This window comes from Lichenihabitans psoromatis (assembly GCF_004323635.1).
Lineage (GTDB): Bacteria > Pseudomonadota > Alphaproteobacteria > Rhizobiales > Beijerinckiaceae > Lichenihabitans > Lichenihabitans psoromatis.
In genome coordinates, this window is sequence record NZ_CP036515.1 from 1,938,628 (window position 1) to 1,995,444 (window position 56,817).

The 56,817-nt window shown below is 64.1% G+C and carries 52 protein-coding genes and 1 pseudogene (2 of these 53 cut by a window edge); 24 read left to right on the plus strand and 29 right to left on the minus strand.

Annotation, left to right across the window (positions count from 1 at the left end; genetic code table 11):
- Both hutH and hutI read right to left on the minus strand, forming a co-directional pair.
- Positions 1 to 324, minus strand: partial view of a histidine ammonia-lyase gene (gene hutH / locus EY713_RS08980; protein ID WP_131114494.1) — the beginning only. 1,209 nt of this gene lie to the left of the window's left edge; 324 of the gene's 1,533 nt are visible here — the first part of the coding sequence; it begins with the start codon at positions 322 to 324; its stop codon lies beyond the left edge, outside the window.
- Positions 321 to 1,553 carry an imidazolonepropionase gene (gene hutI, locus EY713_RS08985; RefSeq protein WP_131114495.1) on the minus strand — a complete coding sequence of 411 codons (1,233 nt, stop codon included), beginning with the start codon at positions 1,551 to 1,553 and terminating at the stop codon, positions 321 to 323. Before hutI ends, hutH begins: the two co-directional genes overlap by 4 nt.
- Positions 1,554 to 1,655: 102 nt before the next feature.
- Here hutI and EY713_RS08990 point away from each other — a divergent pair, with 102 nt between their 5' ends.
- Complete coding sequence (locus EY713_RS08990) at positions 1,656 to 3,014, plus strand: formimidoylglutamate deiminase (protein WP_131114496.1); 1,359 nt, start codon at positions 1,656 to 1,658, stop codon at positions 3,012 to 3,014.
- 29 nt (positions 3,015 to 3,043) lie between these two features.
- Complete coding sequence (gene hutC, locus EY713_RS08995) at positions 3,044 to 3,757, plus strand: histidine utilization transcriptional repressor HutC (protein WP_131114497.1); 714 nt, start codon at positions 3,044 to 3,046, stop codon at positions 3,755 to 3,757.
- A 15-nt stretch (positions 3,758 to 3,772) separates the two neighbouring features.
- On the opposite strand, the gene EY713_RS09000 is transcribed toward hutC, so the two are convergent.
- From EY713_RS09000 to msrA, 3 genes are all read right to left on the minus strand, one after another.
- Complete coding sequence (locus tag EY713_RS09000; RefSeq protein ID WP_131114498.1) at positions 3,773 to 4,438, minus strand: NrsF family protein; 666 nt, start codon at positions 4,436 to 4,438, stop codon at positions 3,773 to 3,775.
- Positions 4,438 to 5,022, minus strand: coding sequence for a sigma-70 family RNA polymerase sigma factor (locus EY713_RS09005; protein ID WP_210215321.1), 585 nt, complete (start codon positions 5,020 to 5,022; stop codon positions 4,438 to 4,440). The genes EY713_RS09000 and EY713_RS09005 overlap by 1 nt, the downstream gene beginning before the upstream one ends.
- A 246-nt stretch (positions 5,023 to 5,268) precedes the next feature.
- Positions 5,269 to 5,994 (minus strand): peptide-methionine (S)-S-oxide reductase MsrA, encoded by a 726-nt coding sequence (gene msrA / locus EY713_RS09010; RefSeq protein WP_131114499.1) that lies wholly within the window; start codon positions 5,992 to 5,994, stop codon positions 5,269 to 5,271.
- A 294-nt stretch (positions 5,995 to 6,288) separates the two neighbouring features.
- Between msrA and EY713_RS09015 the strand changes: the two genes are divergently transcribed.
- Both EY713_RS09015 and EY713_RS09020 read left to right on the plus strand, forming a co-directional pair.
- Positions 6,289 to 8,325: an alkaline phosphatase family protein gene (locus EY713_RS09015; RefSeq protein WP_165491079.1), complete on the plus strand. Its 2,037-nt coding sequence runs from the start codon at positions 6,289 to 6,291 to the stop codon at positions 8,323 to 8,325.
- Positions 8,326 to 8,338: 13 nt separating this feature from the next.
- The gene (locus tag EY713_RS09020; RefSeq protein WP_131114501.1) at positions 8,339 to 9,148 is read left to right on the plus strand and encodes a type 2 periplasmic-binding domain-containing protein; all 810 of its coding nucleotides are present in this window, start codon (positions 8,339 to 8,341) and stop codon (positions 9,146 to 9,148) included.
- 27 nt (positions 9,149 to 9,175) lie between these two features.
- On the opposite strand, the gene EY713_RS09025 is transcribed toward EY713_RS09020, so the two are convergent.
- From EY713_RS09025 to EY713_RS22720, 4 genes and pseudogenes are all read right to left on the minus strand, one after another.
- Positions 9,176 to 9,688 (minus strand): DUF2147 domain-containing protein, encoded by a 513-nt coding sequence (locus tag EY713_RS09025; protein ID WP_131114502.1) that lies wholly within the window; start codon positions 9,686 to 9,688, stop codon positions 9,176 to 9,178.
- Entirely contained in the window at positions 9,685 to 11,010 is a 1,326-nt protein-coding gene (locus EY713_RS09030) for a cytochrome P450 family protein (RefSeq protein ID WP_131114503.1), read from the minus strand. The genes EY713_RS09025 and EY713_RS09030 overlap by 4 nt, the downstream gene beginning before the upstream one ends.
- 129 nt (positions 11,011 to 11,139) lie before the next feature.
- Positions 11,140 to 13,115, minus strand: a pseudogene (gene shc, locus EY713_RS09035) (squalene--hopene cyclase).
- Positions 13,116 to 13,373: 258 nt separating this feature from the next.
- Entirely contained in the window at positions 13,374 to 13,544 is a 171-nt protein-coding gene (locus tag EY713_RS22720; protein ID WP_165491080.1) for a hypothetical protein, read from the minus strand.
- 51 nt (positions 13,545 to 13,595) lie between these two features.
- On the opposite strand from EY713_RS22720, the gene EY713_RS09040 reads away from it, so the two are divergent.
- A complete protein-coding gene (locus EY713_RS09040; protein WP_165491081.1) occupies positions 13,596 to 13,841 on the plus strand; it encodes a hypothetical protein in 246 nt (81 codons plus the stop codon).
- A gap of 10 nt (positions 13,842 to 13,851) precedes the next feature.
- On the opposite strand, the gene scpA is transcribed toward EY713_RS09040, so the two are convergent.
- From scpA to EY713_RS09055, 3 genes are all read right to left on the minus strand, one after another.
- Positions 13,852 to 16,026 carry a methylmalonyl-CoA mutase gene (gene scpA, locus EY713_RS09045; RefSeq protein WP_131114504.1) on the minus strand — a complete coding sequence of 725 codons (2,175 nt, stop codon included), beginning with the start codon at positions 16,024 to 16,026 and terminating at the stop codon, positions 13,852 to 13,854.
- Positions 16,023 to 17,456, minus strand: coding sequence for a methylmalonyl-CoA mutase family protein (locus tag EY713_RS09050; RefSeq protein ID WP_131114505.1), 1,434 nt, complete (start codon positions 17,454 to 17,456; stop codon positions 16,023 to 16,025). Before EY713_RS09050 ends, scpA begins: the two co-directional genes overlap by 4 nt.
- A gap of 143 nt (positions 17,457 to 17,599) precedes the next feature.
- Positions 17,600 to 17,998, minus strand: a complete 399-nt coding sequence (locus EY713_RS09055) for a winged helix-turn-helix transcriptional regulator (protein WP_131114506.1) — start codon at positions 17,996 to 17,998, stop codon at positions 17,600 to 17,602.
- Between the two features lie 107 nt (positions 17,999 to 18,105).
- On the opposite strand from EY713_RS09055, the gene EY713_RS09060 reads away from it, so the two are divergent.
- From EY713_RS09060 to pbfA, 4 genes are all read left to right on the plus strand, one after another.
- On the plus strand, positions 18,106 to 18,981 hold the full coding sequence (locus tag EY713_RS09060; protein ID WP_131114507.1) for an NAD(P)H-binding protein: 876 nt from the start codon (positions 18,106 to 18,108) through the stop codon (positions 18,979 to 18,981).
- 72 nt (positions 18,982 to 19,053) lie between these two features.
- Positions 19,054 to 20,187 (plus strand): TIGR03364 family FAD-dependent oxidoreductase, encoded by a 1,134-nt coding sequence (locus EY713_RS09065; RefSeq protein WP_170314071.1) that lies wholly within the window; start codon positions 19,054 to 19,056, stop codon positions 20,185 to 20,187.
- Between the two features lie 19 nt (positions 20,188 to 20,206).
- Positions 20,207 to 21,010 carry a phosphonoacetaldehyde hydrolase gene (gene phnX, locus EY713_RS09070; RefSeq protein ID WP_131114508.1) on the plus strand — a complete coding sequence of 268 codons (804 nt, stop codon included), beginning with the start codon at positions 20,207 to 20,209 and terminating at the stop codon, positions 21,008 to 21,010.
- Entirely contained in the window at positions 21,010 to 22,356 is a 1,347-nt protein-coding gene (pbfA, locus tag EY713_RS09075; RefSeq protein WP_131114509.1) for a (R)-1-hydroxy-2-aminoethylphosphonate ammonia-lyase, read from the plus strand. Before phnX ends, pbfA begins: the two co-directional genes overlap by 1 nt.
- A 16-nt stretch (positions 22,357 to 22,372) precedes the next feature.
- Here pbfA and EY713_RS09080 read toward each other — a convergent pair whose 3' ends face one another.
- Genes EY713_RS09080 through EY713_RS09090 form a run of 3 tightly spaced genes read right to left on the minus strand, consistent with a single transcriptional unit; the run spans position 22,373 to position 25,863 of the window.
- Positions 22,373 to 23,110, minus strand: coding sequence for a gamma-glutamyl-gamma-aminobutyrate hydrolase family protein (locus EY713_RS09080; RefSeq protein ID WP_131114510.1), 738 nt, complete (start codon positions 23,108 to 23,110; stop codon positions 22,373 to 22,375).
- A 31-nt stretch (positions 23,111 to 23,141) separates the two neighbouring features.
- Complete coding sequence (locus tag EY713_RS09085) at positions 23,142 to 24,449, minus strand: NAD(P)/FAD-dependent oxidoreductase (RefSeq protein WP_131114511.1); 1,308 nt, start codon at positions 24,447 to 24,449, stop codon at positions 23,142 to 23,144.
- A gap of 46 nt (positions 24,450 to 24,495) precedes the next feature.
- Positions 24,496 to 25,863 (minus strand): glutamine synthetase family protein, encoded by a 1,368-nt coding sequence (locus EY713_RS09090; protein WP_131114512.1) that lies wholly within the window; start codon positions 25,861 to 25,863, stop codon positions 24,496 to 24,498.
- 127 nt (positions 25,864 to 25,990) lie between these two features.
- On the opposite strand from EY713_RS09090, the gene EY713_RS09095 reads away from it, so the two are divergent.
- The 5 genes from EY713_RS09095 (at position 25,991) to EY713_RS09115 (ending at position 30,602) form a co-directional block, all read left to right on the plus strand.
- Entirely contained in the window at positions 25,991 to 26,713 is a 723-nt protein-coding gene (locus tag EY713_RS09095) for a GntR family transcriptional regulator (RefSeq protein ID WP_131119484.1), read from the plus strand.
- Between the two features lie 86 nt (positions 26,714 to 26,799).
- The gene (locus EY713_RS09100; protein WP_131114513.1) at positions 26,800 to 27,813 is read left to right on the plus strand and encodes a 2-aminoethylphosphonate ABC transporter substrate-binding protein; all 1,014 of its coding nucleotides are present in this window, start codon (positions 26,800 to 26,802) and stop codon (positions 27,811 to 27,813) included.
- 2 nt (positions 27,814 to 27,815) lie between these two features.
- Positions 27,816 to 28,949, plus strand: coding sequence for an ABC transporter ATP-binding protein (locus EY713_RS09105; protein ID WP_131114514.1), 1,134 nt, complete (start codon positions 27,816 to 27,818; stop codon positions 28,947 to 28,949).
- A complete protein-coding gene (locus EY713_RS09110) occupies positions 28,942 to 29,799 on the plus strand; it encodes a 2-aminoethylphosphonate ABC transporter permease subunit (RefSeq protein ID WP_131114515.1) in 858 nt (285 codons plus the stop codon). The genes EY713_RS09105 and EY713_RS09110 overlap by 8 nt, the downstream gene beginning before the upstream one ends.
- Before the next feature lie 2 nt (positions 29,800 to 29,801).
- Entirely contained in the window at positions 29,802 to 30,602 is an 801-nt protein-coding gene (locus EY713_RS09115; protein WP_131114516.1) for an ABC transporter permease, read from the plus strand.
- Positions 30,603 to 30,646: 44 nt separating this feature from the next.
- Here the strand turns inward: EY713_RS09115 and EY713_RS09120 are convergent, their stop codons facing one another.
- Positions 30,647 to 32,842, minus strand: a complete 2,196-nt coding sequence (locus EY713_RS09120; RefSeq protein WP_245572951.1) for a putative bifunctional diguanylate cyclase/phosphodiesterase — start codon at positions 32,840 to 32,842, stop codon at positions 30,647 to 30,649.
- A gap of 507 nt (positions 32,843 to 33,349) precedes the next feature.
- On the opposite strand from EY713_RS09120, the gene EY713_RS09125 reads away from it, so the two are divergent.
- Entirely contained in the window at positions 33,350 to 34,078 is a 729-nt protein-coding gene (locus EY713_RS09125) for a phytochelatin synthase family protein (protein WP_131114517.1), read from the plus strand.
- Positions 34,079 to 34,105: 27 nt separating this feature from the next.
- On the opposite strand, the gene EY713_RS09130 is transcribed toward EY713_RS09125, so the two are convergent.
- On the minus strand, positions 34,106 to 34,873 hold the full coding sequence (locus tag EY713_RS09130) for an ABC transporter ATP-binding protein (protein WP_131114518.1): 768 nt from the start codon (positions 34,871 to 34,873) through the stop codon (positions 34,106 to 34,108).
- Positions 34,870 to 35,721: an ABC transporter permease subunit gene (locus tag EY713_RS09135; protein WP_131114519.1), complete on the minus strand. Its 852-nt coding sequence runs from the start codon at positions 35,719 to 35,721 to the stop codon at positions 34,870 to 34,872. Before EY713_RS09135 ends, EY713_RS09130 begins: the two co-directional genes overlap by 4 nt.
- Positions 35,722 to 35,830: 109 nt before the next feature.
- Between EY713_RS09135 and EY713_RS09140 the strand changes: the two genes are divergently transcribed.
- Positions 35,831 to 36,778 carry a sulfonate ABC transporter substrate-binding protein gene (locus EY713_RS09140; protein WP_131114520.1) on the plus strand — a complete coding sequence of 316 codons (948 nt, stop codon included), beginning with the start codon at positions 35,831 to 35,833 and terminating at the stop codon, positions 36,776 to 36,778.
- A gap of 22 nt (positions 36,779 to 36,800) precedes the next feature.
- On the opposite strand, the gene EY713_RS09145 is transcribed toward EY713_RS09140, so the two are convergent.
- Positions 36,801 to 38,042, minus strand: a complete 1,242-nt coding sequence (locus EY713_RS09145) for a lytic murein transglycosylase (RefSeq protein ID WP_131114521.1) — start codon at positions 38,040 to 38,042, stop codon at positions 36,801 to 36,803.
- 167 nt (positions 38,043 to 38,209) lie between these two features.
- Between EY713_RS09145 and EY713_RS09150 the strand changes: the two genes are divergently transcribed.
- The gene (locus EY713_RS09150; protein WP_131114522.1) at positions 38,210 to 39,295 is read left to right on the plus strand and encodes a lactonase family protein; all 1,086 of its coding nucleotides are present in this window, start codon (positions 38,210 to 38,212) and stop codon (positions 39,293 to 39,295) included.
- 44 nt (positions 39,296 to 39,339) lie between these two features.
- Positions 39,340 to 39,720 (plus strand): YidH family protein, encoded by a 381-nt coding sequence (locus tag EY713_RS09155; RefSeq protein ID WP_131114523.1) that lies wholly within the window; start codon positions 39,340 to 39,342, stop codon positions 39,718 to 39,720.
- Between the two features lie 10 nt (positions 39,721 to 39,730).
- On the opposite strand, the gene treZ is transcribed toward EY713_RS09155, so the two are convergent.
- The 8 genes from treZ to EY713_RS09195 all read right to left on the minus strand — a co-directional run bounded on the left by treZ (position 39,731) and on the right by EY713_RS09195 (position 48,810).
- Positions 39,731 to 41,668 (minus strand): malto-oligosyltrehalose trehalohydrolase, encoded by a 1,938-nt coding sequence (treZ, locus tag EY713_RS09160; protein WP_131114524.1) that lies wholly within the window; start codon positions 41,666 to 41,668, stop codon positions 39,731 to 39,733.
- A 128-nt stretch (positions 41,669 to 41,796) separates the two neighbouring features.
- On the minus strand, positions 41,797 to 42,438 hold the full coding sequence (dhaL, locus tag EY713_RS09165; RefSeq protein WP_131114525.1) for a dihydroxyacetone kinase subunit DhaL: 642 nt from the start codon (positions 42,436 to 42,438) through the stop codon (positions 41,797 to 41,799).
- Complete coding sequence (locus EY713_RS09170; protein ID WP_131114526.1) at positions 42,438 to 43,445, minus strand: dihydroxyacetone kinase subunit DhaK; 1,008 nt, start codon at positions 43,443 to 43,445, stop codon at positions 42,438 to 42,440. The genes dhaL and EY713_RS09170 overlap by 1 nt, the downstream gene beginning before the upstream one ends.
- 16 nt (positions 43,446 to 43,461) lie before the next feature.
- On the minus strand, positions 43,462 to 44,229 hold the full coding sequence (locus EY713_RS09175) for an SDR family oxidoreductase (RefSeq protein ID WP_131114527.1): 768 nt from the start codon (positions 44,227 to 44,229) through the stop codon (positions 43,462 to 43,464).
- Positions 44,230 to 44,280: 51 nt separating this feature from the next.
- Positions 44,281 to 45,096, minus strand: a complete 816-nt coding sequence (locus EY713_RS09180) for a DeoR/GlpR family DNA-binding transcription regulator (protein WP_131114528.1) — start codon at positions 45,094 to 45,096, stop codon at positions 44,281 to 44,283.
- 61 nt (positions 45,097 to 45,157) lie between these two features.
- Positions 45,158 to 46,186, minus strand: a complete 1,029-nt coding sequence (locus EY713_RS09185) for a substrate-binding domain-containing protein (RefSeq protein ID WP_131114529.1) — start codon at positions 46,184 to 46,186, stop codon at positions 45,158 to 45,160.
- Between the two features lie 46 nt (positions 46,187 to 46,232).
- Complete coding sequence (locus EY713_RS09190) at positions 46,233 to 47,237, minus strand: ABC transporter permease (protein WP_207388228.1); 1,005 nt, start codon at positions 47,235 to 47,237, stop codon at positions 46,233 to 46,235.
- Complete coding sequence (locus tag EY713_RS09195; protein ID WP_131114530.1) at positions 47,227 to 48,810, minus strand: sugar ABC transporter ATP-binding protein; 1,584 nt, start codon at positions 48,808 to 48,810, stop codon at positions 47,227 to 47,229. The genes EY713_RS09190 and EY713_RS09195 overlap by 11 nt, the downstream gene beginning before the upstream one ends.
- A gap of 171 nt (positions 48,811 to 48,981) precedes the next feature.
- Here EY713_RS09195 and EY713_RS09200 point away from each other — a divergent pair, with 171 nt between their 5' ends.
- Positions 48,982 to 50,514 (plus strand): FGGY-family carbohydrate kinase, encoded by a 1,533-nt coding sequence (locus EY713_RS09200; RefSeq protein WP_131114531.1) that lies wholly within the window; start codon positions 48,982 to 48,984, stop codon positions 50,512 to 50,514.
- A complete protein-coding gene (locus EY713_RS09205; RefSeq protein ID WP_210215322.1) occupies positions 50,511 to 52,217 on the plus strand; it encodes a glycerol-3-phosphate dehydrogenase/oxidase in 1,707 nt (568 codons plus the stop codon). The genes EY713_RS09200 and EY713_RS09205 overlap by 4 nt, the downstream gene beginning before the upstream one ends.
- Here the strand turns inward: EY713_RS09205 and EY713_RS09210 are convergent.
- A complete protein-coding gene (locus tag EY713_RS09210; RefSeq protein WP_425374351.1) occupies positions 52,214 to 53,221 on the minus strand; it encodes a diguanylate cyclase domain-containing protein in 1,008 nt (335 codons plus the stop codon). The two genes, EY713_RS09205 and EY713_RS09210, sit on opposite strands and share 4 nt — an antisense overlap.
- Between EY713_RS09210 and EY713_RS23555 the strand changes: the two genes are divergently transcribed.
- Together EY713_RS23555 and EY713_RS09215 are read left to right on the plus strand one after the other, a co-directional pair.
- Positions 53,192 to 53,695 carry a hypothetical protein gene (locus tag EY713_RS23555; protein WP_425374352.1) on the plus strand — a complete coding sequence of 168 codons (504 nt, stop codon included), beginning with the start codon at positions 53,192 to 53,194 and terminating at the stop codon, positions 53,693 to 53,695. The genes EY713_RS09210 and EY713_RS23555 overlap by 30 nt on opposite strands.
- 392 nt (positions 53,696 to 54,087) lie before the next feature.
- Entirely contained in the window at positions 54,088 to 54,612 is a 525-nt protein-coding gene (locus EY713_RS09215; RefSeq protein ID WP_131114533.1) for a Ros/MucR family transcriptional regulator, read from the plus strand.
- A 161-nt stretch (positions 54,613 to 54,773) separates the two neighbouring features.
- Here the strand turns inward: EY713_RS09215 and EY713_RS09220 are convergent, their stop codons facing one another.
- Positions 54,774 to 54,926, minus strand: coding sequence for a DUF1127 domain-containing protein (locus EY713_RS09220; RefSeq protein WP_131114534.1), 153 nt, complete (start codon positions 54,924 to 54,926; stop codon positions 54,774 to 54,776).
- Between the two features lie 404 nt (positions 54,927 to 55,330).
- Between EY713_RS09220 and EY713_RS09225 the strand changes: the two genes are divergently transcribed.
- Together EY713_RS09225 and EY713_RS09230 are read left to right on the plus strand one after the other, a co-directional pair.
- Positions 55,331 to 56,497, plus strand: a complete 1,167-nt coding sequence (locus tag EY713_RS09225; protein WP_210215324.1) for a winged helix-turn-helix domain-containing protein — start codon at positions 55,331 to 55,333, stop codon at positions 56,495 to 56,497.
- Between the two features lie 260 nt (positions 56,498 to 56,757).
- Positions 56,758 to 56,817, plus strand: the 5' portion of a protein-coding gene (locus tag EY713_RS09230; RefSeq protein ID WP_131114535.1) for a TerB family tellurite resistance protein. It continues 426 nt past the right edge of the window; 60 of the gene's 486 nt are visible here — the first part of the coding sequence; the start codon lies at positions 56,758 to 56,760; its stop codon lies off the right edge, out of view.

The window sequence follows — 56,817 nt, forward strand, 5'->3', positions numbered from 1 at the left end:
CGCCAAGCTCGCGAGCTTAAGGGCCATCATCAAACGCGCGATCAACACCGGCATGGGCTCGCCGACGCCCGCCGCATGCGACAGCACGATGTTGCGCTGGAGCGTCGCGAGATCGGCCGCGTCGATGCGGACGCTGGCGAGCTTTCCAAAACCCGTGTTGATGCCATAGACCGGCTCGCCCTTGGCGACGATCCGAGCCACCGATGCGGCGCTGGCCTCGACGGCGGCCCGGCAAGCCGGATCGAGCGTCGGCACCGCGCCCCGATAGATGGCGCGCCAATCCGCAAGGCTCGCGGCGCCGGGTTTGAAAGTGATGCTGGTCATTGGCCACTCCGGATGCGGGCGTGTAGCGGGTTGAAACCCATCCGGTAGACGAGCTCGGCCGGGCGCTCGATGTTCCAGATCGCGAGATCGGCCCATCGGTCCACCTCGAGTGTCCCCGTCTCACCAAGCAGGCCGAGGGCGCGAGCCGCCTCGCGCGTGACGCCGGCGATACATTCGTCCACGGTCATGCGGAACAGCGTCGCGCCCATGTTCATGGTCAGCAGCAAGGACGTGAGCGGCGATGTGCCGGGGTTGTTGTCGGTCGCGAGCGCCATGGGCACCCCGTGACGACGAAAGAGGTCAATCGGCGGCCGTTGGGTTTCGCGGATGAAGTAGAAAGCCCCCGGCAGGATGACCGCGACCGTGCCGGCTTTCGCCATCGCCATGGCTCCGGCCTCGTCGGTATGTTCGAGGTGGTCGGCCGATAAGGCGCCGAACCGCGCCGCCAGAGCCGCGCCGCCGAGGTTGGACAACTGATCGGCATGCAGCTTGACCGGAAGCCCGAGGGCTTTTGCCGCTTTGAACACGCGGGCGATCTCGTCGGGCGAGAAGGCGATGCCCTCGCAAAATCCATCGACCGCGTCGATCAGCCCCTCGGCCGCGAGAGCCGGAAGCATCTCGCCGATCAGCGTGTCGAGATACCGGGTCTTGTCGCCCTCGGCCTCGGGCGGCAGCGCGTGGGCGCCCAGGAATGTCGCGCGGACCGCGACATCGCGCTCGTCGGCGAGGCGGCGCGCCGCCAGCAGCGATTTGCGTTCGTTGGCGAGGTCGAGCCCGTAGCCGGATTTGATCTCGATCGTGGTGACACCTTCGGCCATCAGGGCGTCGAGCCGGGGCAGGGCCTCGCGGACGAGATCGTCCTCGCTGGCGGCCCGCAAGCCTCTCACCGATGAGACGATGCCGCCACCCGCGCGGGCCACGTCTTCGTATGTGGCGCCATTGAGCCGCAACTCGAACTCATGCGCCCGATTGCCGGCGTGGATGAGATGCGTGTGGCAATCGATGAGGCCGGGCGTGATCCAGCGACCGTCGCAATCGATGACATCGGGCGCCTGTCGCAAGGCTGCGGGCAGATCGGATTCGGGGCCGGCATAAGCGATGCGCCCATCCTTGACCGCGATGGCTCCGGCCTCGACGATGCCCAGACCGGGCAGGCCGGGTGCCATCGTGGCTAGCCGGGCGTTGCGCCAGAGCCGGTCATATCGTGTCTCGGTGTCGCTGTCCGGCATCGTCTCGTCGTCCTTCGGTGCTTTTCGGCTAGCGTCAAATGTATAGACATAATAAAAGCGATGCAAGCCGCGTGGCCGGAGCCGTCAGGGTAGGGGATCGACATGGGTGTCTTCTTTGCGGCGCAAGCTCTCCTGGCCGACGGCTGGCGCAACGACGTCCGCGTCACGATCGAGGCGGGTGTCATCGAAGCGATCGAGCCAGATGCTACCCCGCAGCCGGGTGATGAACGTCACGCCATCCTGCTGTCGGGCATGCCCAACCTTCACAGCCACGCGTTTCAACGCGGCATGGCGGGACTCGCCGAAACGCGCGGACCCGCCGCTGACAGCTTTTGGAGCTGGCGGGAGACAATGTATCGCTTTGCCCTGACGATGACGCCCGAGGAGGTCGAGGCCGTCGCGGCGCAGCTGTATGTCGAGATGCTGGAAGCCGGCTTCACCCGGGTCGGCGAGTTTCATTACCTTCACCACGATCGCGACGGGACGCCTTATGCCGACATCGCCGAGATGGCGGGCCGCATCGCGGCGGCCTGCGCCACGACCGGCATCGGTCTGACGCTCCTGCCGGTCTTCTATGCCCGTTCGGGCTTTGGCGGCGGCGCGCCCGGCGATGGCCAGCGTCGCTTCACCAACGGCCTCGATGGATATGCGTGGCTGCTGGACCGGTGCCGCGTCTCGGTTGCCGGCCTGGATGGCGCCATCGTGGGTCTTGCGCCGCATAGCCTCCGGGCCGCGACGCCGGAGGATCTCGCCGCCATTCTGCCGCTCGCCGAGGGCGGCCCCGTTCACATCCATATCGCCGAACAGATGAAGGAGGTCGAGGATTGCCTCGCCTGGTCCGGGCAGCGCCCCGTCGAGTGGTTGCTTGATCACGCGCCGGTCGACGATCGCTGGTGCCTCATCCACGCGACCCACATGACCGAGGCCGAGACGCTTCGCATGGCGGCGACCCGCGCCGTCGCTGGCCTCTGCCCCATCACCGAGGCCAATCTCGGCGACGGCACCTTCGAGGCCCCGACCTTCACGGAAGCCGGCGGCCGCTTCGGCATCGGATCGGATTCAAACGTTTTGATCGGCCTCTCCGACGAATTGCGTCAGCTCGAATATTCCCAACGGCTCGCGCATCGCGCCCGCAACGTCATGGCGGTCGCGGGCGGCTCCACCGGGCGGGCGCTGTTTGAGGGCGCCTTGCGCGGCGGAAGCGCAGCGCTCGGTGTTGCGGGCGGGGGGCTGGTGGTGGGGGCGCGGGCCGATCTGGTCTCGCTCGACGCCGCGCATGTCACGCTGGCAGGGTGCACCGGCGACGCGATCCTCGATGCCTGGGTCTTCGCCGGACGCGACACCCTGGTTGATTGCGTCTGGGTCGCCGGCCGTAAGCTGGTCGAGGCCGGCCGCCATCATGGCCGCGACGCCATCGCACGCGACTTCCGCGCCGTCGTGGCCGGCTTGCGGGCGGCGTGACCGGGACCGGGCCAACCAGGCACGAGGCCATGCCGCCGATGTCGTTGCATGCGCGGATCCTGACCGAGATCGAGGAGCGCATTCTTTCGGGGGAATGGCCGCCGGGGACCCGGATCCCGTTCGAGCACGAGCTCACGGCGCAGTATCAGTGTTCGCGCATGACGGTCAGCAAGGTGCTGACGCAGCTTGCCAATGCCGGGTTGATCGAGCGTCGGCGCAAAGCCGGCAGCTTCGTCAAGCGCCCCCATTCGCAATCGGCCGTGCTGGATATTCACGATCTCGAAGCGGAGGTCTTGGCGCTCGGCCTGCCGTATCGCCACGAGATCACGCTCTGCCGCAAGCGGCGGAGCATGCGCGCCGAACAGGAGCGTCTCGGGCTCGCATCGCCCGGCGAGGTGCTGCATATCGTCTGTCGCCACTTTGCCGGACCGCGACCGTTCTGCCTGGAACGGCGGCTCATCAATCTCGCGGCCGTGCCCGAGGCGGCCGAGGAGAGTTTCACGATTGTGCCGCCGGGCGCGTGGCTGATCGAGCGCGTGCCATGGTCTGCCGCCGAGCATAAGATCCGGGCAACCGCCGCGGACGACGACGTGGCGGCAGCGCTCTCGATCGCGGACGGATCGGCGTGCCTGACGATCGAGCGGCGAACCTGGAACGCCGACAACCCGATCACGATCGTGACCCTGACCTACCCGGGCAACGAGCATGAACTCGTGGCGCGATTCACGCCCTCGCAGGGTTGATCGCCAGGAGCCGTGTCACGCCCGGGGCGCAAGCCCTCGTCCGGCGAACAGCCGGCCTCCGAGCAGGCGATTGAGCCCGATCACGAGCGCGATCGCGACCACATGCACCGCGATATCGGTCGCACCCGCATCGAAATCATGGAAAAAATTGAGCAGGGTGGCGGCACCGGCCGCAACCGCGAGGCCGCCAATGGCCGCCGTCAAGTTCGGCCGCAACGGGCAGGCGCGCCGCACCATCACGATCATGACGATCGAGAGCGGGATCGACAGGCCGACGATGAAGGCGAAGCAATGCGGTGCCTCCGCCATCGGGGCCGCCGGCACATCGGGGATGATCCAAGACCGGAGGCAACCCATGCCGGTGGCCGCGACCCAGAGCACGACGCCCGGGAGAGGCAGCAAAGCCCAGGTCGCCTTTCGATCGGGCATGCTCATTTCAAAAGCCGCGACGGCGGCCAGCACCATCGTCATGGTGGAGCCGAGAACCGCGAGCCACATGTCCGGCACCATTCGCAGCCGGTGCAGGACGGCGGGCAGATCGGCGACACTTGCGAACGCGACACCGATCGCGGCCACCACCGCGACCCATCCGGCGGCGCGGATCAGCGGCGAAGCCAAGCGATGGACTGGCGTGAGATCGGCACCGAGATCGTCGATGAGGGTCTCGAGATGGGCCGCCATCACTCCTCCCCGCCGAAACGCGCCCGCAGGCTCTTCAAGGCGCGATGCATGTTGACCTTGAGGGCGCCCTTGGTTTTGCCCGTAAAATCTGCGGCTTCGTCGAGCGACAGCTGGCGCAGTGCCAGCACCTCGATCGCTTCGCGTTGCCCGGTTGGCAGTCGATCCAATGCCGCCATCATGGCATCGTCGGGCGCTTCGCCGCCGCGGGTCTGGCGCGCGTCGGCAGCCGGGTCGGCATGGTTCTCGTAATCGATCGGAGCGAAGACCTCCCGCCGATCCTGTCGCCCATTGCGCCGCAGCGAGTCGATCGCCCGACGCCGCGCGATGACGCCGAGCCAGGCCGAGAAGCTTCGGGTTGGATCATAGGTCTGCCGGGCGCGATGCACCGTGATGAGCACGTCCTGGATGACGTCATCGAGCCGATCCACTTGAACGCCTTGATGCCGCGCCACCCGCCGGATCAACGGCATGGAGCTCCGCAACAGACGCTCGTAGGCGGCTCTGTCGCCGGCTTGGGCCGCCACCATCATGGCCGACCATTCCGCGTCGAGGCGTGCCGCATTGTCATTGGATCCGCCAGTCATGGAGCGCGCGCCTGATCCCTTCCGGCTTACCGGAGGGTTCTAGCGCATGGCCAGGCAAGCTCCAAACGGCGCGGGGCGGCATCGACAAAACTCCAGGGAAAGATCGGCACATCAGGTGTTCGTCGGTGCCCCGCCCAGCGTTACAGGTCGCCACGTATCCCGGGCCTGCGATCGGGCGCGATGCTCGACCAAAAGCATAAGGGCGCGGCGGTCTCCCGCCGCGCCCTTATCAGACGGCCAGTTCGATCAGTTGGTGGACGGGGCCGAGGCGACCAGAACCGGCTCAGGCCGATACAGGGCGGGGTACATGCGCTTCAACGCTTCCACCTTCGGCATGTCGTTGATCGCGATATAGGGATAGCGCGGGTTCCGGGCCAGGAAGTCCTGATGGTGCTGCTCGGCCGGATAAAAGGCGCGATCCGGCTCGATCGTGGTGACGACCGCCGCGTCATAGACATGCGCTGAATCGAGCTGCGCCGTATAGGCTTTGGCGACACGCGCCTGCTCGGCGCTCGTCGGGAAGATGGCCGAACGATATTGCGTGCCCGAATCGGGACCCTGGCGGTTCAGTTCCGTCGGATCGTGAATGGCCGAAAAGTAGATCTGCAGGATCTTGCCGTAGCTGATCTTATGCGGGTCGAACGTCACCTTGACGGATTCGGCGTGGCCCGTCGTTCCCGTGCTCACCTCATCGTAAGTGGCGGTTCCGGCGGCTCCGCCAGCATAGCCCGAGACGGCGTTGCTGACGCCGCGCACATGCTGGAAGACGCCTTGCACGCCCCAAAAGCAGCCGCCGGCCAGCACGGCCGTTTCGCTTGATCCTGTAGCCGGCTCGTCCATCACCGGTGCCGGCACGGCTCGCGCATCTTCGGCAAAGGAATGCGGCGCGAGTGCGATCACGCCGCCGGCCGCCAACAACCCGACAGCCAGGAAAACCGGGCGGGTGCCCCGAAGCATCGTCGATTTCAACATAGGAACTCCTTGTCGAGCCGAGCCCGCAGCGAAGGGCTGCGGCCGGGTCCATGAGGATCGTTTCGTTCGTCGGACCGCAAAAGTTACCGTCTCGGCTGCGTGGCCGATAGGGGCGCCTCCCCGACACGATGACGCGTTCTCTGGCGGGTGTGGGTGTCGCGTGACGGCGGCGAATGTCTCCTATCATGAGGCCGTCATGCGACACGGCTAGGCAAGAACCATCCGATCGGTTCATCATGGCCCGTAGCCATGTCCAGCCTGGACACCACGTCCGCGCCACCAAAGGATCTTGCGATGAAGCGTTCGATCACCGCCGCGTCGGTTGTGCTCATGGCCTGGGTCACCGCCGCGCTGGCGCAGGACGCGCCTTCAGGTCTCGTCCACCTCCAGCCGGAACCGAGCGCCGCTATCGCGCCCTACATGGTGGATCCGGCGCAGGAGCCGACGCCGTCGCGCGATGCCCTGATCGCGGCGCTTCGGAAGAAGATCAAATATGTTTTCGTGATCTTCAACGAAAATCACTCGTTCGATAATGAATTCGGGACGTTTCCAGGGGCTAACGGCTTGTTTTCGGACGGAGTAAAGCCGCGTGACGCCGCCCATACGGCCGGCTTTGTCCAGCATTACACGGACCAGACGGGCGCAGCTCAGACCCTGCAGCCGTTTCGCATCGGTCCCGAGCAGAATGCGACCTTCGTCGATAGCGTCGACCACAGCCACAAGGGCCTCGCCAAGAAACTGGCCTTGAAAGACGGGCTGCCGACGATGACGGGTTTTGCCCAGACCGAATTTGGCCGTTTCGTCGCGAGCGGCGGCGCGTCGAGCGCATCGCTGGCGACGCAATATGCCCGGCTCGTGATGAGCTACATCGATTGCGACACGATCCCGTTCCTCTGGAGCTACGCGAGTCGCTTCACCTTATTCGACAACATCTTCGCAACGGAGGATACGCCCTCGACCCCGAACGCGATCGCTATGATCGCGGGGCAGGCAGGCGAAACCCAATGGGTGAAGCATGGCGCCGAAGGCAAGAGCTATGCGGCCGGCGAGAACCACGGCACGACCCAAGGACCCCCGCTCGTGAACGATCCGCAGCCCTTTTACGGGTCGCAATTCGACACGACTGCGTCCGGACGTCAGCCCGCCGGCGGCGGCGGTGAAAATTATAAAAACAGCAACATCGCCTCGAACCTGACCTTCGCGACCGTGCCGCTCACCCTTGCGGGTCGCGATGCCTCGACAATCGCCAAGGAGGATTTCAACCCGGATTTCGATCTGCCGGACATCAAGCAGGACATTCCCTTCATCACCTCGCGTGGCGGCAAACCGGTGGCGTGGCGCTGGTACGAGGAAGGCTACGACCATGAGCCGACCGATCACGAGGGCGAGGCCTCGCATGCGAGCTACGTGAGCCACCATTCGGCGCCGCAATATTTTGGCTATCTCGTCAATAATCCGACCTACCACAGCAATATGCGCGGCCTTGGCGACTTCTTCAGCGACATGAAAGCGGGCGATCTCCCGCTCGATGGTGGCGTGATCTACGTCCGAGGCGGTTTCGCGGCCGTCAGCGGGCAGCATCCGCCGATCCAGAACAAGGCCTATCCCAATCCGGCCGGGCTGACGCCGAGCGAAATCGCGACGATCGACAGCAACAAGGGGGGCGACGACGACCATCCCGGCTACAGCGATCGACAGCTCAGCGAAGCTATGGCGGCTCGGGTCGTCAATGCGGTCGCGAGCCGTCCTGAGATCTGGAGCGAGAGCTTGATCGTCCTCACTTACGACGAGTCCGACGGTTTCTACGATCACGTGCCGCCGCGGATCCTCTCATATGGGCCGGATCAGTTGCCGCTGGCGCGCGGGATCCGCGTCCCGATGATCGTCATGTCGCCCTATGGGCGCGCCCATGCGGTCTCGCGCGCGGAGGGTGACCACAATGCCGTGATCGAGACCATCAGCGCGATCTTCGATCTTCCGCCGCTCGCCTCGTTGCCCGACGAAGTTCAGGCGCTTTACGCCGGGGAGGACGCGACGTTCAACGGGCCGAACGGCTTCGTGCAGCATCACCTCGGGCCGCGCGACCTCAATACGCCCGAAACCGACGATCTCTTGTCGGCGTTCGAGCCGAAACGCCTGACCGGCGAGATGCCGCCCTTGCCGGCCTCTTATGCGATGATCCCGGAGAAGGATGTCGAGACGCTGCCGCATTTTGGCGGCCAAGGCTGCTCCGCGATCGGCATCACGCCCGAGGACAAGCGGCAAGGTCTCTCGACCGCGATCCCGCCGGGGTTCAACAGCCTGCCGATCACCTTCCCGGCCTATAATTGAGAGAGGTCGCGTGATGAGGCTTCCTGGGGTCGCGATCGTTGCGGCAGCCGTTGCCATCCTGGCCGTGGCATCGCCCGCGCGCGCCGGCGCCGTGCTCGATCGTGTGAAACAGCAAGGCATCCTGCATTGCGCCGCGACCGAGCGCCCAGGTTATGCGGCGATCGAGGGCGATGCGCCTACAGGCCGCGCCGCCGACCTCTGCCGTGCCGTCGCCGAGGCCGTATTGGGCCATGACGGCCGCTTCGCCCTCCGGTTGCTCGACCTCGACGATGATTTCGATCGCGTGCGGCGGGGCGATCTCGATGTCGTGTTTCTCGAGCCGCGTCTCGTGACGGAGCATGGCCTTGCGGCCGCTTTGACGCCCGTGGCCGAGGCTTACCGCGATAGTTTCGCCGTCATGGTTCCGCAAGCCATCGCGCCACAGAAGACCGCGCCACAGACCACCGCGGCGCAAGCACCACACCCGCTCGATCTCGCGAGCCTTGCGGGTCACACCATCTGTTTCATGATCGGCGATCCGGTCTGGCCGCTGCTCGAGACGGGGCTCAAGAGCCGCGGCATCGCCTTCCGCCCCTTCGGCTTCAGCGAAGAGGTCGAGATGAAAGATGCGTATAATGTCGGGCGCTGCTCCGCCATGGCGGGGGTTGCCTCGACGCTCGACGAGCTCAAGGCCGATGGCGGCGTCAACCACCTGCAGAGCCGGTTGATCGATGACCGACTCGGCGCAGACCCGGTTGTCGCGATGACGCCGACGAACGACGCCGCTTGGGCTTCGTTCGTTCGGCCGATCATCGCGGCGGCGGGACCGTCACGAGGACCCTGACGCGTTCAGGTAGCGGAGCGGCGGCTGCTATTCCGTGTCGCGTCGCGGCCCATTCGGCTGGCCGGTGGCCCCGATCAACTGACCCGGTGCAATATCGGTGACGCGCTTCCAGGTCTGCGAGCCGCAGAGATAATGCAGGAAGCAGCCTTTGACGCGGACTTCGTTCGGCTCCTCAGCCCAAAGGGTCACGTCGTAGCTCTTACCATTATCCGCGTCGTAGATCTTGCCGGCATAGCGGTCGTCTTCGTTCGGCTTGAGGCTCAAGATCAACTCGTGACCGAGCAATTGGCGAGTCCGTTTCTTGGTGTCCGGATTTTTCTCATCCAGCCTGATCTTACCGTCGTCGTCTTTAATCGACTTCATCCAGACCACGAACCCACAGATCGTGTCGCTGCCCGGCTTGCACAGTTCGATCCGGATCCGGCCTGCATCGTCTTCAGTCAGCCATGTCCCAATCACGCTTTTGGGTGCCGCATAGGCGGGCGCCAAAGCCATCAGGTATCCGGCCGCGAGGGCCACCAGGCACTTTCGGATGTTCATACGTGACCTCTCTCGGATGCGAGAACATGCTCATCGCCGATGTGGGTCGGCTTATCCATCGGACAAGTCGCGCCTGCGACAGCGATCGTGTGTTTTAAGGGCTGGACGGCCCGACCGAGCGTGACCGGCAAGGAGACGACGCCGCGAAGGCCGCTCGATTGGCGCCAGCGGAGCGTCTCGATCGGAGCAGCGAGGCTCACATCGGGAAAGCGTTGGAGCAGAGCGTTCAAAGCGATCCTCGTCTCGAGCCGAGCCAGCGAAGCGCCGAGGCAATAATGCAAGCCGAAGCCGAGCGCCAGATGCCGCTTATCGTTTCGCGTCACGTCGAGCTTGTCGGCATTCACGAAAGCCGTTTCGTCGCGGTTGGCTGAGGCCTGCAGCGCCATGACCATATCGCCTTTGGCGATCGTCACGCCGGCGATCGTCACCTCCTCGAGGGCGAACCGCATTGTGCCATATTCGACCGGGTTGGTGTAGCGCAGCAGCTCTTCGACGGCATTGTCCATCAGGTCGGGCTTTGCTTTGAGGAGCGCGAGCTGGTCGGGATGTTCGAGCAGGGCCAAGAGGCCATTGCCGATCAGATTGACCGACGTCTCATGCCCGGCGAACAGCAGCAGGAAGATCATGCCGATGAGTTCGTCGCGGCTGAGGTGATCGCCTTCTTCTTCGACCGCGATCAATCGCGTGATCAGCTTATCGTCGGGCTCCCGCCGCCGAAGTTCGATCAGATCCTCGAAGAATTTGAGAAGCTTCGGCATCGCCGGAAGCCAGCGAATGGCGCGGCGGATGGGCTGATCGTTGACCTCGATCAGCCGCACGACCTGATGGTGGAAGGCGAGCCGCTGAGCTTCCGGAATGCCGAGCATTTCCGAAATCACCTGCAAGGGCAGCGGCAGCGCATAGACATCCATCAGGTCGACGGTGCCCTGCCGCCCGGCCGCATCCAGCATGGGCCCGACGATGCCGTTGATCCAGGGCTCCATATCGGCGACGGAACGCGGGGTAAAAACTTTGGAGACCAGCCGCCGCAACCGCGCATGGGCGGGGTCGTCGACCGAAATCATCGCATTGCCGACGAGCTTGATCAGCCGCGGAGCGTAACGGCCGCCGAACCCGAACAGCGGCGGGTTGGACGAGTTTCGCGCATCGTTGGAGAAGCGCGCATCCTTAAGCACCTGCAACACGTCGTCGTAGCGGGTCACGACCCAGCCGGTTCCCCGCGTCGGGATCTTGGCCCTGATCACAGGTGAGTTGCGTCGCAGATCCGCATAATAGGCGTAAGTGTCCCCATGGCTGGAGGGGTCCCAGCGGACAGCTTTCAAGTCATCGTCCTTTTTGGAGGGCCGCTACTCGTGATGCGGGCTAGCGGCGTTCGCGCAAGGACGTCGCGGTTTATTACGGCCGAAGCAAGACCGCCGTCGCTGCCAAACGAGAGCGGGACGATGCGTGCGTTACATGCCATGCAGCACGTGGGACGTGTTGCCAACCTTCATATTGCGATAGCGAGCCATGGCCCAAAGCGGGAAAAATTTGGCGTAGCCCATGTAGCGGAGGTAGAAAACACGGGGAAACCCCGTCGCCGTGTAGCGTTCCTCGTCCCACAAACCATCGGCGCTTTGATTGGCGGCCAAATAGGCGATGCCGCGGCGCACGGCCGGGCTGTCGATCTCGCCCGCCGCCATCAGGCCCATGACGGCCCAGGAGGTTTGCGATGCGGTGCTGGGGGCGGGGCTGAAACCCTTGTAGTCGAGCGCGTAGCTGCGGTCGTCCTCGCCCCATCCGCCATCCTGGTTCTGGATGGTTTCGAGCCAGGCGACCGCGCGACGGATCGCCGGGTGATCCGGCGAGAGATCGACGGCGTTGAAGCAGCAGAGCACCGACCACGTCCCATAGACGTAGTTGAGCCCCCACCGTCCAAACCAACTGCCCTCGGGATGTTGCTCATCGAGAAGATAAGCGATCGCGCGGTGCAGGGGGGCGCTGGTGGCCGGACGCTCGCCGAGTTGCGCCAACATCGACACGCAGCGAGCCGTCACGTCGGCGGTCGGCGGATCGAGCAGAGCGCCGTGATCCGCAAAGGGGATGTGATTGAGATAGTAGGAGGTGTTGTCGACGTCGAAGGCCGCCCACCCCCATTGGCGCTCTGCATTCCGAGCACCCATTCGCGCGCCCGCGCAATCGACTCGTCGAAGCGGCGGGTGCCGGTCTTGCTGCGAACCCGATCCATCGCCAACACGACGACCGCCGTATCGTCGAGGTCGACATAGTGAGGGTTGCGATATTGAAAGGCCCAGCCGCCCGGGCGCAGATCGGGCCGCTGATAGGCCCAGTCGCCCTTGACGTCGAGCACCTGCAGAGGCTTGAGCCAATCCAGTGCGCGCTCCACCTCCCGCATTGTCTCGGGCTCGGCTTCCATCATGGCATGGGCGGACAGCACCGTATCCCAGACGGGCGAGAGGCACGGCTGGCAAAATGCCTCGTCGCCATTATGCGCCACGAGCTTTTCGAGGGCGGAGCGGGCCGTGATCACGTCCGGATGGCTATCGGGCATGCCCAACACCTTGAACATCATCAGCGTGTTGGCGATCGACGGATAGATGGCGCCCAGGCCGTCCTCGCCATTCAGCCGTTCCGTGACGAAGGCCACCGCCTTCTCGATGGCGGTCGCCCGGGTCTTCTTGGGAAAAAGGGGCTCGACCCAATGCAGAACCTTGTCGAGAGCCGCGAAAGCCGCGCCCCATACCCCAACCTGATTGACGGTCTTGGGCCAGCGGCGCACTTCATGCGGCGGTACGATGAAGAGTTCGTCGATCGATAGATTGCGCGGGTTCTTTGCGCGTGGCTTCAAGGCCATCAGAACCAGCAGCGGCACCAGCGTGTCACGCGCCCAATAGGACAGCCGGTAGATGTGGAACGGGAACCAGCCCGGCGCATGCATGATCTCGACCGGCATGACCGGGACGGCTCGCCAGGGCACGATGCCGAACAAAGCGAGCGTCGTCTTCGTAAACACATTGACGTTCACGGCGCCGCCGGCCTTCAGGATCGCCTCCCTGGCCCGGACCATATGGGGCGCATCCACGGCGTCACCGGCCGCCTTGAGCGCGAGATAAGCCTTCACGCTGGCCGAAATGTTCATCTCGCCCGCAGCCAGCATCGGCCAGCCGCCATGCTGCTCCTGTCGGCGGCGCAAATAATTGCCGGTCTTCCGCTCCATCTCGGGGTCGAGTTCACCGAGAAAATGCTTGACCAGAATATATTCCGACGGGATCGCGGCGTCGGCTTCGAGGTCGAAAGCAAAATGACCATCGTGGCGTTGTTCGCTCACCAGCGCGTCATTGGCCCGCGATACGGCGGCATCGAGGGCCGCAAGGTCAGTCTGTGAGTGGTGAACGGCGGGATCGACTTTTTCGGCAGCGAACGACATCAAACGATTTATCTCGGCTCTGACAGGGGCACGACGACCAAAGGCGATCGACATACGACAGCAATGCAATGATCGAGGCCGGGTGCTTGTTTCAGCCAAAGGCTTCGTCGGCGCTACTCATAGGCCGGATGAGCCCGCCGGGCCAAGCCTTGACATGGTCGAACGGTTTGGTCCGTGCCGAGCCTCAATCGACGTGCGGCCTTCAACGCGACGCGCGATCACGCTCAGTGATGGCGCGGCTTGCGGGTCGAGATCGGCCTACCGGCGCCCTTTTTTCTTGTCTGGCCTGACGACCTTTCCGAATGGGAGTTGCGTCACGGCGTCGGCGCCCTGGTCGGGTTGCTCGGCCGCGCGCGCGGCCGGAACGGGCTTTGCGGCCTTGCTGGTCTTGCGGCCTTCGCCAGGGTCATCCTCGAACTTGATCGCCATCGTGTCTCCGGTCGGTTAGAGCTTCGTGAGCCGATTGAACGAAAGCACGAAATGCCCCCGATCACCTACCATGTCGTCGTGCCTTTCGATCGAAGTCCCGAAGGCGACCTCGTTCCGGGCGAGGCCAAGGAAGCGCCGAACGGCGATCGCGCCAAGCGAATGGCGCAGGCGCTTGCGGCGACGCATGCCGGCGCTCTCGCGTTCAGCCGCAACGGTGATCCCGATAGCGGCGTGTTCGACGATGCCGTAGTGACGGCTATCTTCGGCGCGGTCGATACGAGTGCTCTGCAGGGTTGAGACCTCCTCCTCAAGAGCGCCGATAGGCTGACCCGTCCTTCTGGGTGAAGCCTGCGCGCTCGTTTAAGCGCTCCATCAGGTCGATGGCGGCCTCGGCAATGACTGTGCCGGGCGGAAAGATCGCGGCGACGCCGGCGGCCCTCACGGCGGCGAAATCCTGCTGTGGCAAGACGCCTCCGACCACCAGCAGGATATCGGACCGTCCGAGCGCATCGAGAGCGGCGCGGATGTCGGGCACGAGCGTCAGATGGCCCGCCGCGAGCGAGGAAATGCCGAGAATGTCGACATTCTCATCCGCCGCCTGACGCGCCGCTTCCTCGGGCGTCGCGAACAGGGCGCCGACGCTGACCGCAAAGCCGAGATCCGCAAAAGCCGAGGCAATGACTTTCTGGCCTCTGTCATGGCCGTCCTGGCCGACCTTCGCGACGAGAATGCGGGGTTTGGAGCCCTTATCCTGGGTGAAGGCCCGCGTCATCTCAGCGGCGCGCCGTATGGCGTCATTGTCTTTGCCGGACGCCTTCAAATAGACGCCAGACACGACATCCGTTACGGCCGCATGGCGGCTCCAAGCGCGTTCCAGCGCAGTCGACATCTCGCCCACCGTTGCCTTGGCGCGCGCGGCCGCGATGGCGCGGTCGAGCAGATTTCCGATGCCGGTCCGAGCCGTTGCCTCGAGCGCGTCGAGTGCCGCCAAGACCGGCCCGTCATCACGCTCGGCCCGGAGCCGCGCGAGCTTGGCGATCTGAGCCGCGCGGACTTCGGCATTGTCGACCTTGCGAACCGCGAGCGGTGGCTCGTCGCGCGGGGCGAAGCGATTGACACCCACAATCACTTGCTGGCCCGTGTCGATGCGGGCCTGGGTGCGTGCGGCAGCTTCTTCGATCCGGCGCTTCGGCAGGCCCGCCTCGATCGCCTTGGCCATGCCGCCCAACGCTTCGATTTCTTCGATATGGCTCCAGGCGCGGCTCGCGAGATCGGCCGTCAACCGCTCGACGTAGTAGGACCCGCCCCAGGGATCGATGATGCGGGTGGTTCCGCTCTCCTTTTGCAGCACGAGTTGCGTGTTGCGCGCGATGCGGGCCGAAAAGTCGGTCGGAAGCGCCAGGGCCTCGTCGAGCGAATTGGTGTGCAGCGATTGCGTGCCGCCCTGGGTCGCCGCCATGGCCTCGATGGTGGTTCGCGTGACGTTGTTGAAAACGTCCTGCGCGGTCAGCGACCAGCCGGAGGTCTGGCAATGCGTCCGCAGCGCCAGCGATTTTTCGCTCGTCGGCTCGAAGCGGGCGACCAGACGCGTCCAGAGCAGGCGCGCGGCGCGCAGTTTCGCCACCTCCATGAAGAAGTTCATGCCGATCGCGAAGAAGAAACTGAGGCGCGGCGCGAAGGCATCGATCGCGAGACCGGCCGCGAGGCCGGCGCGGATATAGTCGACCCCGTCGGCGAGCGTATAGGCGAGTTCGAGATCCGCCGTCGCGCCAGCTTCCTGCATATGATAGCCAGAAATCGAAATTGAGTTGAACTTCGGCATGCGGCTCGACGTATAGGCGAAGATGTCGGACACGATCCGCATCGAGGGCTCGGGCGGATAGATGTAGGTGTTCCGCACCATGAACTCTTTGAGAATGTCGTTTTGGATCGTGCCCGAGAGTTTCTCGGGCGGCACGCCCTGCTCCTCGGCCGCCACGATATAGAGCGCCAAGATGGGAAGCACGGCCCCATTCATGGTCATCGACACCGACATCGTGTCGAGCGGAATGCCGTCGAACAATTCGCGCATGTCGAGAATGCTGTCGATCGCGACCCCGGCCATGCCGACATCGCCAGCGACGCGGGGATGGTCGCTGTCATAGCCGCGGTGCGTCGCAAGATCGAACGCCACAGACAGCCCCTTCTGACCGGCTGCGAGGTTGCGGCGATAGAAGGCGTTCGAGGCTCCCGCCGTGGAGAAGCCGGCATATTGCCGGATCGTCCAAGGCTGGGTGACGTACATGGTGGGATAGGGACCACGCAAAAACGGGGGCTGTCCCGGGACGCTGTCGACCGCCGCAATGCCCTCGCGATCACCCGAGCCGTAGACGGGTTGGATCGAGAGGCCCTCTGGCGTGGTCCAACTCTCGCGGTCGTCGGCGACAGGCGTCCCGGCGGCGGGCGCAAAGGCGATAGCACGAAAGTCAGGGATGCGGCTCATCGGGCGCTTCCCTGTTGGTCGAAGAAGGCCGTCTCGCGCCGTGCCGTCAGCGGAACGAAGCGCGTGGCGTCTATCGTCAGCGGATCGATCCGGTCGCGCCTCGAGACCGGCAGGACCGCAACCGAGGTCTCGTCCGCGGCCGTGAACGCCGTCGTGCCGACCACGCATCGGGTCCCGGCCGTGAGATCCGATTGCCGCCGCTGTCTGGCCGTCTCGATCCGCTCCTGCCACGCGCCCGACGCGAGTGCGGCGACCATGCCGCCTTCCTGTTCGATTGTCTGAAACAGGCGCCAAGCGTCACGACTGAGCTGATCGGTCAGCGCCTCGAAAGCGCCGGATCCCGCTGCCGGATCGTCGACCCGTCCAAGATCCGCTTCCTGCATCAGCACGAGCGGCATGGTGCGGGCCAGCCGGCGCGCAAAGCCATCCGGCAGGCCGAGCGCACTTGTGTGGGGCAAGACCGACACGCTATCGGCGCCGCCGAGCAGCGCCGCCGAGCAGGCCAAGCCATTCCGCAGCAGGTTGGTCCAGGGATCGCGACGCGTCAGCATGCGGGTCGCCGTTTCGGCATGCAGGGCGATCGGGCGAGGGGTTAGGCCGCAGGCGGTCTCTAGACTGGCCCAGAGCCGCCGCATCGCGCGGAGCTTCGTCAAGGACAGGAATTCGTCGGCATCGACCGAGAGCGTGAAACTCAGCGTCATGTGGGCGTCTTCAAGCGATGGGCCGTCGTTTTCGATCGCCCGGAGATAGGCGACGCCGGTCGCCAGCACGGCGGCGAGCTCCTGCGCGTCGGTCGCGCCCGCGGCATGGTGAGGACGCCCGTCGGCCCGGAGCACCGGCGAGACAAACCCCTTCTGCCTGATGGTCGCTACGGCTTGTGCGGTCGAGCGGGCCAGCGATCCCCACGCTTGCGGCATGCCGCCCGCATGGGCCATGACGCCGATCGGATCGAGGCCGAAATCGATGCTCGATGCACACGATCCTGGGTCGATCAGGCCCGTCACAGCGTCCCAGGCCAGCGGTGGGGTGACGGTCGCGACCTCGAAGCGCACCGCGATCGCGTCGAGGCGAATGCCGGCCAGCAAGGATGTGGCATCGGTCGCGTCCGCGATCTCGAAACCGAATCCTTGCGCGGCCGGCGCCCCGGCCAGCACCAGAGCGAGCCCGCTCGCGCCGCCGTCAAGATCGTCGAGCGCAAGTCCGTTGGCGATCGTGAGATCGGGATGATCGACACGCTGAACGACGTGGCACGGCTGCCGTGTGTCGCGCCAAACAGGCATGCCGCGTCCGGCCCGATATAGCGGACCGATCGGCAGGTCGTCGTCGCTGCGGGACACGAGAGTATCGAAGCCCGCGCCGTTCAGGGTTCGATCGACCGCCGCCCGCCATTCAGTGTAGGCGCCCGAGAGCGGAATATCCGGATCGGTCATCGTTTTTTGCGCCTTTCAACTGTGATCGCGGGGCCAGCGGCACATTCTTGTCTCAGGCGGTGCGTCGAACATCGGCCAAGTCTCCAAGAACGGGCCGGCACATTAGCAGTGCCGCGGCACGCGGCGCCAGCAAGTGCCTTCGATCAGGCGGCGGCATCGAACTGGGCGCGCGCCAGCCGGATATCGCCGTGATTGCGCTCCGCCCAATCGATCAGGCTCGCCACGGGTCCCAAGATCGAGAGGCCCAGCGGCGACAAGCGATATTCGACGCTTGGCGGTTTGGTCGGGAAGACGTGGCGGGTCACCATGCCGTCCCGCTCGAGCGCCCGGAGCGTCTGGGTCAGCATGCGTTTCGAGATGTCCGGGACGGCGCGGCGCACGGCGCTGAAACGCAAGGGTTCCGCCGCGAGCGACATGAGGATCAGGGTCGTCCATTTGCCGCCCATATGATCGAGGACATCGCGCACCGGGCAGCACCCAGAGTCAAAGCTGGCGGTCCGCCATACATCTAAATAGGCCGCTATATCTGTGCGCTCGATCATGGGCGGTTCCCTTGAGGTCACCAGGGGTTGGAAAGCTGCCTCCTTTCTTACCAACGACTCGGTCTCTATTCTAGACATGGATCCACAATCGCCATTAGGAGCCCTTCATGTCCAACGCATCTCTTCGTCTTCTCGTGACCGGAGCGAGCGGCCAGCTCGGTCGCCTCGTCATCGACGATCTTCTCGCCACGGGGCCATCGATCAACGTCGAGGCCATCGTGCGCGATGCCGGGGCGGTCGCGGCTTTGACGGCGCGTGGCGTCGCGGCCAAGATCGCCGATTACAGCAAGCCCGAGACGCTCGACGCTGCTTTTGCGGGGGTCGATCGTCTCCTGCTGATCTCGTCGAATGCGCTCGGCGAGCGGGTCGAACAGCACCGCAACGTGATTGCGGCGGCCAAACGGGCCGGCGTCACCTTGCTGGCCTATACGAGCGTGCTTCATGCCGACACGTCCGCCTTGGCGCTCGCCGAGGAGCATCGCCAGACCGAGGCCCTGCTACGCCAATCCGGCGTTCCCTTCGTCATTCTGCGGAACGGCTGGTACACGGAAAACTACACCGCCTCGATCCCGGCGGCTCTGGCGCATGGCGTGATGCTCGGCAGTGCCGGACATGGCCGGATCGCCTCGGCGTCGCGCGCCGATTATGCCGCTGCGGCGGCCGCCGTTCTCACCGCGACTGTGCCGCAAGACGGGCGCATCTACGAACTCGCTGGCGACGACGCCTATACGCTCGCCCAATTTGCGGAGGAGGTCGCCCACGTCTCGGGGCAAGCGGTCGTTTACCGCGATGTTCCCGAGGCCGAATATAAAGGCATTCTCGTCGGAGCCGGTCTGCCGGACCCCATCGCAAGCCTGCTATCCGACTCGGATGCCGCCGCCGCAAACGATGCCTTGTTCGATGATGGGCGCCAACTCAGCGCCTTGATCGGGCGGCCGACAACGCCATGGTCCGAAACCATCGCGGCCGCCCTGAAAGCCTGAACACGGCACCGACGTCATGGAGCGGTCACGGGTCGAGGCTAGAGCAAGCTTTTCGATGTGAGGCTTTGACCCATGGTGCCGCTGCCGGGCAGGTTCGATGTCGCCGTGGTCGGTGCGGGCATTTGTGGCTTGGCCCATGCGCTCGCGGCGGCCCGGCTCGGCAAGCGCGTCGTCGTGATCGACCGCGATACGCAGGCCAACGGCGCCTCGATCCGCAATTTCGGCTTCATCACGGTGACGGGTCAGCAGCAGGGCGCGTGCTGGCAGCGGGCGATGCGGTCGCGCGACGTGTGGGTCGAGATGGCCGAGGCGGCGCAGATCCCGATCCTGCAGCGCGGCTTGCTGACGGTCGCGCGCCGCCCGGAGGCCCGGACGGTCATCGAACAATTTCTCGAGACCGACATGGGCGCGGATTGTAGCCTCGTCGAGCCCGCCGACCTTGCGGATCATGGCGCCGGTCTGCGCGAGGCCGGTATCGCCGGCGCGCTTCACAGCCCACACGAGGTCCGGGTCGAGTCGCGCGAGGCCATCCCGCGCCTTGCTGCTTATCTCGGCGAACGCCATGGCGTCGTTTTTCTGCGCGAGACCGTCGTGCATAGCGCCGCCCCACCGCGGCTCGAGACCAGCCGAGGGTTGATCGAAGCCGAGACCGTGGTGGTCTGCCCCGGCGACGATTTCCGCACGCTGATGTCGGACCGGATCGCGGCTTATGGCTTGACGCGGTGCAAGCTGCACATGATGCGGTTGATGCCAGAAAAGTTCGACCCTTCGCTGCCCGCCGTCATGTCCGACCTCGGTCTGATCCGCTATCTCGGTTATGCCGAGCAGCCGGGAGCGGCTGCGCTGCGTAAACGGCTCGATGTGGAGCAACGCGAGCATGTCCGGCATGGCGTGCATCTGATCGTGGTTCGCAGCGAGGATGGCTCGGTGGTGGTCGGCGATTCGCATCATTACGCTGCGACGCCCGACCCGTTCGCGCCCACCGGGATCGACGATCTCATCCTCGACGAATACGCGCAGGTTTTCGCCGGCGCGATCCCGCCCGTGGTCGAACGCTGGACCGGTACCTATGCGTCGGCGCCGGACCGCCTGATGCTGGTCGATCGGCCATCCGACGCGTTGCGGATCGTGCTGATCACCAGCGGCACGGGCGCCAGCACGTCTTTTGCCATCGCCGAAGAGGTCATGGCCGAGCTCTACGGATGATCGATCGGAAGCCCCCGCCATGAACCATGTCAAAGCCATCGTATTCGATTGGGCCGGTACCGTCGTGGACCATGGCTCGCTTGCCCCCATGGGGGCCTTTGTCGAAACGTTCGGCGAGTTCGGCGTCACGATTTCGATCGACGAGGCTCGCGGGCCGATGGGCATGGCCAAGCGGCCCCATATTGCGGCCCTGATGGCGCTGCCGCGCGTCGCCGAGGCTTGGGCCGCAGCGCATGGCCACGCACCCGCCGACCCGGATATCGATGCCGTCTATGCCGTCTTCGTACCGAAGAACAAGGCGGTGGCGGCGCGGTTCTCGGCGGTTATCCCGGGTGTCGCCGATGTGACGCGCAAGCTGCGGCAAGCCGGGCTCAAGATCGGCTCGACCACCGGCTACACGCGGGACATCATGGCCGAGATCCTGCCGGTCGCGGCCGAAGGCGGTTTCGTGCCCGACAGTCTCGTCTGCACCGGCGACACGCCGGACGGTCGCCCGACGCCGTTCATGCTCTACAAGAGCTTGCTCGACCTCGGTGTCTGGCCAGCCTGGAGCGCCATCAAGGTGGATGATACCGAGGTCGGCATCGCCGAGGGCCTGAATGGCGGCACATGGACGGTCGGCGTCTCGGTCAGCGGCAACGTGTTCGGCCTGTCGCAGGCCGACACTGCGGCGCTCAAGCCTGCGGATTTCGCGCGCATGCGGGCCTCCGCCATGGATCGTCTGACGGCGGCCGGCGCGCATTACGTGATCGACAGCGTCGCCGACCTGATGCCGGTCGTTGCCGCCATCGAGGGGCGGCTCGCGCGCGGCGAACGGCCCTGATGGTTGCGGCAAACGCGAACGAGCCCGCGCCGAGCGAGGGCGATGTCAACCGCTCGCCGCTGAGGGCGGCCTGGCGTGCGGGGCTCAACTCGGAAACCCGACAGCTTCTCGACGACGACGAGCGCGTCTTTCTACATCAGTCGCTGTCGACCCCCTGCCTCGATGTGATCGAACGGGCCGAAGGCGCAACGCTGATCGATGTCGAAGGACGCCGCATTCTCGATTTTCACGGCAATAGCGTGCACCAACTCGGCCATGGCCACCCGCGCGTCGTGGCGGCCATCAAGGCCGAACTCGATACGCTGCCATTCTGCCCGCGCCGCTACACCAACCGCTCCGCCATCGCATTGGCCGATCGGCTCGGACGCTTGGCACCCGATCCGCTCGCCAAGGTCCTGCTGGCGCCCAGCGGCGCCGCCGCTGTCGGCATGGCGTTGAAACTCGCGCGTTACGCCACCGGGCGGCACAAAACGCTGTCGTTCTGGGATGCGTTCCACGGTGCCAATCTCGACACGATCGGGGTCGGGGGCGAAGCGCTATTCCGCCAGAATCTCGGCCCGATGATGCCGGGCGGCGAACATCTGCCGCCGCTGCATCTCGCATCGCGGTTCTTCGGCGACGACCGGCCCTTCGAGCGCTTCGCCGACTATATCGATTATGTGCTTGAGCTTCAGGGAGACGTCGCGGCCGTGCTGGCTGAGCCGATGCGATGGACCACCGTCGAGCCGCCCCCGCCGGGATTTTGGGCGCGCGTGCGCGACAGCTGCTCGCGCCATGGGGCGTTGCTGATCTTCGACGAGATCCCGAGTTGTCTTGCCCGAACCGGCACCATGTTCGTCTGCGAGCAGGCCGGCGCCACGCCCGATATTCTCGTGATCGGCAAGGGGCTGGGTGGGGGCATCATGCCCATGGCGGCCATCATCGCCGATGCGACGCTGGATTGCGCCCCACAGGCGGCTCTCGGTCATTATACGCATGAAAAGAGCCCCGTCGGATGCGCCGCCGCGCTGGCGACGCTCGACGTCATCGCCGATGAGGGGTTGGTGGCCCGCGCCAATGAACTCGGGCGCATCGGCCTCGATCGGCTCAAGGGCTTGATGAGCCGCCACCCGATGGTCCGCGACGTGCGGGGGCTCGGCTGTTATTTCGGCCTGGAGATCGGCGGCCCCGATGCGGCTGCGACCGCCGATCGCCTGCTTTATGCGTGCCTGCGGCGTGGACTAAGCTTCAAGCTCGGCGGCGGAACGGTCGTGACGCTCTGTCCGCCCCTGACCATCACCGAGGCCGAGTTCGAGCAGGCTTTCGCGATCCTGGATGATGGGCTCGCCGAGAGCGCGACCGCGTGATCGCGGGCCGCAGGTGTTAGCGGCGCATCATTTTGGCAAAGACCGAGAATACCGCCTGCGAGACCTCGTCCTGCACGGCATATTCGGGATGCCATTGCACCGCGAAAATTGGGGCATCGCGGGCCGATACCGCCTCGATCGTCCCGTCCGGCGCTTGCGCCTCGATCTGTAAAACATCGGCAAGCCGTTCGATACCTTGATAGTGGACGGAATTCACCTCTGCGGTCGAGCGATGTAGCGTCTCCTGCAACACGCCGCCTTGTCGGAGGGCGACGGAGTGCATCCACTCGAACATCGCATCCCCCTCGATCTGGTCGGGTGCGTGGTGAGCGACCGATCCGGCCGCGTCGCCGATGCCATGCCGCAAGCTTCCGCCAAGAGCGACATTCACCTCCTGCAAGCCGCGGCAGATGCCCAGCACCGGCGTCTTGAGCGCGGCGGCGGTGCGGACGAGCGCGAGAGCGGCGTCGTCGCGGGCCGGATCGAACGGCCCGGTCGCGACATCCGAGCCATAATGCCGTGCCTCGACATTGCTGGGGCTGCCGGTCAGCACCACACCATCGAGGCGGCCGAGCAGAGAGGCGAGATCGCCGTGCCGGCAATTGGTCGGGAGCAGCACAATGTCGCCCTCGAGAGCGCGATCGACCGCGTCGATGTAGCGGTTGATGACCGTCTGCGCATTCTGGTTCGACACCGTATTGGTGCAGCAGAGAATGCCGATCAAGGGCCGGGACGGGACGGGGCGGGGCGACATGGCGAACCTCGATCTTTTCCGAATGCGGGCGTTAAACGCCTAGCCGATCCCGCAGGCCGTACCACCAGGCACCCAGGGCGGTGAGGGGCACCCGAAAGGTCGATCCGCCCGGAAATGGGTAATAGGGCAGGCTGCTCCACACATCCAACCGTTCGGCCTGGCCCGCGACCGCCTCGCCCAGGATCTTGCCGAGCAGGTGGGTCGTGGTGACGCCGTGACCGCTGTCGCCGTGCGAAAAATAAACCGTCGGCGTGAGCTGTCCCACATGCGGCACACGCGTCAGCGTGAGGGCGAAATTCCCGCTCCAGGCATAGTCGAAGCGAACGCTTGCGAGACGCGGAAACGTCTTGGCGAGTTGCGGCCGCAGCCGCGCTTCGACGCTGGCGGGGTCGCGGCCGCCATAAACGACGCCACCGCCGTAGAGGATCCGATTGTCGGCCGTCCGGCGATAGTAATCGAGGATGTAATTCATATCCTCGACGCAGTAATTCGCCGGCAGAAGCTCATCGGCCAAAGCTGCGTCCAGCGGCTCGGTCGCGATGATTTGGCTCGAGACCGGCATCATTTTGTCGCCGATCTCAGGCAGCAGCTTGCCGAGATAGGCATTGCCGCAGACCAGCAGCACCTTGCAGGCGACCGATCCTTCGGCCGTGCGGGCCAGAGGGGCGGCGCCGGTCTCGACCGTGACGACGCTGGAGTGTTCGAAAATGCGTCCGCCCAGGCTCTCGAAAGCCGCCGCTTCGCCGAGCACGAGATTGAGCGGGTGGATGTGACCGCCATGCCGGTCGACCATGCCGCCGACATAGCGGTCGCAGGCCACGATGGCCGGAACGTCGGAGCGGTCCACCATCTCGAGGCCGTCATGCCCATGCGGCTCCCACACCCGCTTCTGATGTTCGAGCTCCTTCATCTGCTTATCCGTAAAGGCGGCGAAAAACGCGCCGTCCACGAGGTCGCAGGCGATGTCATATTTGGCGATGCGGCTGCGGATAATGCTGGCGCCTTCGAGCGACATCGCGCCGAGCGCCGTTGCGGCGGGTTCGCCGTAGCGTTTCTCGATCACGTCGAGATCACGGCTATAGCCGTTGACGATCTGGCCGCCGTTGCGTCCCGACGCGCCGAAGCCGATCTGCACGGCTTCGAGCACTACGACCGAAAAGCCCCGCTCGGCGAGTTCTAGCGCGGCCGAAAGCCCCGTGAAACCGGCCCCGATCACGCAGACATCGGCGCGAATGTCGTCCGTCAGGCGAGGCCGAACCGTCTTGTCGTTGGCGGTGGCGGCATAATAGGACGGCGCGTGGGTTTGACGCGCTGCGGTCGACGGGCTCCGCGACGCCATGACAGTATGCTCCGATGCGTGAGAGGCGGTTAAGCCGGCCTGCGGGTCAGACGATCTCGAGATAGGCGCTGAATTCGTAATCCGTCACCTGCTCGGCGAAGCCTGCGATCTCCTGACGCTTGCAGGCCACCAGCATGTCGCGCAGAATCGGATCGAAGATTTGGGCCGCGATGTCGCCGCTTTCGAACGCGTCCACCGCCTGGCCCCAATCGGATGGGATTTTCGGTAGGCTATCGGTCCCGTAGGTGCGGCCGGGGATATCCGGTGTCGGCTCCCATTCGTTGCGAATGCCGACCAGCGCCGCCCCGAGGATCGCCGCGATCGACAGATAGGGGTTAGAATCGGCGCCGGCGACGCGGTGCTCGATGCGCCGGGCCACGGGATTGCCACCGGGAATGCGGATCGCCGCCGTGCGGTTCTCATAGCCCCAGGCGATCGTGGTCGGCGCATGCGTGTCGGGCCGGAGGCGGCGGTAGGAATTGAAATGCGGTGCGAACAGCAGGGTCGTCTCGGCCATGCCGCGCAACATCCCCGCAACCGCATGTCGCAGGATCGGCGAGCCTTCCGCCGTTCCATTGTCGAAGATATTCTTGCCGTCGCTGTCGATGACGCTGCAGTGGCAATGCATGCCATTGCCCGAACGGGTGCCGTAAGGCTTGGCCATGAAGGTCGCGGCTAAGCCGTGGCGGCGCGCGACACCCTTCACGATGCGCTTGAAGAAGATGGCGTCGTCGGCGGCCTTCAAGGGATCGTCGCTATGCAGCAGGTTGATCTCGAATTGACCGATACCGTTCTCGGCGATGGCCGCATCGGCCGGCACATTCTGGCGGGCGCATTCCTTGTAGACGTCGGACAGGAACTCGCCGAAATCGTCGAGCTCGTCGATCGAGAGGATCGCGTCGGAATCGAGGCGCTTGCCCGTGTAAGGCGAGATCGGCGGAACCGCGCTGTCAGGCTCGGGGTCGATCAGATAAAATTCCATCTCGGTCGCGACGACCGGGCGGAGGCCGAGGGCGCTATATTGGCGCACGATGGATGCCAGCGCTTGACGCGGGTCGGCGAGGAATGGCGTTCCGTCTTCGAGGAACATCCAGAGCGGCACCAGCGCGCTCGGCCGTGACGTCCAATTGACCGGAAGCGCGCCGCGCCCCGTCACGCCGCAGATCCCGTCCATGTCGCCGCTGGCAAACACCTGCTCGTTGCCGACGATATCCTCACCCCAGACGTCGACGCCGACGATCGACAGCGGCATGCGGATGCCGCCACCCAGAACCTTGGCGGCCTGCCCAACGGGAACGCGCTTGCCGCGCATGATGCCGTTGAGGTCGCAGACCACGGCTTGGATGCTCTCGATCTGCCCGTTCTCTTCAAGCCAAAGCTTGAACGCATCAGGATCGTGGGTCTGGACAGACATGTCGGAAAACTTCATTTGTGATCACAATCCCGAGGCTGTGCCACTTTTTACGGTCACGATCAAGGTTGCGGGCGTGGTCGCGACCGCTTGGTCACCAGGGAAGGCGCGGGGTTTGGAGCGCAAGCGATTGAACGAGCTCGTACTTCCCGCACTGGCAAAGCCGGACGGGATGACAACCCACGATCATGTCCACGCTCGCCTGCGGCAGGCCATCATGGTCGGCGCGGTGCGCCCTGGCGCGGCTCTCACGATCCGCGGTCTCGCCGCTGCGCTCGACAGCAGCCCGACGCCGGTTCGCGAGGCGCTGCGTCGGTTAACCTCCATCGGAGCGCTGAATTTTCTCGAAAACCGCCGCATCGTCGTGCCGCTCGTCACGCCAGAACGGTTCGAAGCGTTGATCTCTCTCCGTATCGCGCTCGAACAGCATGCCGCGCAACGGGCGATCGTTTCGATGACGGACCAGCAGATCGACCATCTCCTCGTCATGGATCATGATATCGACGATGCGATAGCGCGTGCCGATCAATCGGCGGCCTTGCTGGCCAATCAGCAGTTCCATCGCGCGATCTACCGGGCCAATCCGGATCAGATCGCGATGCCGATGATCGAGAGCGTCTGGCTGCAACTCGGTCCGGTGCTCGGGATCGCGATGGAGCATGTGGCCGAGCTCTATGTGGTCGATCGGCATCAGGAGATTATCGGGGCGCTTCGGTGGCGCGACCCCGATGCGCTCGCGGCCGCCATCAGCGCCGACGTTCGGGAGGGAATCGGGGGCTTCGATCATCATGCCATCGCCCGATTGTTGACCCTGGCAAAAACCGAGACGCGACCACACCAGCACCTGCCGTAGCGGCGTCACGACAGCTTCATCCGAAAGTCACATCGCTTTCATAGGCGGCGCCTACCGGTTCTTCATTCTGACCGGGGATCCATTCCATGAAGGCCATTCTTTCGGCAATTCTGCTTGCCGCGACCGCACTCGCCACGCCGGCTTGGGCGGCATCCGACGTCGTCACGATCTACGCGGCCGACGGCCTTCATGATGGCAAGGGGAGCTGGTTCGAGACGCAATTCGACGCCTTCACCAAGGCGACGGGCGTCAAGGTGCAATATATCGAGGCAGGGTCCGGCGGTGTCGTCGAGCGTGTCGCCAAGGAGAAGTCGAACCCGCAGGCGGATGTGCTCGTCACCCTGCCGCCCTTCATCCAGCGTGCCGAGGCCGAGGGTCTGCTGCAGACCTTCAAGCCGGATGCCGCCTCCGAGATCGACGGCGGTAGCGCCACCTATCAGCCGCTCGTCAACAACTACATGAACTTCATCTACAACGCCGCCGTGCTGAAGCAGGCGCCCAAGACCTATGCCGATCTGCTCGAGCCGTCGTTCAAGGGCAAGATTCAATATTCGACGCCAGGTCAAGCCGGTGACGGCACCGCCGTGATGCTGCAGGTGATCCATGCCTTCGGCAGCAAGGATGCGGGCTTCGAATTTCTCAAGAAGCTGCAGGACAATAACGTCGGCCCCTCGGCCTCGACCGGCAAGTTGACGGCTCTCGTCAACAAGGGCGAGCTGCATGTCGCCAACGGCGATCTGCAGATGAACATGTCGCAGATGGCGCAGAACCCCAACATCCGCGTGTTCTGGCCCGCCGGACCGAACGGCGAGCGCTCGACGTTGGCGCTTCCTTACTATGTGGGCCTCGTGACGGGCGCGCCCGATGCCGAGAACGGGAAGAAACTGATCGACTTCCTGCTCAGCAAAGAGGCCCAATCGACCGTGTCGTCCATCGCGATCGGCGTTCCGGTCCGCAAGGACGTGACCCCGACGGACGCCAACTTCGCCAAGCTGCACGAGGCCATGCAGGGCGTGACGGTGTGGACGCCCGATTGGGCGGCGGTGCTCAAGGATCTGCCGGGTGACGTGGCTCGCTGGCGCCAAGCGACCGGCAGCTGAGCATGTCGGTTTCGGCTCTGGCCGCGTCTGATGCGCCAGCCGCAGCTGTCGCCGTCCGGGGATCGAGCGTTTCCTTCGACAAGGTGACGGTCGCCTATCGCGGCGCGGTGGTGCTGAAGCCGATGACGCTGGACATTGCGGCCGGCGAGATCCTGGCGCTGATCGGCCCGTCCGGTTCCGGCAAGACGACCGCGCTCCGTGCGGTTGCGGGCTTCGTGCGGCCGGTCAGCGGCCGCATTCGCATTGGCACGACGGACGTCACCGACCTGCCTCCCTACGAGCGTGGGCTCGGCATGGTGGTGCAGAATTACGCGCTGTTTCCGCATATGCGGGTCGAGGGGAATGTCGCGTTCGGGCTTCATGCTCAAGCCGCACCGAAGGCGCTGGTGGCCGAGCGGGTCGCCGATGCGCTGCGGATCGTCGGCATGGCCCCCTATGCCAAGCGCTATCCGCGTGAACTCTCGGGTGGCCAGCAGCAGCGCGTCGCAATCGCGCGCGCTCTCGCGGTCCGCCCCCGTGTTCTGCTGCTCGATGAGCCGCTCTCGGCCCTCGACGCGCAGATCCGTCGCTCGATGGTGGAGGAGATCGCGCGCCTGCACCGTGATCTTCCCGATCTGACGATCCTCTATGTGACCCACGACCAGAGCGAAGCGCTGACGCTCGCCGATAAGATCGCGATCATGAAGGACGGCGCGATTTCGGCCCATGGAGCGACCGCCGATCTCTATCGCCGCCCGCCCAACCGCTTCGCAGCGGAGTTTCTCGGTCGCGCGAACCTGCTCCCCGTGACGGTGCTCCACCCCGGCACGTCGAATGGCTTTGCGACCGTCCGGTCCGGAGCGGTGTCGTTGGTGGCTGCCGGACAGGGCGAAACCGCCGGGACCGAGCGCCTGCTTTGCGTTCGACCGCAACATGTCACGCTGACGCGCGAAGACGCTCAATCCAACTGTATCCAGGGGGTGCTGCGCGAGGTCCATTGGCAGGGCGAACTCACCCATCTCGTGCTCGAGATCGACGGAACTCCAATCCGCGTCGTCGCGACTCGGCTGCCGGCGCTGCCGCGTCCGGGGACCGCAATAGACCTCTTCTTCGCGCCGAGCGACGCGACCCTCATCGCCGACAATCTCAATGGCTGACGCGGTTGTCTCGACGCCGCGATCGAAACCGCTGACATTCGGGGGCGCCTGGATCGTCCCCCCGGCGCTGCTGCTCGCGGTCTTGTTCTTCTATCCGCTCGCCTTGATCGTCCGAACGGCGTTTCTCGACGAGAGCGGGGCTTTCACGGCACAAGCGGCGCTGCAGGTCGTCACCTCTCGCTCGTTCGTCGGCGCTCTGCTCAACACCATGACGATCGCGGTCGCCTCCACGGTCGGCTGCGTCGTGCTTGGCCTCGTGCTGGCGCTGATGCTCGCTTTCGTGCCGTTTCCGGGAAGTCGCTTCATCGCCCGGTTGATCGACACGTTCATCGCGCTGCCGACCTTTCTGATCACGCTGGCGTTCACGTTCATCTATGGCTCGGCCGGCATTCTGAACGAAGCGCTGGTGCAGGGCTTTCACCTGACGGCGCCCCCCGTCGATTTTCTCTATTCGGCATGGGGGGTCGTGCTGGCCGAGGTGACGGTTTACACGCCCTTCGTGTTGCGTCCGCTGCTCGCCTCGTTCTCGCTGCTCGACCGCAGTCAGATCGAGGCCGCGAGCATTCTCGGCGCACGCCCATGGCGGATCGTTACGCAAGTGATCCTCCCGGCCGCGGTCCCGGCGTTGATCGCCGGCGGCAGCCTCTGCTTGCTGCTGACCGTCAACGAGTTCGGCATCGTGCTCTTCATCGGCGCCAAGGGCGTCATCACCCTGCCGTTGTTGATCTACGACAAGGCCATCCAAGAATCGGATTATCAGACCGCCTGCATCATCGCGGTCGTCAACGTGGCCTTGTCGCTCGGCTTATTTGGGCTTTACCGTACGGCCGCGCGCCGGTTTGGGGCCTGACCATGCTGGTCTGGTCGCGCTCGGGCCGCATCGTCATCTGGATCCTGGCCGCGTTGCTGCTCGGCGTGCTGTTTCTGGCACCGCTCGCCGTCATCGTAGTGGCGAGCTTTTCGCAGCAATGGAGCGGCGTGCTGCCGACCGGGTTCACGGTCGAGCATTATAGCGATGTGGTGTCCGGCGCCTCGCGCGATGCCATCTGGGCGAGCCTCGCGACCGGGCTCGTGGCGAGCCTCGTGGCGCTGGTGGCTGGGACATGGGCGGCTTTGGCCTTGCGACTGCAGGGAGAACGCTGGGGCCGACTGCTGGGTCTGCTGTTCTTCGTTCCGAGCGCGGTGCCGTCGGTCTCGGTCGGCCTTGGCTTGTTGGTCGGATTCAGCCAAAAGCCGTTCCTGCTCAACGGCACAGTCGCGATCGTGCTGATCGCTCACTTCGTGCTGGTGTCGGCCTTTACGTTCGGCACCGTCTCGGCTGGCCTGATGCGGCTCGCTCCGGATTATGAACAGGTCGCCTCGAGCCTCGGCGCGCGACCGTTCTACCAACTGGTCCACGTGACGCTTCCGCTGATCGCACCCTATCTCGTGGCCGCTTTCGGGCTCAGCTTTGCCCTCTCGATGGGCGAACTCGGCGCCACCGTCATGCTGTATCCGCCGGGATGGGTGACGCTGCCGGTCGCGATCTTTGGTCAGACGGACCGCGGCGATATCTTCTCGGGTGCCGCGCTGACGATGGTTCTGGTCGTCACCACGCTGGCGTTATTGCTTGGCCTGGAGCGACTTCCGCTCAAGGCCGCCGCGAGCCGATAGCAAACTCGCCAAGCCGCAAGGGCGCGGTGTCGGCCGCCACGGCCTTAGCCACGTCCGTTGCGTTGGGCGCCCCCCGCGCGCGACAGACGCTTTGCCAAAACATCCGGATCGACCGCTTTGCCGAACCAGTGGCCCTGGCCCACCTGGCACCCCATCGCTCGAAGCATATCGGCTTGCCGTTTTGTCTCGAGGCCTTCGGCGATGACCGTGACGTCGAAGTCCAACCCCATCGAAACGATCGCCCGGACGATCGCGGCATCGTGCTTATCGGTCAACATGTTGCGGACGAAGCTTTGGTCCACCTTGAGAGAGGTCAGGGGAACGCGCCGCAGCGAACTCAGCGACGCGAAGCCGGTCCCGAAATCGTCGAACGCGATCCCGATTCCAATGTTCCGAAGCTCTCGAAGCGGTTCGAGCATAGCATCGTCGTTTTGCAACGCGATCGTTTCCGTCACTTCGAGTTCGAGATAATCCGGCGTCAGGTCATGACGGGCGAGAGCCTCCGTCACGACCTTCGCGAGATTGCCTGACCGGATCTGCGCTCCGAACAGATTGACGCTCATCTTCATCGGAGGAATTCCGTCCTGTCGCCAAGCGGCCGCTTGACGACACGTCTCCTCGAGCGTCCACCAACCCGCATGCAGAGCCAGCGAACCCTCCTCGAGCCCATGCATGAACGCTTTGGGCAGGAGAAGGCCGCGCTCCGGATGTTGCCATCGCATCAAGGCTTCCACGCCGACGATCGCGCCTGTCGTGAACGAGACCTGCGGCTGATAGAACAGGCGCAATTCATCTTGTCTGATCGCGCGGCGCAAATCGTCCCGAAGCATATGCCGGGCCGCGACGCGATCGCGCATCGGGAATTCGAAGAGGCGGAAGTGACGACCGCCGTCGTTTTTGGCGCGATAAAGTGCGAGATCCGCGCTGGCGATCACCTCATCCCGGTCTGAACCGTGGTTTGGCCAGATCGCACCACCCACACTCGCGCCAATGATGACGTTGTTGCCCGACACGTCGAATGGCTTGGCGAAGACATCGAGAAGTTTCGACGCTTGTCGGCCGAATTCGACCGGATCCGCCAAATCCGGAAGCACGACCAGGAACTCGTCGCCGCCCCAGCGCGACAGGAGGGCAGCTTGATCGAGTGCCGCCGTCAGCCGCAGCGCGATGGTCTGGAGGAGCGTGTCGCCGGCCGCGTGACCGATGTGATCATTGACCTCCTTGAACCGGTCCAGATCGAGCATCAGCACCGAAAACCGCGTCTCGGAGGCCATTAAGCCGTCCAGGTATTCGTTCAGGTGCCTGCGATTGACAAGCCCCGTGAGGGGATCGTGATGGGCGAGCCGCAAGAGCCGCATATCTCGCTGCCGCCGCTCGGTGATGTCCCGCATGACCGAGCCCATGCCGAGACCCGAAGGGCTCTTCCACTGGAAAAACGAGAATTCGATCGCGATCTCGTGGCCATCGCGATGGACCGCCGGCAGCTCGATCGTCTTGCCCGCCAGTCTGGAGGGCGCGCCGTCTCGTAGCTTGGCCATTGCATGGGCGTGATCGAGCCTGAACCGCTCCGGGATGATGAGGTCGACGTTGCGACCGACAATCTCGGCGCGGGGGTAGCCGAACAGAAGTTCGGCTACCCTGTTGAGGAACACGACCAGGCCGTGCCGGTCGGTCGACAACAGGGCGAGGTCGGTGGTGTCGGCGAATGCCGTCATCGTGCCGCTCACGAAGGCGTCGCGGCGATTGTCGATCAGCCTCATGGTTGTTTGCGAGGCTTGACGGAGCAGATGGCATTCGCGTTCTGACAAGGGCAGTCGCGGCTTTGTATCGATGATGCAGATCGAGCCGATTCGAGATCCGGCCGCCGTAATCAGCGGTGCCCCCGCGTAAAATCGAATGTTTGGGTCGCCAATCACATAGGGGTTTTCGGCGAACCGAGCGTCGAGCCGTGCGTCGGGAACCACGAGGATATCGTCGGACAGAATAGTATGGCCGCACAAGGAGAGACGCCGCGAGAAGCTCGACCCGTCGATCCCCACAGCGGCCTTCAGCCACTGGCGCTCGCTTTCGATCAAGGACACGAAGGCGATCGGGACATCGAAGATCCCCGCGACGAACCGGACGATAGCGTCGAACTCGGCTTCCGGCTCACTATCGAGGATGCGGAAACTGTCCAATTCGCGCAGACGGGACTCCTCCTGTGAGTCTCCGTAACCGCGGCGGTCGTCAGGCGCCGGCACAGCCGCTCTCTTTTGCTTGGCGACTAGCGCTGAGGGTCGGGTCGGACCACACCATCTTGAGGGCTCGACATTGTCTGTCTGCCGTCACCATCGTACCCGGAAAAGACCCGGTCATCGTCAAATTGAAGCTCCGTCGTGAGGGCCTTTTGATAAGGACAATCACCCGCAAGTCTGCTCGCGCAGACATTAATGAATTATACCGTATAGCGGATATATATTGCTGCGTCGATCAAGCCAGCGTGGCCTGTGATCAATCGCCACCGTCGACCGTTACCAGTATACGGGAATGCGGCACGTCGCGTTGGCGTCCGTGGTGATAACGCGCATGAGGTTGACCGATTGAATGGCTGAGATGGAGGATGAGCGACACCATCCATCCGATCTTGGTTTGCTGCTATAAAGTCGCGGCACCTGCACGACGGTCACGGATCCTGCTACGCTACCACCGAATGACGGCTCGCAACCGTTACGGCCATCTCGGTGCTCGTTCGCCGGAAAGGACCAGCCGTGTCACCATTCTTAAGCCGTTTGCTTCTCTGCTGGGTGCTGTCGACGACCGGCGTGTCGGCGGAAACGCTGGCGCTTCCGACCCGGCTCATCGATCTTTCGTCTGATCAGGGGGAGGCTCTGCTTCTCGAGACGAAGCCTCTCGATGCCTACCTGCCGATCAGCGTCGCCTTCGAGACGCAAAAAACGCAGGCCTATTGCGGTGTCGCCAGTATCGTCATGACGCTCAACGCGCTGAAAACGCCCGCGCCCAGCAGCCCGCCCTACCAACCCTATGCCGTCTTCACGCAAGATAACGTGCTCGACCAAAGGACCGAAGCGGTGCTGCCGCGCGACGTGCTGGCCCGCCAGGGTATGACACTCGATCAACTCGGCGGCCTCTTGGCCCTGCATCCCTTGCTCGTCGAGGTGCATCATGCGGTGTCCGGCGGCCTCGACACGTTTCGCAAAACAGCCGGCGATTATCTTTCGACCAGAGGGCATGTGGTCATCGTCAACTATTTGCGAAAATCGCTGGATCAGGAGCGGGGCGGCCACATTTCGCCACTGGCGGCTTATGACGCGAAGGCGGATCGCTTTCTCATCTTGGATGTTGCGCGCTACAAATATCCGCCCGTATGGGTCACGGCATCAGACCTGTTCGACGCCATGAATACGATCGATGCCGATAATGACGGCAAGACCCGAGGCTATGTGCTCGTGGCGAACGGAGCCGGGGCGCAGCGCTGAGGGCATTTCGACGAGTATCGCCTCCGCTCAGGTCGACATGAGTTGCGTCAGCAACCGCTCCTCGAGATCAAGCGCCTCGACATGCCGGGTCGAGCGCGGCCGCGGCGCAGCGTTGAAAACATCGAGCGTGACGGCGCCATCTTGCAGCACGATGATGCGATCGGCCAGCCGAACAGCCTCGGCCACGTCATGGGTCACCAGCACGGCCGTAAAACCCTGTGTGGTCCAGACATCGGCGAGCAACGTCTGCATTTCGAGCCGCGTCAAGGCATCGAGCGCTCCGAGCGGCTCGTCCAGCAGCAGCAGGCCAGGGCGGCTGACCAGCGCCCGGGCTAGCGCGACCCGCTGCTTTTGCCCGCCGGAGAGAACGGTTGGCCAATCCTGGGCGCGCGCCTCGAGCCCGACCGCCCGGAGTGCGTCGATCGCGAGGCTTCGGCCGGCCTGCCGCGGGACCTCGGCCTTGAGGCCGATCGCGACATTATCGAGCACGCGAGCCCAAGGCAGCAGGCGCGGCTCCTGAAACATGATGCGGGCGCTGCCGGGCTGGGCGGGGCCGCCGTCGAAGGTCAGCCGTCCTGTGGTAGGCTGATCGAGCCCGCAGATCAGTCGCAGCAAGGTGCTCTTGCCCGAGCCGCTGCGTCCGACGATGGCCAGGAACTGTCCTGCCGGAACGTGCAAGGATAGCCCCGACAGGACATGGGTACCCTCGAAGCTCTTGCCGATCCGGTCCACCGCGATCGACACACCCTTGGTGGACGAGGCGATAACTGCCTCCTGCCGTGGAGCAAGGCTCATGGCGCGCTCGACGCGGACGAGGCGCGCCACGGCATGCAGAGGCGCTCGACCAGTGTTGCGGCCTCGTCGGCCAGCTTGCCCAGAAGCGCATAGATCACGATCGCCATGACGACGATGTCGGTCTGCATGAATTCCCGCGCCTGCATGGCCATGTAGCCGAGGCCGGATTGAGCCGCGATGGTTTCGGCGACGATCAGGGTTAGCCACATGATGCCGAGGCCGAAGCGGATCCCGACGAAGATCGAGGGGAGAGCGCCGCGAAAAATGACGCGTCGAAACAGCGTCGGGAGCGACATGCCATAGCTCCGGCCCATCTCGATCAATTGCGGATCGACCGAGCGGACACCATGGAGCGTGTTCAGGTAGACCGGGAAAAAGACCCCGAGCGCCACCAGGAAAAGCTTAGCGGATTCGCCGATGCCGAACCACAGGATGACCAGCGGGATCAGCGCCAGATGCGGCACGTTCCGAAGCATCTGCAGAGTCGTGTCGGTGAGCCGATAGCTGAGGCGGGATAGGCCGTTCGACAAGCCGAGTATGAAACCGATACTGCCGCCAACCACGAATCCCGTGATGGCTCGCAGAAAGCTGACCGCCATATTGGCCGGAAGCTCACCCGTCAGGGTCGTCTTCCAGGCCGTCATGAGTACCGCAGAGGGGCGCGGTAGGATCGTTTCGGGCACGAAGCCGAATTGGCTGGCGAGCTGCCACGCGAGGAGCAGCACGGCCGGGACCAACCAGCCTTGCAGGTGCGACGCGACATTCCCGACCGCCAACGGAACGCCTGAGCCGGATTGGCGAAATGGCCTCACCTCGATCACGCCAAGAGCCCTGGACCTGTTGCTCATGCCTCATTCACCCGTCGTCAAAGCATTTCTATAAGTTGACCAAATTACTAGACATTGCAAGTTCCAGTTGGGTCTTGGGTGCTATGCTGTAACGGATGGGGACTTTTCGATGCTCGGACATGTGCGTTTCGTCGCCGCGATGGTGGTTGGAGCCGCTACTCTGCTCTGCGGGGTTTCGGCCCATGCCGCCGATCCGGTGGTGCGGATCGGCTATCAAAAATATGGAACGTTGATCCTGCTGAAATCGAGGGGTGAACTCGATGCGAAGCTGAAGGCGATCGGCTACGGCGTGACCTGGACCGAGTTTCCAGCGGGACCGCAACTGCTCGAAGGGCTGAATGCGGGCGCGATCGATATCGGTGCGACCGGCGAGGCACCGCCCATTTTCGCGCAGGCCGCCGGTGTGCCGATCGTCTATGTGGCGAGCGAGCCGCCCGCGCCATTGGGTGAAGCGATCCTGGTTCCGAAAGACAGCACGATCCGCGCCGTCTCGGATCTCAAGGGCAAGTCGGTGGCGCTCAACAAGGGGTCGAACGTCCATTATCTGCTGGTCAAGGCGCTCGAAAAGGCCGGCGTCGCCTACACGGACATCAAGCCGGTGTTCCTGGCCCCCGCCGATGCGCGGGCCGCTTTCGAGCGCGGCTCCGTCGACGCCTGGGCGATTTGGGATCCCTATTATGCGGCTGGACAGGCCGGCACGGGCGCCAGGACTCTGGTGACCGGGACCGATCTCGTCCCGAACGCACAATTCTACCTCGCGTCGAAGACCTTTGCGGCCAACAACGCGAAGGCGATCGACGTGGTGATCGCGGCTCTCGACGACACCGACCAATGGGTGAGTGCGCACCAGGCCGAGGCCGCGGCGCAATTGAGCGACGCGATTCATATTCCGGCTTCGATCATTGCGACTGCGCTTGGCCGACAAAGCTATGGCGTCGCTCGCATCACGACGGGAGTCGCGGCCGAGCAACAGAAGGTGGCCGACGCCTTCGCGATATTGGTGTTGCTGCCGAAGTCCGTCAGCATCGCCGACGCGATCGCGACGCCGGTTCCTTGAGGGTCGCGGCTGGCGCGGTCGGCTACTGGCTCGACAGGGCGCGGAGCAATGCGCTCGTCGGGTTGCCGTCCGGCACCATCTTGACGCGGGCCTGTGCCAGCCGGATCGTGTCCCGCAAGGCAAGACTGATCCGGCCTTCGCGGTTATCGACCGGAAAGCCGAGAGCGACGAGGCGCGTCTGAAGGGCGATCCGATCCGGCCGCGACATGGGTACGGCCGTCGGCCAAGCGGCCTTGATGGTCGCGCCGCCCTCCATGCGGTCTGCCAATTGCGCGACGCTCAGCACATAGGCGTCGGAGAAGTTATAGGTCTTCAGCACCTCGAAATTCTCGGTCACGAGGAAGGCGGGTCCCGATGCGCCCGCCGGAAAGAACAAGACGGCGTCGCCCGGGCTTTGGAGCGGCGAGCCGTCGGCGCGCGTGACGCCGCGCGCGGCCCAGTCCGCAAAGCTGCCTCGGCCGATCGCAACATCCAGCCCCTGCGGCAGCTTCACCTCGAAGCCCCAGGGCCGGTCGGGTCTATACCCCTGCTGACGCAGAAAATTTGCGATGGAGGCGAGCGTATCGGGCACGCTCCCCCAGATATCCCGGCGGCCGTCGCCGTCCTGATCGACCGCATATTTGACGAAGCTCGAAGGCATGAATTGCGGTTGCCCCATCGCACCGGCCCAGGATCCGACGAGATCCTGCCGCCGCACGTCGCCCTTTTGGAGCAGGTCGAGGCAAGCCAGCAGTTCGGCCCGATACAGTGTCGGCCGGTAGTTCATGGCCGCCAACGTCGCCAGCGAACGCACCACATCCTTGCGCCCGGTCGACGCGCCATAGTTGGTTTCGAGGCCCCAGACCGCCACCAGAATGGATCGCGGTACACCGTAGCGGTTCTCGATCGCGCTGAGATCGCTGGCCCAGCGGGCCCCCTCAGCGTTGCCGGCCGCGACCCGCGCTGGCGTGACTTGCGACGCGAGATACGCGCCGATCGGTTTGGCGAATTCGGGTTGCGAGCGGGTCAGCGGTGCCAGCGCGGCATCCGGCGTCATGGCCGCGAAGGTGGCGTCAAAAACCGCGCGCGAAACACCCCGGCTCTGAGCCTCCGGCCAAATTCCCTCGAGAAACGCCTGAAAGGTCGTCGAGTCGATTGCCACTGTTGCGGGTTGCGCCATCGATGCGGCTGCGGCCACGCCAGCAAAGGGAAACAGCAGGGTCAGTGCACAAGCGGCCACGAAGAGGGGTGTCTCGCGAATGAGGCGGCCGGTTCTCTGTCGCATCGATGTCCCTCTGTCACGCGTGGTCGCGCAGCCTTACTCGAACGGGTCGATCGAGGAAACACGAGCGTTGGTCGAGCGCTGCATGGACGGTGGACTTCCCGCGCCTCGTCCTGACATAAGGTTTCGGGACAAGATCGCAGCGGGAGACGACGTCTTTGAGCACGAGCATGATGGTAGTCGGCAGCCTCAATCGTGACACGCCGTATTTCGGCACCGCGGCTGGCGTCGGATTGTCCGTGTTCCGCTTCGATTCGGCGGTCGGCACGGCCGAGTTACTCTGCGAGGAGCGTGGGATCGACAATCCGACCTACCTCTCCGCAAAGGCCGCCACCGGCTGCATCTATGCCGGTTCGGAAGTGTTTGGCTGGCACGAGGGAACCGTCACGGCTTTCCGCTTCGACGCGGAGACTAACCGCCTCGATTATATCAACAAGCAACCGAGCCTTGGGAGCACCACGGCGCATACCGGCCTCGACCCGGACGGGCACCATGTGCTGGCCGCCAATTATGCGCTGGCGCCAGCCGGGGAAGGGCCGGATCGTGCCGTTGTGATATTCCCGGTCCGCCCGGATGGCGGCCTCGGCGCGCCGATATCCAGCATTCGCCATGTGGGGCAGGGGCCGAATGCCGAGCGTCAGGAGCGGTCGCACGCGCATTGCATTCTGCCGAGCCCGGACGGCCGTTTCGCAATCGTGGCCGATCTCGGTCTCGATCGTCTGTTCTCCTATCGGCTATCGGAGGGACACTTGTCGGAACCGGCCGCCGCGAGCCTTGCGCTGACGCCGGGCTCCGGGCCACGCCATTTCCTGTTCCACCCCAACGGGGGCATCGCGCTTCTCGTCGGCGAACTCGACTCGACCCTGACGTCGCTGCGCTACGAGGCCGAGACGGGCACGTTCCAGACGATCGAGACCGTGCCGATGCTGCCGCCCGATTTTACCGGGCCGAGCGACGCCGCCGATCTGCAACTGCATCCGGCCGGTTTCGTCTATGCGTCTAACCGGGGCCACGACAGCATCGTCATCCATAAGCTGGACGCGGATACCGGCGATCTCACTAGTGTTGGCCACCATCCGTGCGGCGGGCATATTCCGCGCAACCTCGCGATCGACCCCACCGGGGAGTTCCTTCTCGTCGCCAACCAGAAGAGCGACCGCATCTCGATCTTCCGCATCGATGCAGCGAGCGGGACCTTGTCGGATCATGGCTCCCTCACGCACGGCACGCCGATGTGCATCAAGTTCATGGTCTAGCCGACGCTGCGTTGAGCCGGTCCATTCTCGATGAGGCGAACACGATGATCGAGCGATACAGCGACCATGCGGCCAACGAGCGAACGTTTCTGGCCTGGGTCCGAACCGCCATATCGATCATGGCGTTCGGATTTCTGGTCGAGAAATTCGACCTCTTCCTTGAGATCGCGAGCAAGTCGTTGGCGGGCCGCCCCCTTTCGGTGAGCGGCCAGGCTACCGGCAACGTCGCGGGTCTGATTCTGATCGCGCTCGGCGGCGCGACCATGATCCTGGCGACGATCCGCTACCGGAAGACGGCCCGCGACATCGACAGCGCGGACGTCCGGCCGGGGAGCGGAGCGAGGCTCGATGTCGCGCTCGCGGCGATGCTCGTGTTGCTCGGGGCGACCTTGTTCGTCTACCTCGTCTACACCGTCGTGGTGTGACCCCATCACCTCAGGTCTGCGGCGCGGCCTTGCCGGTCCGGTCATCCGGAGAACTCGGCGGGTCGATCGGCATGCTCGAAGCTGCCTTCGGATCGACGGGCCGCATCACGATCGCGCACTGGCCGGGAATATGCCAGCCTTTCGCGGTCTCGACGTCAGGGGTGCCTGTCCCTCCATAAGCAGGGTCTTCGCTCGACCACTGGACCGCCCAGGCCTTGCCGCGCGGAGGTGCCACGAGCGGTTCCGAAAAGCCCGGCCGGTTGAGGTCGCGGCCGAGATTGACGATCATCAGCCGGTCGTCTCCGTCCCGCTCCAAAAAACGCACCAGAAAAGCATGGGGGGCCAGAACGGCGCCATCGGCCGCCGGGCGGTGATGCGAGTTGAAGGCCCGGTCGTCGCGCCGCAGCCGCAACAGGTCGCGGTGCATGTCGAGAATTTCGGCATTGCGCTCCACCTCGCTCCAATCGAGCTTGCAGATCTCGAAGGTCTTCAGCGATTCTGGATCGGGCAATTGGGCCTGACTGGCCGGCGTCGCGAGGCTTGGAAACTGCGCCAGATACTGATGCCGTCCGGCCCGCACCAATTTGGCGAGGTCGGGATGGTGATCGGCAAAATAGCGAAACGGCGCCGAGGCCCAGAATTCCTGCCCTTGAAATAGCATCGGCGTGCCGGGCATCAGGATCGAAAAAGCCGTGATGGCGCGGGCCGTGGCCGGGCTCGTCACCTGATGCAGACGCAAACCACGAGCCGAATTGGCGACCTGGTCGTGGTTCTGCGTGAAGGTCACGAAGGCGTCGGGGTTGAGGTCGAGCGCCGGGGTGCCCCGCGCCTCCCCGGAGGCGCCGTAGATCTGGCCTTGGAACAGATAACCGTATTTGGCGGCCGAGATCAGCTCCTGCGGACTGCCCTCGTAATCCTTATAGTAGAATTCGCTCCGTCCCGTGGCCGCCACCATCGCCGAATGATGCAGATCGTCGTTCCACACCGCGTCGAGCCCGAAGCCGCCCGCCTCGGCGGGACGAACAAGATCGGTGTTCTGCGGCTCGTTCTCGGCCACGATGATGATCGATCGTGATCCGGCCGCGGACCGGGCCGCTCGACCCAGCGCCGCGACGACGTGATCGGCGGAATCGTCGTAGATGTTCTGTGTCGCGTCGAGGCGAAGACCGTCGAAATGATATTCGGCGATCCAATAGGCCGCGTTGCTGATCGTGAGATCGCGCATGCCATGGGCGTTGGGTCCGTCGTAATTCAGCGCTTCGCCCCAATCAGTCTTATGCCGATCCGTGAAGTAGTCCTTGGCAAAGGTGTTGAGGAAATTCCCGTCGGGTCCGATGTGGTTGTAGACGACGTCGAGGATCACGCCGAGGCCGATGCTGTGCGCCGCGTCGACAAACGCTCTGAGGTCGTCGGGCTCGCCGTATAGACGGGTCGGCGCGAACAGGTCGACGCCGTCGTAGCCCCAACCGAAGCGGCCCTGAAAGTCGTTGACCGGCATCATGTTGACGACCGTGATGCCGACATCCTTGAGGAACGGCAGCTTCTTGGCGGCGGCGGCCCAGGTTCCCTCTGGCGTGAAGGTGCCGATATGCATTTCGTACAGCACCTGACCATTGATGGTCAGGCCGGTCCACGCCTGATCGGTCCAGCCGAAAGCTGCGGGATCGATGACCTGCGAGGGTCCCGTCGGGCGCTCAGGCTGAAAGCGCGAGGCGGGATCGGGATATAGCATGGCATCATCGTCGAGCCGGAACCGGTAGCGCGCGCCAGCCGCGAGGCCCGCGAGCGTTCCGGCAAAGTAGCCGTCCTGGTCGGCCGCGAGCGGATGCTCGCCACCATCGAGCACCACCGACACACGCTGGTGCGATGGCGCCCAGACCCGGAACGACACGCCATCCGGCACGAGTTCCGCCCCAATCGGAAACCGTCGCGGAAGGGGATGAGTCATGGAGAGGTCCTCGGTTGGGCTGGAGGCTTATAGCTGTGCCTGAGCCACAACCGAATGACCATGCCCCGTCGCGAGTTCCCGCCGCGCGTCGATCGGCACGACAAACAACATCGCGGACGACGCGTCGTTTACAATCGTTGCTTCAGCCCCTCGGCCAAGGCACGCAGCAGCAGCCGGCAGGAGGCCGCGCCCGCATCGTGGAAGCCGCGCGACCGTTCGCCGAGGCGGCTGGCCCGGCCGATCTTCGCCACCATGTCGCGGGTCGATTCAAAGCCCGCATCGGCGGCCGTCTCGAGCGCCGTGAGGCAAGCCGCGAAGGTCTCGCCGCGCGCCGCCGCCGCATCGAACGCGGCCGAAGCCGGGGCGAGCACGTCCACCAGCGATTTGTCGCCCGGTTTGGCTTCGCCGAGATCGGTCACGGCCGCGATGCCCTTGTGCAGCATTCGCCCGAAGTCGTCCCGGTCGAGGCTCGTCTTGCCCTTCAGGAAGGTCGACATGTCGAGGAAGAAGCTGCCGTAGAGCGGCCCCATCGATCCACCGATCTCGTCCAGCAACGTTTCGGCCAAGGTCGCGAAGCCATCGCCGAGGCTCTGCGGCGATGCCGCGAGCTTCTGGCCCGTCATGCGGAAACCCTTGCTCATGTTGACGCCATGGTCCCCGTCGCCGGTCGCCCCATCGAGTTCGCTGAGATAGGCCGCATGGGCCACAATGGCCGTGACCATATCGTCGAGGATGGGTCCGGCGGCTTTGAGATCGACGCTGTCGGCCATTATTGAGCTCCTGTCACGGTCAAGCCGATCGAATGCGCCGGGGCGGCGATCAGGCGGTCGAGTTCCGCATCGAGCCGCGTCACGGTGATCGAGGCGCCCATCATCTCGAGCGAGGTGAAGTAATTGCCGATGAAGCGATGCCGGATCGTGATCCCATGGCTCGCCAGGATTTCGACGACGTGCCCATAGAGGATGTAGAGCTCCATGACGGGCGTCGCGCCGAGGCCCGAGACCAGCACCGCAACCTCGTCGCCGCGCTCGAACGGTAGGTCCGGCACGATGGTGTCGAGCATCAGGGCCGCCATATCCTTGGCGGGCTTGGTCGGCATCACCGCGATGCCCGGCTCGCCATGATGGCCGATACCGACCTCCATTTCGCCGTCCTTGATGATGAAATTCGGCTTGCCAGCGGCCGGGATCGTGCACGCCGACAGGCCGATGCCGACGCTGCGGGTGTTGTCGATCGCCTTCTGGGCGACCGCGATCACGGCGTCGAGATCGGCGCCCTCAGCGGCCAGCGCCGCCGCCGCTTTCCACATGAACACCTCGCCGGCCACGCCGCGCCGCTTTGATCGCTGGTCCACCGGGGCCGAGGCCGCGTCGTCATTGGCCACGACGGTCTTGACGGTCAGCCCCTCGCGTTCGGCCAGCCGTACCGCCATTTTGACGTTCATGTTGTCGCCGGCGTAATTGCCATAGAGGCAAGCGACGCCGCGCCCGCCATCCGCCGCCTTGAAGGCAGCCTCGAAGGCGCGGGCGGTCGGGGATGCGAAAACCTCGCCGATCGCGACGGCATCGACGAGCCCCGGGCCGACGAAGCCGACGAAAGCGGGCTCGTGGCCCGATCCGCCGCCCGTCACAATGCCGACGCGGCCCTGCTGCGGGACCGCGACGGCGCGGATGACCCGGTTATGGCTGGTGCGGGCGAGAAGATCCGCATGCGCTGCCGTGAGGCCGACGAGCGCATCCTCGACGACGTTATCGGGATCGTTGATGATCCGGTTCATGCTGAGGTCCTCGTTGTCATTGGATGGTGTAGCCGCCGTCGATGGCGAGATCGGCGCCATTGATCATCGCGGCGGCCGGGGTCGCGAGATAAAACGCCGCAAGCGCGATCTCTTCCGGTTGGGCGAAGCGGCGAGACGGAATGAGCTTCTTCATGGCCTCGCCGATGTCACCGGCCCAAGCCTTGCGCCCGAGTTCGGTCTCGACGACGGTCGGGCTGATGGCGTTGACCGTGATGCCCTTCGGGCCCCATTCCAAGGCCAGCACTTTGGTCATGCCGACGATCGCGGCCTTGCTGGTGCAGTAGGCCACATGGGATTGCAGCGCCACCGAGGCGGCCTGTGACGCCAGATTGATGATGCGGCCGGAGCCCTGCTTCAGCATGTGCAGGCCCGCCGCCTGCGAAAACAGGAAGGGCGCCGTCAGATTGATCTGCATCGTGAGATCCCAATCGGCGCGGGTCGCCTCCTCGGCAGGCGCAAGGCGCGCGACTCCGGCATTGTTGACGAGGATATCGATGCGGCCGAACTCCGCCGCGATCCGATCGATGCTCTGCTTGGGCGCGCCATCCTCCGCGACATCCGCCTCGATCCCAAGATGACCGTGTCCTACGAGCGCGGCGGCGGCGGCGGCGACCTTTGGGTCACGGTCGATGAGGGCCAGCCGCGCGCCGCGTTCGGCAAACAGAGTCGCGATCGCGAGACCGATGCCGCTCGCGCCGCCGGTCACGACCGCGGTCTTGCCGGTCAGCGAAAAGGCCTTGTCGAAGGTGAAGTCGTCGGACACGAAGTTTCCTTTCTGGTTCGGTGACGTGGTGGAGATGTCAGGCGCGGGTGATCAGCACGGCACGACGGTCAGGTTGACCTTCTGGTCGCGAAGGCGTTGTCGCTCGGCCTCCGGCAGTCCATCGTCGGTGATGACGTCGTCGAAGGCGTCGAGACCGATCAGCCGGTTCAGAGCCGTGACGCCGAACTTGCTGCTATCGACGATCAGGACCCTACGGTCGGCGACGCTCATCAAGGCGCGTTTGATCTTCAACACCTCATCGTCCTGATGAAAGACGACGCCGCCAAAAACGGCGGAGGTCGACATGAAAACCGTGTTGGCGCGCAGCGTCGCGATGACGGTCTCGCAGGTGAGCCCGAAAAACGCGTTCAGCCGCGCATTATGGGTTCCGCCGAGCGCGATCAGCTTGATGCCATGCGCTTCCTTCAGCCGGTCGATCATGGCGAGGCCGTTGGTGATCACCGTCAAGGGCGTCAGGCGGGACAAATGCGGCGCGATCATCAGGGTGGTGGTCGATTCGTCGAGCAACAACGTCTGACCGGGATGGACCAGCGCGGCCGCCGCGCGAGCGATGGCGGTCTTCTGCCGCTCGGCGAGATGCGAGCGATAGCCGAAACTACTCTCGACCGAACTCGACTCGTGCAGCGTCACGCCGCCGTGCTGTTTGCGAACCATGCCTTGTTCGGCCAGGGCATCGAGGTCGCGATGGATGGTCATGCGGCTGACGCCGAAGCGGGACGCCAATTCGTCGACCTGCGCCGAGCCCGAGCGGATGATCTGCTCGAGCATCAGCTTGCGCCGGTTCTCGATCGCGCGTGCGCCACGGGCCGGGTCGGAGGTGAGAGGGTCCGCCGCGCTCGTCGGCAAGGCTAGCTCCAGTTCAGGTCGGCACCGGGGACACAGAATGCGCCCCCGGCTAGGCTAGTGTTTACTGGTTGGCATAGTCGCCCGAGGCGAGGTTCTGCTTCACCAGCTCCGGCAAGCCTTCGATGAACTTGTCGGAATGGTCGAACAACTGGTCGTAATACTTATCCACCGAAGCCTTGGTGATGCCGGGCATTTTCAGCATCATGAGGGCCGGCGGCTTCTTGCCATTCAGGTAGTCGATCGCGACCTGCATGGCTTCGCCGAGTTCGAGCGCGCCATTTTGCAGATTGGTCTGGACCATGTCGCCCGAACGGAGGGCGCGGAGGCCATCCTTGATGCCGTCGACGCCGGAAACGGGAATCTTCCCGTTCATGCCCTTTTCCTTGAGGGCTTGCACGGCACCGATCGCCATATCGTCGTTTTCGGAGATCACGCCATTGATGTCCTGGCCATAGCGCGAGAGCCAATCCTGCATCAGCTTATAACCCTGCGTCCGGTCCCAGTTGGCGGTCTGCATCGCCAGGACCTTGATGCCGGTGTTCTTGGCCAGGATGTTCTGCACGCCGGTTGTGCGGTCCGTCGCGCCGGATTGGCCGATGGGGCCCTGCAGCACCACGACATTGCCCTTGCCCTTGAGCGCGTCGACGACCGCCTGAGCCTCCTGTTCGCCGGCTGCGACATCGTCCGGCCCGAGATAGGCGACGAGCTGCTTGGCGGCCGGACCCGAAATGCTGGCATTGGTGGCGAAGACCGGAATGCCGGCCTTGACGGCCTGATCGATCTGCGGACCGAGCGTGGAGGAGTTCACCGGAACGATGACGATCGCATCGACCTTTTGGTTGATGAACTGCTGGATCTGCGAAATCTGCGTATTCACGTCGTCCTTCGCGCTCTGCCACAACAACGTCGCGTTGCCGGCTTTGGCGACGGCCTCGGCGCCTTGTTTGCCCCAGGCGATGAAGGACGTCATGTTATAGACCGTGAAGCCGATCGTGGGGTGAGCTTTGTCGGCCTGAGCCGGCGCGCCCATCAGGGTCGCCACGCCCGCCAGAAGAAGCGCGGCCAAGCCGCTGCGCCTTGAATGCGTCATTCGATGTTTCCTCCAGTGTTTTTTTGGGTCGTCCACGGTCAGACGATCAGTCGTCTTTCCGATTCAGGGTGGAGTCGATGAAGACCGCTCCGATGATGATCACGCCCTTGATGATGAGCTGGTAGAAGGGCGAAACGTTCAGGATGTTCAGGCCATTATCGAGCACGCCGATAATCATGAAGCCGAACACCGTGCCGAAGATGCTGCCGCGACCGCCCATGAGGCTGATGCCGCCGATGACGGCGGCCGCGATGGCATTGAGCTCGTAACCCGCGCCGGTGGTCGAGATCCCGGCGGTGGCGCGCGAGGCCAGCACGACGCCGGCTAACCCGGCCAGCAACCCCGATAATGTATAGACCGTCAGCCGGATACCGCGGAGATCGACACCCGCGACCCGCGCCGCCTGCGGGTTGCCGCCGGTCGCGTAGATGTGCATGCCAAGGCGGGTTCGCGACAGCAGGATCCACGAGCCGAGCACCGCCAGGATCATCAGAAGCACCGGCACGGGGAACCCATAGATGTCGCCGCTGACCGCAAGGAACGGGTCGGACAGGCCGGAAATCGGCTGGCCGTCACTCAGGACGTAGGCGATGCCGAGCGCGATCGTCATCGTGCCCAGCGTCGCCACGAAGGCCGGTACGCGGGCGACCGCCACCAGCAAACCATTGGTGAGGCCGATCGCGCCGCCGGCCAGCACGCCGGTCAGCACCGCCGCCACCGTGAAGCCGACGCCATCCCGCTGCGCCACCAGGGCGGCCGCGACGCCCGCCATCCCGACGACGCTGCCGACCGACAGGTCGATGCCTCCGGTCAGGATCACGTAGGTGGCCCCGGTCGCCAGCAGCGCATTGGTCGAAACCTGCAGCAGAACGACGTTGAAGTTCGAGAGTGTAAAGAAGCTGCCGTTCGAGACGCCGAGCACGCCGACGAAGACGATGAGGATCAGCACGAGCGCGTAGCGCAGCAACAGGTCGCGCAGGTTGAAGCGCGACGGCGGCGCCATGGGGACCGTCAGGGCGGCCGTCGAAACGGGAGCGTCGCTAGGCTGCATGTTTGGTCTTTCCCATGGCGAAACGCAGGATGGCTTCCTGGCTCACCTCGTCGCGGGACAACTCGCCCGCGATGGCGCCGCCGCGCATCACCAAAATGCGATGACTAAGATTGATGAGTTCGGGCATGTCGGAGGAGGCGAGCAGAACCGCGACACCACTATCGGCAAGTTCCTGGACGAGTTTGTAGATTTCGCTCCGGGCTCCGACGTCGATGCCGCGCGTCGGCTCGTCGAGGATCAGCAGCTTCGGCGTACCGGTCACGAGCCAGCGCGCGATCGCGATCTTCTGCTGATTGCCGCCGCTGAGATGAGAGAGCGTCTGCGTCAGCTTGGAATATTTGACCCGGGTGCGCCCCAGCACGTCCAGCGTGCGGGTACGGCGCTCCGCATGGTCGACGAAACCGGCCGCGTTGGTGAACCGATCGAGATGCGGCAGCGTCACATTGTCGAGGATCGACAGCGACGTCAGGACGCCTGCGAGCTTGCGATCCTCCGGCACCATGGCGAGGCCGCGCCGGATCGAGGCCGCGGGATTGCCGAGCCCGAACGGTTGGCCATCGACCGAAACCGAGCCGGTGGCGCGCCGCAGCCCGAACAGACCTTCAAGCAATTCGCTGCGGCCGGCGCCGACGAGGCCGCCAAGGCCGACGATCTCGCCCGCCTTCACGCTGAACGAGGTCGATGCGCCGTAACCTGCGACCCGCAGGTCCTGCACCTCCAGAACCGTACGGTCGGAGCGTGAGAGCTTACGGTCCGGAAACAGATCCGGGACGTCGCGCCCGACCATGTCGGCGATGATCTGCCGCTCCGTCAGGGCGCTGGTCGGGTCGTGCCGGATGAAGGCCCCATCCCGCATGATCGCGACCGTATCGGAGATCTGCTCGATCTCTTCCATGCGATGGCTTGTGTAAAGAATACAGGCTCCGCGTGAGCGCATGACGCGGATCACGCGAAACAGCTGCTCGGTTTCGCGCGTGCTGAGCGAGGAACTCGGCTCGTCCATGAGCACGATGCTGCTGTCGCGGGAGGTGGCCTTGATGATCTCGATCATCTGGGTCGAGGCCACACCGAGGCGCCGCATCGAGGCCTGCGGGTCGATGTCGAGACCGAATTCCTCGAGCAGACGACGCGCCTCGGCCACCATGTCGCCGCGACGCAGGAAGCCGAACACAGACGTCTTCTCGCGCCCGATCATCAGGTTCTCCCACACCTTCATGTCTGGGATGGGCAGCAATTCCTGCGGGATGATGGAAACGCCGAGCTGCTGGGCGTGGCGCGGATCGAAGACGTAGACCGGCACGCCCTTGATGGTCAGGATCCCCTTATCGGGCGCGAGTTGGCCCGATATGATCTTGAACAGGGTTGATTTGCCGGCCCCGTTCTCGCCCGCCAGCACGTTGACGGTGCCCGGCTCGAACCGAGCCGTGATGTCGCGCAGCACCGGGATTCCGTCGAAGCCTTTGAACAGGCCATTGAACGCCAGCGCCGGACCAGACGGGAGCGCGTCCGGCGTGGCGGCGTGAGAGGTGGGTCGTTCCTCCTGCTTCGGCTGATCGGCTGATCGCTGATCCATCACAACGTTTCCTCGCTGGCATCGTCATCTGGTGTGACGTTTTTCGAGCCAGAGTGTATAAATCACATTCTCTAGGACAAACGTAACATTGCGATGTTACACGTCAAGCAAAATACACCGTCGCGCTCGTCGGGCGATATAAGTGATTTGGTCGTCGGGAAAGGGGAACGCATGCTGCTCGGGCTCGATTGCGGCTCCACCGCCATCAAAGCGGTCCTGTTTGATCCAGCGGGCCGGACGGTCGCGACCGGGACCGGGAGGACGGATCCGCGCACGCCTTTGCCGGGTCACGTCGAGCAGGACATGCCGAGCCTGTGGGCCGCTGCGGCGGGAGCCATTCGAGATGTGTTGCAACAGTCCGGCATCGATCCGGGCGCAATCTCCTGTGTCGGCGTCACGGGTCATGGCGACGGGCTTTACCTGATCGACAGAGCGGGCACGCCTCTCGGCGCCGGCATCCAATCGGTTGATAGTCGGGCGCATCGGATCGTCACCGGTTGGGAACGCGATGGTCGGCTTGAGGAAGCCCTGCGCCTGACGGCGCAACGACCGTCCTGCTTTGCGGCGACGGCCCTCCTGGCCTGGATCAAGCGGCATGAGCCGGAACGCTACGGCCGGATCGGTCATGTCTTGTTCTGCAAGGATTGGCTTCGACTGTGTCTGACCGGCGTCGTGGCGACGGACCCGACCGATGCGAGCACGGCTTTCACCGATCCGCTCACGCAAGCCTACGACCCCGCGATCCTCCATCTGTTCGGGCTCGATGATCTTGGCGGAGCGCTTCCCCCCATCCTGCCGAGTTGCGGCCGCATCGGTGTGGTCACTCAGGAGGCCGCCGCCATTACCGGCCTCCTGGCAGGAACACCCGTGTCGGGTGGGTTGCACGACGTGACGGCGGGAGCGGTCGGGCTCGGCAATCTCGAGGCGGGCGTCCTCTCGATCACGGCCGGCACCTTCAGCATCAACGAAACGCTATCGGATCATCTCGTCTCCGATCCGCGCTGGTCGGCCCGCGCCGGATTGCGGCTCGGCCAATGGATGAACATGTCGATCTCGCCCGCATCGTCCAACACGGTGGATTGGTTTCTGCGCCAAGGCTACGCGGCGGAGCTTGACGCGCGGCTTGGGGGGCCATCGATCTGGACCCGCCTCGACGCCGATCTCGCGGTCGCCGCGACGGCGGATGCGCCGCTGTTTCATCCCTTTCTCTATGGATCGCCCTATAACGGGCCGGCGAGTGCCAGCTTCTTCGGCCTGCGCTCCTGGCATACACGGGCCGATATGCTGCGTGCCGTGATGGAGGGTGCCGTGTTCAATCACCGCTTTCACGCCGATGCTCTGGCGTCCCGTTTCCCGATCCACCGCGCGGGTGTGACCGGCGGCGGATCGTCAGTCCCGCGTTTCGCACAATTTTTCGCCGATGTGCTCGGTCTGCCGGTCGATATCGCCGAAGCACCGGAGGCGAGTGCGCTCGGTGCCGCGATGGCGGCCGGCGTCGGCGTCGGGCTCTATGGATCGCTGCCGGAGGCCGCCATGGCCTGTTGCCGTACCGCCGCGCGTTACGAGCCGCATCCCGAACGGCACGCCCTGCTCAGCCAGCGCTATGCGCGCTACAGCGCCTTGGTTGAGGCCGTTCGACCACTCTGGGCCGAGATGGCCGGCAGCGCCGGACCGATGACCTCCAGCCGAGACGGTCGCTCATGACCCACCCTGATCCGCATGCGGTCCGTGCCGAGACACTGCGCCGTTTGACGGCCGATCCGAAAGTACCGGTGCTGATCGTCGGCGCCGGGATCAACGGTGCCGGCACATTCCGGGATCTCGCTCTGCAGGGCGTCGATTGCCTGTTGGTCGACAAAGGCGATTGGTGCGGCGGCACCAGCGCGGCGCCCTCGCGCCTTATTCACGGCGGGCTGAAATATCTTGAAACGGGCGAGTTCCGGCTCGTCGCTGAATCGACCCGCGAGCGCAATTTGCTGCTCCGCAACGCGCCGCATTTCGTCAAGCCGCTGCCGACCATGGTCCCGATCAGGTCCTATGCGGGCGGCCTGCTGCCCTCGATCAAACGCTTTTTAGGGCGCAAGGCCAAAATGGCGGATCGAGGCTTATTGATCGTGGAGGTCGGGCTGGCGATCTACGATTGGCTCGGTCGCAAGCACCGCGTCATGCCGCGTCATGGCGTGATGCTCCAAGCCGCGGCACGGCGGCGCTTTCCGAAGCTCGATCCATCGATCGTGGCAGCCTCGACCTATTACGATGCGAGCGTCACTCAGGCCGAACGGCTCTGCTACGAGCTCGTGGTCGATGGGCAGAAGGCTCATCCTGGTGCGCGGGCGCTGAACCACGTGGCGGTCACGGGGCTTGCCGACGGTCGCATTCTCCTCACCGATCAGGTCACCGGTGCCGCCAGCGCGGTCGAGCCGAAGGTCGTGGTCAATGCGGCCGGGCCGTGGATCGATCAGGTCAACCACGCGGTGGGGCTCAACAAGGCCTATATCGGCGGCACCAAGGGGTCGCATCTCGTCGTCGACAATCCCGAACTGGTCCGCCAGATCGACGGTCACATGATTTATTTCGGCTCCTCCGATGGCCGGATCTGCCTCGTCTATCCGTTCTTCGGCCGCGCGCTGATCGGCTCGACCGACATCAAGGCCGATAATCCGGACGATGTCGTCTGTGACGATAGCGAGGCGGATTACATGCTCGGCATGCTGGGCGAGGTGTTCCCGGATTTGTCTGTCACCCGAGAGCAGATCGTCTACCGCTACACGGGCATCCGCCCGCTGCCGGCGGCTCAGGTCGATGATCCGGGCGAGATCAGCCGCGATCACTCATTGGCGCGCGATATGTTGCCCGGCGGCAGCGTTCCGGTGCTGTCGATGATCGGCGGCAAATGGACGACGTTCCGCGCCTTCTCGGCCGATACGACCGATGTCGTGCTCGGCTTGGTGGGACGACAGCGACGTCGCGACACGACCTTCGAGCCGATCGGGGGAGGTCGGGACTATCCGATCACGCCATCGGCACAACGGGGCTGGATCGCGGGCGTTGCGGCGGCCTTCCGGATCGGGCCGGCGCGCGCCGGCGTTCTGCTGGACCGTTATGGCACCACGGCGGAGGCCATGCTGGCATCGTTCGATGGCTCTCCGGAGATGCCGCTGGCGAGCCTTCCCGGCTATACCGAGGCCGAAATTCGCTGGATCGTTCGGCACGAACAGGTCGTGACCCTCGACGATCTCGTGTTTCGCCGCCTGCCGATTGCCTTTTCCGGGCGCCTCGACATCAAGGCTTTGACGGAACTCGCCACGGTGGCGGGTGACGTCCTGGGATGGAGCGCCGACGAACGGGATGCGGAGATCGCGCGCGTCGCGCGCGTCGCCAAGCATCGGCATGGCGTTCGACTTTAAGCCGCGCTCAGGAGCCGATCGCCCCGGCAGCAATTTCGACCGTCGGCTTTGGCGCGATACATCGCCTGGTCGGCCGCCGCAATGAGGATGTCGCTGTCTGTACCAAGCGTCGGCTGACAGGTCGCGATCCCGATGCTGACCGTCGCTGTTTTGTTGCCCGATGCGACATGCGGGTGCCGCAGCTTTGCGATCGATGCGCGAATGTTTTCCGCGACCTGAAAGGCGCCCGCTGCGTCGGTGGCCGGAAGAATGATGGTGAATTCCTCACCCCCGTATCGGGCGGCAAGATCGGCCGGCCGTCGTAAATTGCTCGACATGCAGGTCGCAAACTTCTTCAGCAATTCGTCGCCCGCTTGATGCCCGAAGGAATCGTTGAAGTCTTTGAAGTGGTCCGCATCGATCATCAGAAGCGACAGCTCAGAACGATCCCGGATGCCGCGTCGCCATTCGATATCCAGCGCTTCGACGAAGCGCCTGCGATTGGCCAATTGGGTCAACGGGTCCGTTGCGGCCAGACGAGCCAAGGTCGTTTCGACAGCCGCACGACGCGCGATTTCTCCGTTGAGCAAGATCAGAAGCGCCAGGCAGCCGATGCAGAGCAGCGCCAGGATAGCGCCGATGATCAGCGCCTTTCGCCACCATGCCGCATAAGCGGCATCGCCCGGGATTTCGACGACCTGGATAAGCGGCAGCGAGCCGATCCGGTGAAACGACACGATTCGACTCTCGCCGGCGATGGGCGACAACCCCTCGAAATGTCCCTTTTGCGCCGAATTGAGAATCGCAAAATTATCGGCATTGCGGATATTGCGGCGAATTTCAGCGTTCACGAAAGGTTCGCGAAGAATGATCGTGCCATCGGTTCGGAGCAGCGTCGAGGCCCCGCCAGGACCAAGGTTCAATCCTTGGTAGAGCGTGGTGATGTAGCTCAGCTTGATGTAGCCGACCACGACACCTCCAAAGCTGCCATCGGCATGATCGATGCGGCGGCTGAGAGCGACCATCCATGTGGCCGTGAGACGACTGACGAAGGGCTTGCTGACAAACAGACCAACATCTCTCGTGCCGCTGTGGACTTGAAAATATTCTCGGTCCTGAAACGAGCTCGTCGCGCGGATCGAAGCCTTGGAGGCGGCGCGAATGAAACCCGTGTCGTCGAGAACAGCGATCGAGACATTCTCATCCGACGCAAGCCAGCTATCGAAGAGAACGAGGTCGCGCAGCTTCGGATCCAAGTTCTGGACGGCTGGATTGCTCCACAATTTGGTGATCGACAGAAGGCCGTCGTCGATCAATTGAAGATTGCGATCGACATCGCTCGCGACTGTCGATGCCAGATTTCCGGCGGCATTTTGGATCTCATTGCTGACGTCGCGGCGGGCATCGTGCATGACGAGACCAAAGACAAGACAGATCGCCAGCAATCCAACAGCCAGGATGCCCATCAGCAATCGACGCGCGGCGATGCTCTCGCCTAATCGGCCGAAAGCCTTGGTGGACGTCGATTCTGCTCGCTGCAGCATCACCGCTCCCTTGAGCAGGATCGGATATGGTCGAGCCACATGGCGGCTCGACCCCGAGAAGACTGCTCGCCCTTTGAATGAGAAGCGCTAACGACACGGCGATCGCACTCTCGAGATTGGTGCGATGCATAGCATAACTCTTCGAGCGAGAGATTAACGACGCTCGCCGAGGCGCGGCACAGTCGACATGATGCCGCTGTCGATTTTCGTTCGCATCATCCAGTCATCGCTGTTCTTGCGACGTGTCGCACCCAAGCCACGCGCCTCGTAAGATGCCGATTACTTTCTGTTATCTTGCAATTTGATGCGTCATCCAATAGAGGCTGTCTGCAAGCAAGGAGAAATCATTGGCCAACCTCGATCGACACCAAGTCCTTGAATGGACCGCAGATATCGTTGCCGCTTTTGTGAGCAACAATGCAGTCCACGCGGGAGATGTTTCCGATATCATCACCACGGTTTATGCGTCGCTGACTGCGATTGCGTCGCCGAAGCAGCCGAAAGAGCCTGTGCAGGATTTGGTACCTGCTGTCTCCATCAAAAAATCGGTAACGAACGACTATCTGATCTGTCTCGAAGATGGAAAAAGCTTCAAATCGTTGAAGCGTCATCTACAGAGCGCTTACGGCCTCACGCCGGATCAATATCGCGCCAAGTGGGGCTTGCCGCGCGATTACCCCATGGTTGCGCCGGCCTATGCGGCCGCACGGTCGTTGCTCGCGAAGGAAAGCGGTCTCGGCGTTCCGCGCAACGGCGAGACGGTTGCTGCCGCTCTCGAAACGATCCAGGCGCCGGCAAACGACGCGATGTCGACCGAAAACCGTGACGGTCGTGTCGAGAAGCGTCGGGGACGGCCGAAGAAAGCCGCCTGACCACGCCGTCAGCCACGATCATCGAGCCTCGTGCTTCGGTCGTGGCCTCCATAAGATCGACAACAGAAAGCCAGGTCGACGCGAGTCGCCTGGCTTTCTGTTTCATCGAATCGCTGCGGCGTCGCGCCCAAGGGCGTCGCCGCCGCGTGTCGGCATTCTGTTTAGATGCGAATGCCGGTCTTGACGGCTGCTTCGATTTCGCCGCGCGACAGACCGATGTCGTCCAGTTCGCGATCGGTCAGGCGATGCAATTCGGTGATCGCATCGCGGCTGCTGCGCCAGTTCTTGAAGGAAACGTAGAGGGCCTTGATCATGGTTCTTACTCGTCTTGCCGGACCTCGGTCTAAACCGTCTGGTCCGATTGTTCTGACCCTATGTAAGCCTCATTGGTGCGGCGCAACACAGACGAGTTCTCACACCAGTTATGATGATTTAGCATGACGTTTTTCATATATTTTCAACATTATGGCACTTCATACAGCGTAAAGAGCAATAATTAGGCACTAATTTTAACTGCATGCTTTTTAGGCGAGCATGTTTTCCAGGCCAAAATGCTGCAAACGCATGACAGAGCGAGCTCCGATCATCGTCGACAGCGCGGATGTCACCTGATCGCGCGCACTGGAGTCCGGCCGCTCTTCGTTCAAAAGAGAGAATCATGGGAGTGTGAAGGATGCGGCCGACGGAAACCGCTTCATCACGGTCCGGTCGATCGCTCATGCCGCGCACACCAATGACGCCCATCGCCCTCGATCAGTCGCTCGCGCGCCGCATATGGCTTCACGCGCAGAGGCTTGATGGTCCCGCTCCGTTCGGCTCGGGCGCTGCAGCGACTCAGGCCGCGATCGACCATCTCGGTTATGTGCAGATCGATACCATTCACGTCATCGAGCGGTGCCATCACCACATTCTGTGGAGCCGGATCCCGGATTACCGGCGCGGGCACCTGCATCGAGCGCAGACGATCGAAAAAACATCATTCGAATATTGGACCCATGCCCTGTCCTATGTGCCGACAGCAGACATGCGGTTTTTCGTGCCGGCGATGAGGCAGCACAAGCGGGACCCGAAAACCTGGTTTGAAACGGTCAGCCGGGAGGACATGCGGAAGGTTCTGACCTTGATCCAAACCGGCGGCCCCCTGACGATCCGCGATATCGAGGATGATGTCCTGGTCGAGAAGGATCATGCCTGGGCAAGCCGAAAACCGTCCAAGCGGGCGCTTCAGATGGCCTTCTACGCCGGCGATCTGACGATCAGCGAACGGGTCGGCATGCTGAAAACCTATGATCTGACACCGCGTCATTTTGGCTGGGATGCCTTGCCGAAGCCCGCCACAGAGCGTCAGATCGCGGCTTATCTGCTCGACCGCGCGCTTCGGTCGCAAGGGCTCGTCAGCCTCGAGTCGATCTGCCACCTCGATGCCAAGCGCAAACCAGAGATTGCTGCCCTGATCGCGGCGCGAGTCAAACGGCGCACGCTGGTGCCGGTTGTGATCGAGGGCGAGGGCAAAACCCAGCATTGGGCCGAACCAGCCGCGCTCGAGCCGCCTCGTCCGGATCGAGACCTCACCCACATCCTCTCGCCCTTCGACCCGCTGATCATCCAGCGCAAACGACTGAAGCTGTTCTTCGGCTACGATCACCGCTTCGAGGCTTATGTGCCGAAGCAGAAACGCATCTTCGGCTATTTTGCTCTGCCGGTTCTGGTCGGGGACGAGGTCGTGGCCGTGATCGATCTCAAAACCGACCGGGAGCAGCGAGCTTTGTTGATCCAGCAATGGACGTGGGTCGGCCTGGGCTCGCCGCAACGCCACAAGGCGCTTGTCGAGGACGCTCTGGGGCGATTCGAGACTTTCCAGTTTCGTCCGGCCGTCCTCGACTGAGATGCCCGACAAGGGTCACGCCGCCGCCGCAAGATCGCTGGGACGAGACCATGATTCGGACAAGAAACGCTGCGACATTCTGACTGTTGATCCGGGCCCCTCTGGCGTATGTCGAAGTTTCGACTGCGCGATGTCGGATCAGACTGCGCGAAACCCGCAATCGGGTTTGCCAATCTGCATCGGGTCTGGCGACATCTTTCCCATGACTTGACCAGATTGGTTCTTTAGCGCGGAAACTCGTGCTTCCATGGAGGACTTGTTTGTCAGAGATCTTGAACAAAGCAGGCAATGGCCGCGATCATCAATCGGTCGCAGCGGAA

Coding starts and splice junctions, on each gene's coding strand:
- hutI (WP_131114495.1), bottom strand. CDS start 1,553: ATGCCGGACAGCGACACCGAGACACGATATGACCGGCTCTGGCGCAAC.
- EY713_RS08990 (WP_131114496.1), top strand. CDS start 1,656: ATGGGTGTCTTCTTTGCGGCGCAAGCTCTCCTGGCCGACGGCTGGCGC.
- hutC (WP_131114497.1), top strand. CDS start 3,044: ATGCCGCCGATGTCGTTGCATGCGCGGATCCTGACCGAGATCGAGGAG.
- EY713_RS09000 (WP_131114498.1), bottom strand. CDS start 4,438: ATGGCGGCCCATCTCGAGACCCTCATCGACGATCTCGGTGCCGATCTC.
- EY713_RS09005 (WP_210215321.1), bottom strand. CDS start 5,022: ATGACTGGCGGATCCAATGACAATGCGGCACGCCTCGACGCGGAATGG.
- msrA (WP_131114499.1), bottom strand. CDS start 5,994: ATGTTGAAATCGACGATGCTTCGGGGCACCCGCCCGGTTTTCCTGGCT.
- EY713_RS09015 (WP_165491079.1), top strand. CDS start 6,289: ATGAAGCGTTCGATCACCGCCGCGTCGGTTGTGCTCATGGCCTGGGTC.
- EY713_RS09020 (WP_131114501.1), top strand. CDS start 8,339: ATGAGGCTTCCTGGGGTCGCGATCGTTGCGGCAGCCGTTGCCATCCTG.
- EY713_RS09025 (WP_131114502.1), bottom strand. CDS start 9,688: ATGAACATCCGAAAGTGCCTGGTGGCCCTCGCGGCCGGATACCTGATG.
- EY713_RS22720 (WP_165491080.1), bottom strand. CDS start 13,544: ATGGCGATCAAGTTCGAGGATGACCCTGGCGAAGGCCGCAAGACCAGC.
- EY713_RS09040 (WP_165491081.1), top strand. CDS start 13,596: ATGCCCCCGATCACCTACCATGTCGTCGTGCCTTTCGATCGAAGTCCC.
- scpA (WP_131114504.1), bottom strand. CDS start 16,026: ATGAGCCGCATCCCTGACTTTCGTGCTATCGCCTTTGCGCCCGCCGCC.
- EY713_RS09050 (WP_131114505.1), bottom strand. CDS start 17,456: ATGACCGATCCGGATATTCCGCTCTCGGGCGCCTACACTGAATGGCGG.
- EY713_RS09055 (WP_131114506.1), bottom strand. CDS start 17,998: ATGATCGAGCGCACAGATATAGCGGCCTATTTAGATGTATGGCGGACC.
- EY713_RS09060 (WP_131114507.1), top strand. CDS start 18,106: ATGTCCAACGCATCTCTTCGTCTTCTCGTGACCGGAGCGAGCGGCCAG.
- EY713_RS09065 (WP_170314071.1), top strand. CDS start 19,054: ATGGTGCCGCTGCCGGGCAGGTTCGATGTCGCCGTGGTCGGTGCGGGC.
- phnX (WP_131114508.1), top strand. CDS start 20,207: ATGAACCATGTCAAAGCCATCGTATTCGATTGGGCCGGTACCGTCGTG.
- pbfA (WP_131114509.1), top strand. CDS start 21,010: ATGGTTGCGGCAAACGCGAACGAGCCCGCGCCGAGCGAGGGCGATGTC.
- EY713_RS09080 (WP_131114510.1), bottom strand. CDS start 23,110: ATGTCGCCCCGCCCCGTCCCGTCCCGGCCCTTGATCGGCATTCTCTGC.
- EY713_RS09085 (WP_131114511.1), bottom strand. CDS start 24,449: ATGGCGTCGCGGAGCCCGTCGACCGCAGCGCGTCAAACCCACGCGCCG.
- EY713_RS09090 (WP_131114512.1), bottom strand. CDS start 25,863: ATGTCTGTCCAGACCCACGATCCTGATGCGTTCAAGCTTTGGCTTGAA.
- EY713_RS09100 (WP_131114513.1), top strand. CDS start 26,800: ATGAAGGCCATTCTTTCGGCAATTCTGCTTGCCGCGACCGCACTCGCC.
- EY713_RS09105 (WP_131114514.1), top strand. CDS start 27,816: ATGTCGGTTTCGGCTCTGGCCGCGTCTGATGCGCCAGCCGCAGCTGTC.
- EY713_RS09110 (WP_131114515.1), top strand. CDS start 28,942: ATGGCTGACGCGGTTGTCTCGACGCCGCGATCGAAACCGCTGACATTC.
- EY713_RS09115 (WP_131114516.1), top strand. CDS start 29,802: ATGCTGGTCTGGTCGCGCTCGGGCCGCATCGTCATCTGGATCCTGGCC.
- EY713_RS09130 (WP_131114518.1), bottom strand. CDS start 34,873: ATGAGCCTTGCTCCACGGCAGGAGGCAGTTATCGCCTCGTCCACCAAG.
- EY713_RS09135 (WP_131114519.1), bottom strand. CDS start 35,721: ATGAGCAACAGGTCCAGGGCTCTTGGCGTGATCGAGGTGAGGCCATTT.
- EY713_RS09140 (WP_131114520.1), top strand. CDS start 35,831: ATGCTCGGACATGTGCGTTTCGTCGCCGCGATGGTGGTTGGAGCCGCT.
- EY713_RS09145 (WP_131114521.1), bottom strand. CDS start 38,042: ATGCGACAGAGAACCGGCCGCCTCATTCGCGAGACACCCCTCTTCGTG.
- EY713_RS09150 (WP_131114522.1), top strand. CDS start 38,210: ATGATGGTAGTCGGCAGCCTCAATCGTGACACGCCGTATTTCGGCACC.
- EY713_RS09155 (WP_131114523.1), top strand. CDS start 39,340: ATGATCGAGCGATACAGCGACCATGCGGCCAACGAGCGAACGTTTCTG.
- treZ (WP_131114524.1), bottom strand. CDS start 41,668: ATGACTCATCCCCTTCCGCGACGGTTTCCGATTGGGGCGGAACTCGTG.
- dhaL (WP_131114525.1), bottom strand. CDS start 42,438: ATGGCCGACAGCGTCGATCTCAAAGCCGCCGGACCCATCCTCGACGAT.
- EY713_RS09170 (WP_131114526.1), bottom strand. CDS start 43,445: ATGAACCGGATCATCAACGATCCCGATAACGTCGTCGAGGATGCGCTC.
- EY713_RS09185 (WP_131114529.1), bottom strand. CDS start 46,186: ATGACGCATTCAAGGCGCAGCGGCTTGGCCGCGCTTCTTCTGGCGGGC.
- EY713_RS09190 (WP_207388228.1), bottom strand. CDS start 47,237: ATGCAGCCTAGCGACGCTCCCGTTTCGACGGCCGCCCTGACGGTCCCC.
- EY713_RS09195 (WP_131114530.1), bottom strand. CDS start 48,810: ATGGATCAGCGATCAGCCGATCAGCCGAAGCAGGAGGAACGACCCACC.
- EY713_RS09200 (WP_131114531.1), top strand. CDS start 48,982: ATGCTGCTCGGGCTCGATTGCGGCTCCACCGCCATCAAAGCGGTCCTG.
- EY713_RS09205 (WP_210215322.1), top strand. CDS start 50,511: ATGACCCACCCTGATCCGCATGCGGTCCGTGCCGAGACACTGCGCCGT.
- EY713_RS23555 (WP_425374352.1), top strand. CDS start 53,192: ATGATCGATGCGGCGGCTGAGAGCGACCATCCATGTGGCCGTGAGACG.
- EY713_RS09210 (WP_425374351.1), bottom strand. CDS start 53,221: ATGGTCGCTCTCAGCCGCCGCATCGATCATGCCGATGGCAGCTTTGGA.
- EY713_RS09220 (WP_131114534.1), bottom strand. CDS start 54,926: ATGATCAAGGCCCTCTACGTTTCCTTCAAGAACTGGCGCAGCAGCCGC.
- EY713_RS09225 (WP_210215324.1), top strand. CDS start 55,331: ATGCCGCGCACACCAATGACGCCCATCGCCCTCGATCAGTCGCTCGCG.